This window comes from Pseudomonas vlassakiae, assembly GCF_014269035.2.
Lineage (GTDB): Bacteria > Pseudomonadota > Gammaproteobacteria > Pseudomonadales > Pseudomonadaceae > Aquipseudomonas > Aquipseudomonas vlassakiae.
This window is the reverse complement of sequence record NZ_JABWRP020000015.1, coordinates 113,736-169,750: the sequence shown is the minus strand read 5'-3', so window position 1 is coordinate 169,750 and position 56,015 is coordinate 113,736. Positions and strand designations below refer to the sequence as shown.

Annotated in this window: 42 protein-coding genes and 2 pseudogenes (1 of these 44 only partly in view); 15 read left to right on the top strand and 29 right to left on the bottom strand. The window is 63.8% G+C overall.

The window, feature by feature from the left end:
* The first annotated feature begins 173 nt into the window (after window positions 1-173).
* Complete coding sequence (locus HU738_RS19395) at window positions 174-1,418, top strand: Bcr/CflA family multidrug efflux MFS transporter (protein ID WP_186603155.1); 1,245 nt, start codon at window positions 174-176, stop codon at window positions 1,416-1,418.
* A 298-nt stretch (window positions 1,419-1,716) separates the two neighbouring features.
* Here HU738_RS19395 and HU738_RS19390 read toward each other — a convergent pair whose 3' ends face one another.
* Window positions 1,717-2,121 (bottom strand): MerR family transcriptional regulator, encoded by a 405-nt coding sequence (locus HU738_RS19390; RefSeq protein ID WP_186603165.1) that lies wholly within the window; start codon window positions 2,119-2,121, stop codon window positions 1,717-1,719.
* 73 nt (window positions 2,122-2,194) lie between these two features.
* Between HU738_RS19390 and HU738_RS19385 the strand changes: the two genes are divergently transcribed.
* The 9 genes and pseudogenes from HU738_RS19385 (at window position 2,195) to HU738_RS19345 (ending at window position 19,676) form a co-directional block, all read left to right on the top strand.
* Window positions 2,195-3,259, top strand: a complete 1,065-nt coding sequence (locus HU738_RS19385; protein WP_186603154.1) for an SDR family oxidoreductase — start codon at window positions 2,195-2,197, stop codon at window positions 3,257-3,259.
* Between the two features lie 26 nt (window positions 3,260-3,285).
* Entirely contained in the window at window positions 3,286-4,185 is a 900-nt protein-coding gene (locus HU738_RS19380) for a DMT family transporter (protein ID WP_186603153.1), read from the top strand.
* A gap of 200 nt (window positions 4,186-4,385) precedes the next feature.
* Window positions 4,386-5,726, top strand: coding sequence for a cytochrome C (locus HU738_RS19375; RefSeq protein ID WP_186603152.1), 1,341 nt, complete (start codon window positions 4,386-4,388; stop codon window positions 5,724-5,726).
* A 4-nt stretch (window positions 5,727-5,730) separates the two neighbouring features.
* The gene (locus HU738_RS19370) at window positions 5,731-6,222 is read left to right on the top strand and encodes a sorbitol dehydrogenase (protein WP_186603151.1); all 492 of its coding nucleotides are present in this window, start codon (window positions 5,731-5,733) and stop codon (window positions 6,220-6,222) included.
* Window positions 6,219-8,477, top strand: a complete 2,259-nt coding sequence (locus tag HU738_RS19365; RefSeq protein WP_186603150.1) for a GMC oxidoreductase — start codon at window positions 6,219-6,221, stop codon at window positions 8,475-8,477. The genes HU738_RS19370 and HU738_RS19365 overlap by 4 nt, the downstream gene beginning before the upstream one ends.
* A 144-nt stretch (window positions 8,478-8,621) precedes the next feature.
* A pseudogene (locus HU738_RS19360) lies at window positions 8,622-9,754 on the top strand (pyridoxal-phosphate-dependent aminotransferase family protein).
* Window positions 9,755-9,903: 149 nt separating this feature from the next.
* The gene (locus tag HU738_RS19355; protein WP_186603149.1) at window positions 9,904-10,053 is read left to right on the top strand and encodes a hypothetical protein; all 150 of its coding nucleotides are present in this window, start codon (window positions 9,904-9,906) and stop codon (window positions 10,051-10,053) included.
* A 438-nt stretch (window positions 10,054-10,491) separates the two neighbouring features.
* The gene (locus HU738_RS19350; protein ID WP_186603148.1) at window positions 10,492-15,045 is read left to right on the top strand and encodes a hypothetical protein; all 4,554 of its coding nucleotides are present in this window, start codon (window positions 10,492-10,494) and stop codon (window positions 15,043-15,045) included.
* The gene (locus HU738_RS19345) at window positions 15,042-19,676 is read left to right on the top strand and encodes an RHS repeat-associated core domain-containing protein (RefSeq protein ID WP_186603147.1); all 4,635 of its coding nucleotides are present in this window, start codon (window positions 15,042-15,044) and stop codon (window positions 19,674-19,676) included. Before HU738_RS19350 ends, HU738_RS19345 begins: the two co-directional genes overlap by 4 nt.
* 128 nt (window positions 19,677-19,804) lie before the next feature.
* Here HU738_RS19345 and HU738_RS19340 read toward each other — a convergent pair.
* The 4 genes and pseudogenes from HU738_RS19340 to HU738_RS19325 all read right to left on the bottom strand — a co-directional run.
* Window positions 19,805-20,100, bottom strand: a pseudogene (locus HU738_RS19340) (MaoC/PaaZ C-terminal domain-containing protein); the annotation flags it as partial.
* Between the two features lie 156 nt (window positions 20,101-20,256).
* Complete coding sequence (locus HU738_RS19335; protein ID WP_186603146.1) at window positions 20,257-21,072, bottom strand: helix-turn-helix transcriptional regulator; 816 nt, start codon at window positions 21,070-21,072, stop codon at window positions 20,257-20,259.
* A 53-nt stretch (window positions 21,073-21,125) separates the two neighbouring features.
* Window positions 21,126-22,544: an aminotransferase gene (locus tag HU738_RS19330; protein ID WP_186603145.1), complete on the bottom strand. Its 1,419-nt coding sequence runs from the start codon at window positions 22,542-22,544 to the stop codon at window positions 21,126-21,128.
* 36 nt (window positions 22,545-22,580) lie between these two features.
* The gene (locus tag HU738_RS19325; RefSeq protein ID WP_186603144.1) at window positions 22,581-23,684 is read right to left on the bottom strand and encodes a polyamine ABC transporter substrate-binding protein; all 1,104 of its coding nucleotides are present in this window, start codon (window positions 23,682-23,684) and stop codon (window positions 22,581-22,583) included.
* Between the two features lie 228 nt (window positions 23,685-23,912).
* Here HU738_RS19325 and HU738_RS19320 point away from each other — a divergent pair, with 228 nt between their 5' ends.
* Entirely contained in the window at window positions 23,913-25,304 is a 1,392-nt protein-coding gene (locus tag HU738_RS19320; RefSeq protein WP_186603143.1) for an FAD-dependent oxidoreductase, read from the top strand.
* A 38-nt stretch (window positions 25,305-25,342) separates the two neighbouring features.
* Here HU738_RS19320 and HU738_RS19315 read toward each other — a convergent pair whose 3' ends face one another.
* From HU738_RS19315 to HU738_RS19260, 12 genes are all read right to left on the bottom strand, one after another.
* Window positions 25,343-26,047 carry an NAD(P)H-dependent oxidoreductase gene (locus HU738_RS19315; RefSeq protein WP_186603142.1) on the bottom strand — a complete coding sequence of 235 codons (705 nt, stop codon included), beginning with the start codon at window positions 26,045-26,047 and terminating at the stop codon, window positions 25,343-25,345.
* 34 nt (window positions 26,048-26,081) lie between these two features.
* Window positions 26,082-27,497 carry an aldehyde dehydrogenase family protein gene (locus HU738_RS19310; protein ID WP_186603141.1) on the bottom strand — a complete coding sequence of 472 codons (1,416 nt, stop codon included), beginning with the start codon at window positions 27,495-27,497 and terminating at the stop codon, window positions 26,082-26,084.
* Entirely contained in the window at window positions 27,490-28,680 is a 1,191-nt protein-coding gene (locus HU738_RS19305) for a pyridoxal phosphate-dependent aminotransferase (protein ID WP_186603140.1), read from the bottom strand. Before HU738_RS19305 ends, HU738_RS19310 begins: the two co-directional genes overlap by 8 nt.
* A gap of 29 nt (window positions 28,681-28,709) precedes the next feature.
* The gene (locus tag HU738_RS19300) at window positions 28,710-30,317 is read right to left on the bottom strand and encodes a 5-guanidino-2-oxopentanoate decarboxylase (RefSeq protein WP_186603139.1); all 1,608 of its coding nucleotides are present in this window, start codon (window positions 30,315-30,317) and stop codon (window positions 28,710-28,712) included.
* 10 nt (window positions 30,318-30,327) lie between these two features.
* Window positions 30,328-32,427 (bottom strand): acetate--CoA ligase family protein, encoded by a 2,100-nt coding sequence (locus tag HU738_RS19295; RefSeq protein WP_186603138.1) that lies wholly within the window; start codon window positions 32,425-32,427, stop codon window positions 30,328-30,330.
* Window positions 32,428-32,440: 13 nt separating this feature from the next.
* Window positions 32,441-33,601, bottom strand: a complete 1,161-nt coding sequence (locus tag HU738_RS19290; protein ID WP_186603137.1) for an acyl-CoA dehydrogenase family protein — start codon at window positions 33,599-33,601, stop codon at window positions 32,441-32,443.
* 36 nt (window positions 33,602-33,637) lie between these two features.
* Entirely contained in the window at window positions 33,638-34,429 is a 792-nt protein-coding gene (locus HU738_RS19285) for an enoyl-CoA hydratase/isomerase family protein (protein ID WP_186603136.1), read from the bottom strand.
* 484 nt (window positions 34,430-34,913) lie between these two features.
* A complete protein-coding gene (locus tag HU738_RS19280; protein WP_186603135.1) occupies window positions 34,914-36,320 on the bottom strand; it encodes an amino acid permease in 1,407 nt (468 codons plus the stop codon).
* 126 nt (window positions 36,321-36,446) lie between these two features.
* Entirely contained in the window at window positions 36,447-38,699 is a 2,253-nt protein-coding gene (locus HU738_RS19275; protein WP_186603134.1) for an ATP-binding protein, read from the bottom strand.
* Entirely contained in the window at window positions 38,696-39,460 is a 765-nt protein-coding gene (locus tag HU738_RS19270) for a substrate-binding periplasmic protein (RefSeq protein WP_186603133.1), read from the bottom strand. The genes HU738_RS19275 and HU738_RS19270 overlap by 4 nt, the downstream gene beginning before the upstream one ends.
* Complete coding sequence (locus HU738_RS19265; RefSeq protein WP_186603132.1) at window positions 39,457-40,173, bottom strand: response regulator; 717 nt, start codon at window positions 40,171-40,173, stop codon at window positions 39,457-39,459. Before HU738_RS19265 ends, HU738_RS19270 begins: the two co-directional genes overlap by 4 nt.
* Window positions 40,174-40,249: 76 nt before the next feature.
* A complete protein-coding gene (locus tag HU738_RS19260) occupies window positions 40,250-40,897 on the bottom strand; it encodes a TetR family transcriptional regulator C-terminal domain-containing protein (protein WP_186603131.1) in 648 nt (215 codons plus the stop codon).
* A 105-nt stretch (window positions 40,898-41,002) separates the two neighbouring features.
* Here HU738_RS19260 and HU738_RS19255 point away from each other — a divergent pair, with 105 nt between their 5' ends.
* On the top strand, window positions 41,003-41,758 hold the full coding sequence (locus HU738_RS19255) for an enoyl-CoA hydratase-related protein (protein ID WP_186603130.1): 756 nt from the start codon (window positions 41,003-41,005) through the stop codon (window positions 41,756-41,758).
* A 13-nt stretch (window positions 41,759-41,771) separates the two neighbouring features.
* On the opposite strand, the gene HU738_RS19250 is transcribed toward HU738_RS19255, so the two are convergent.
* From HU738_RS19250 to HU738_RS19220, 7 genes are read right to left on the bottom strand one after another with little or no spacing between them, the layout of a single operon-like run.
* The gene (locus HU738_RS19250) at window positions 41,772-43,226 is read right to left on the bottom strand and encodes an MFS transporter (RefSeq protein WP_186603129.1); all 1,455 of its coding nucleotides are present in this window, start codon (window positions 43,224-43,226) and stop codon (window positions 41,772-41,774) included.
* Window positions 43,226-43,663 carry a type II 3-dehydroquinate dehydratase gene (gene aroQ, locus HU738_RS19245; RefSeq protein ID WP_176509356.1) on the bottom strand — a complete coding sequence of 146 codons (438 nt, stop codon included), beginning with the start codon at window positions 43,661-43,663 and terminating at the stop codon, window positions 43,226-43,228. Before aroQ ends, HU738_RS19250 begins: the two co-directional genes overlap by 1 nt.
* A gap of 3 nt (window positions 43,664-43,666) precedes the next feature.
* The gene (gene aroE, locus HU738_RS19240) at window positions 43,667-44,485 is read right to left on the bottom strand and encodes a shikimate dehydrogenase (RefSeq protein WP_186603128.1); all 819 of its coding nucleotides are present in this window, start codon (window positions 44,483-44,485) and stop codon (window positions 43,667-43,669) included.
* Window positions 44,482-45,714: a CaiB/BaiF CoA transferase family protein gene (locus tag HU738_RS19235; protein WP_186603127.1), complete on the bottom strand. Its 1,233-nt coding sequence runs from the start codon at window positions 45,712-45,714 to the stop codon at window positions 44,482-44,484. Before HU738_RS19235 ends, aroE begins: the two co-directional genes overlap by 4 nt.
* Window positions 45,711-46,166 (bottom strand): MaoC family dehydratase, encoded by a 456-nt coding sequence (locus HU738_RS19230; protein ID WP_186603126.1) that lies wholly within the window; start codon window positions 46,164-46,166, stop codon window positions 45,711-45,713. Before HU738_RS19230 ends, HU738_RS19235 begins: the two co-directional genes overlap by 4 nt.
* Complete coding sequence (locus HU738_RS19225) at window positions 46,163-46,561, bottom strand: VOC family protein (protein WP_186603125.1); 399 nt, start codon at window positions 46,559-46,561, stop codon at window positions 46,163-46,165. Before HU738_RS19225 ends, HU738_RS19230 begins: the two co-directional genes overlap by 4 nt.
* Complete coding sequence (locus HU738_RS19220; RefSeq protein WP_186603124.1) at window positions 46,558-47,505, bottom strand: ketopantoate reductase family protein; 948 nt, start codon at window positions 47,503-47,505, stop codon at window positions 46,558-46,560. Before HU738_RS19220 ends, HU738_RS19225 begins: the two co-directional genes overlap by 4 nt.
* A 93-nt stretch (window positions 47,506-47,598) precedes the next feature.
* Between HU738_RS19220 and HU738_RS19215 the strand changes: the two genes are divergently transcribed.
* Window positions 47,599-48,510: a LysR family transcriptional regulator gene (locus tag HU738_RS19215; protein WP_186603123.1), complete on the top strand. Its 912-nt coding sequence runs from the start codon at window positions 47,599-47,601 to the stop codon at window positions 48,508-48,510.
* 9 nt (window positions 48,511-48,519) lie between these two features.
* Here HU738_RS19215 and HU738_RS19210 read toward each other — a convergent pair whose 3' ends face one another.
* Both HU738_RS19210 and HU738_RS19205 read right to left on the bottom strand, forming a co-directional pair.
* Entirely contained in the window at window positions 48,520-49,704 is a 1,185-nt protein-coding gene (locus HU738_RS19210; protein WP_186603122.1) for a M20 aminoacylase family protein, read from the bottom strand.
* A gap of 1 nt (window position 49,705) precedes the next feature.
* Window positions 49,706-51,010 (bottom strand): MFS transporter, encoded by a 1,305-nt coding sequence (locus HU738_RS19205; RefSeq protein WP_186603121.1) that lies wholly within the window; start codon window positions 51,008-51,010, stop codon window positions 49,706-49,708.
* A gap of 373 nt (window positions 51,011-51,383) precedes the next feature.
* Between HU738_RS19205 and HU738_RS19200 the strand changes: the two genes are divergently transcribed.
* The gene (locus HU738_RS19200; protein ID WP_186603120.1) at window positions 51,384-52,514 is read left to right on the top strand and encodes a porin; all 1,131 of its coding nucleotides are present in this window, start codon (window positions 51,384-51,386) and stop codon (window positions 52,512-52,514) included.
* Here the strand turns inward: HU738_RS19200 and HU738_RS19195 are convergent.
* Window positions 52,491-53,429, bottom strand: a complete 939-nt coding sequence (locus HU738_RS19195; RefSeq protein WP_186603119.1) for a LysR family transcriptional regulator — start codon at window positions 53,427-53,429, stop codon at window positions 52,491-52,493. The genes HU738_RS19200 and HU738_RS19195 overlap by 24 nt on opposite strands.
* Before the next feature lie 128 nt (window positions 53,430-53,557).
* Between HU738_RS19195 and HU738_RS19190 the strand changes: the two genes are divergently transcribed.
* Window positions 53,558-54,271, top strand: a complete 714-nt coding sequence (locus tag HU738_RS19190) for a GntR family transcriptional regulator (protein WP_054883782.1) — start codon at window positions 53,558-53,560, stop codon at window positions 54,269-54,271.
* A 7-nt stretch (window positions 54,272-54,278) separates the two neighbouring features.
* Here HU738_RS19190 and HU738_RS19185 read toward each other — a convergent pair whose 3' ends face one another.
* Window positions 54,279-55,229 carry a PDR/VanB family oxidoreductase gene (locus tag HU738_RS19185; protein ID WP_186603118.1) on the bottom strand — a complete coding sequence of 317 codons (951 nt, stop codon included), beginning with the start codon at window positions 55,227-55,229 and terminating at the stop codon, window positions 54,279-54,281.
* Window positions 55,230-55,286: 57 nt separating this feature from the next.
* On the bottom strand, window positions 55,287-56,015 hold the 3' portion of the coding sequence (locus tag HU738_RS19180; RefSeq protein WP_186603117.1) for an aromatic ring-hydroxylating dioxygenase subunit alpha. Its footprint extends 333 nt past the window's final position; 729 of the gene's 1,062 nt are visible here — the last part of the coding sequence; the start codon falls outside the window, past its right edge; it ends in the stop codon at window positions 55,287-55,289.

Sequence of the window (56,015 nt, the reverse complement as noted above, 5' to 3'; positions counted from 1 at the left end):
CGATATGAGGATCACTCATGAATATTCGGTTCGGCAGCGGTGCCCAGGTGCTGGACCCCAGGAGATTAGTGAGCGTGCCTCATGAGTCCATGCGCCCTGCCCATCTTAATCAGACCCACTCCGATCCGTACCATAGGCCTACTCCTTCCTCCCTATTACGGAGGCGCCACACAATGGCCCGGCTCTCCACGTCTGACCTCGCCACCCGCGAGGCCAGGCACCCCAAGGAACTGCGCATCCTGATCCTCCTCAGCGCGCTGATGTCCTTCGCCTCGATCTCCACCGATCTGTACCTGCCTGCCCTGCCGACCTTGGCGGCGGAACTGCACGCCCAGGCCGGTCGCGTGGAGTTGACCATCTCCAGCTTTCTGATCGGCTTCAGCCTGGGACAGTTGCTCTGGGGCCCGATCGGCGACCGCCACGGCCGGCGCCTGCCAATCGCTGCCGGCCTGGTGCTGTTCATCCTCGGCTCGGTGGGCTGCGCGCTGTCGGAAACGGTCTGGCAGATGATGGGCTGGCGCGTGGTCCAGGCCCTCGGTGCCTGCGCCGGCCCGGTACTGGCGCGGGCCATGGTGCGTGATCTGTATGCCCGCGAGCATTCAGCGCGCATGCTGTCGACGCTGATCCTGATCATGGCGGTAGCACCGCTGTTGGGCCCGCTGCTCGGCGGGCAGATGCTCAAGCTGTGGTCCTGGCACGCCATCTTCTGGTCGTTGGCCGTGGTCGGCGTGCTGACCATGCTCGCCCTGCTGGCCTTGCCGGAAACCCTGCCCGCGGCCCGCCGCAGCCAAGAGCCGCTGAGCGGCATGCTGCGCGCCTATGGCGAGGTGCTGCGCTCGCGGCGTCTACTCGGCTACGCGCTGTCCGGCGGTTTCTTCTATGGCGGCGCCTACGCATTCATCGCCGGCACCCCGTTCGCCTACATCGACTACTACCATGTGCCGGCCCAGGCCTATGGCTTGCTGTTCGGCGTCAACATCCTCGGCATCATGGCCGCCAACTACGTGAACACCCGCCTGGTCATGCGTCAGGACAGCGACGCCCTGTTCCGCATCGGCGCCGGTATCGCCGCCGTCACTGGCGTATTGCTGGCCCTGGATACCCGCTTTGGCTGGGGTGGGTTGGTCGGGCTGGCGCTGCCGGTGTTCTTCTATATGTCGATGAACGGGTTGATCGTGGCCAACTCGGTGGCTGCCGCGCTGACCGAGTTCCCCCATCGAGCTGGCGCCGCGTCTGCCATGCTCGGCGCCATGCACTACGGCAGCGGCATTCTGAGCGCCGCACTGGTCGGCTGGCTGGCCGACGGCACCCCCTGGACCATGGGCTGGATCATCGGCCTGTGCGGCGTGGGGTGCCTGCTGACGGCGTTGTTTTCTACCAGCTCCGTCGCAGAGCCTGTAGTGGCGCAGACTAACTAGAACTCAGAGCAACGCACCGGCCGTATCGACATCGCGCAGGATGCCTGCATCGTTCAGTGTAATTTCTGCCTAGGCCGCCAGTGTTCGGCTGCATCAAAGATCTCTCGTCGAACATTTGCGACGCAGGCCCGCACTTCCGCCGATGGGCAGTCAGTCTGAGTTTCCTAGACGCCCAGTGACCGCCTCTATGGCCGATAGCAGGCATTCGTGAACGGCCGCTTTGGGTCGATGGCAGTCACTCGCGACCGGCTATCTTCGACAACGCACCCGGCCCTCGCTCAATGCCCTTGCGGGTAGGCTATGCGGTCGAGGTGCGTCCATGGACAGGCAGGTGCGCAACCGTCAGTCCATTGGCAATGGCACTGGCTTCAAGCTTCGCACGCTCTGCCTCGAGAAACGCATAAGCGGCTTGCAGGGTTGTGATCTTCGCTTGAATGTCGGCCATCTTGTTGGCGACCAACGCCGCGCCTTGTGCGCAATCGATGGTATTTCCCCGCTTGGCCTGAAGGATGTCCCTGATCTCGGCGAGTGAAAAACCTCCGCCCTGGGCACTTTGAATGAAGGCCAGATCAGCCACGGTCTGATCGCTGTAGCTGCGGTAATTGTTGGCCAGTCGATGGGCCACGATGAGCCCGAGCTGCTCGTAATAGCGCAATGCATGGCGACCGATGCCACTGCGGCGCTCCAACTCTCCAATATTCACCGTAAAAACTCCTTGACCGTAGAGCACGCTCTACACCTTAGCCTGCGCCGATCAGCCAAACAAGGAGTCAGACATGGGCTTGGAATGTTTCGTCACAGGTGGCAGTGGGTTTGTCGGTCAACATTTGCTGGCTCGCCTCACTGCCACAGGGCACAAGGCCTGGGTGCTCATGCGCAGCCCCGAAAACATCGAGCGTCTCAGGCAACAGGTAAGCAGCCTGGGAGGTGACGCCGCGTATATCCATGCCGTCGAGGGCGATATCAGCAGGGAGGGGCTTGGCCTCAGTGAAGCAGACCGGCAACGCGTGTCTTCGGCGGCGGTGGTCTTCCACCTGGCGGCGCAATTTACCTGGGGGCTGACGATGGAGCGCGCCCGCGAAGTCAATGTGCAAGGGGCACTGCGCGTGGCAAGGCTTGCGGCCAGCCAGCACATCCGACTGGTGATGGTGGGCGGCTACATGCTGCAGAACCTTACCTACCTTGCCAAGGTCGGGGTGGATATCGTGTGCCCTGAAAACACCCATTGGCCTGCGGTCTACGGCCGCGTGGGTGGCTACGAAGGCAGCAAGCTCGAGTCGCATTTTGCCGTTGTCCGCTACCTGCAGGAAGCAGACGCGGATTACACCATCGTTCACCCCGCTACGGTGTGCGGCCACAGCGAGACGGGGCACATCCTCGAAGGACAACCGCTGGCCGAACTCATTCGCAATCTTGCCCAGGGCCGCTTCAAGGCTGTCCCTGGTACAGACCGCCACTGGTTGCCGGTCGTCAGCGTCGATTACCTGGCGACGATGATCACCTGCGTGGCGTTCGACCCCTCGATGGCCAACCGGCAGGTCCTGGCGCTCGACGAGGGCTCAGCGAACCTGCAGGGGATGCTCGAGCAACTGGCAAAGACACTGGGCGTGAAGGCGCCTCGGCGCCATGTCCCGATCAGGTTGATCAAGTGGCTATTGACGATCCCCGGCCTGGCGGCTCGATTCGCTATCAGCGCCGAGTCGTTGAACTTTATCCAGACGCAGCGCTTTGACATGAACCGCAGCAGGCAACTGGAGCGCAAGTATCGGTTGACCCACCCCGATCTGGCACGAACGCTGGAAAACACGGCGCGCTACGTCACGAATCACTTGCCCCACTGATCCAACCAGCCACAAGGAAGGTCTTCATGCAATCGCACTTCGGCAAAGGCGTCATCTTTGCACTCTGCGCAGCTGCACTGAACGCAACCATCGGCGTACTCAGCAAGGTGTTGATGAACAGTGGCTTCAGCTCCAGCAGCATCGCCTTGATAAAGACCCTGGTCGGCGGGCTGCTGCTGTCAGGCTTGCTGGTGTTCCTCAAGCGGCCCCAGCACAAGGCCAGGTGGCGCCCTGCCGCCGTATGCGCCTTTCTCGGCATTTTCATGCTGTTCCACTTTGAAACGTTGGCCTACAGCCATTACGCCGCGGCCGGGGTCGTGGTGATCCTGATGGCCAGCGCGTCCATTGCCTCGATATTACTGGGGCGGATAGTCCTCAAGGACCCGATCAACGCCAACGTGACCGCAGGCGCAGGGTTGACGATAGCCGGCATTGCCGTCATTTTCGGCGCCGATATTCAGCAAGGCTTTACCCTGCAAGGTGCCGCGCTCGCGTCGATTGGCGGCTGCGCTTATGGCGCATTTTCGGTTGCCATGAAGCGCATGGGCGTATCCGGGGGCCTGCATTTCACCCGGCAACTCCTGATGTTCGGCAGCCTTTACCTGCTGCTGCCCGCTGCGGGCGACGGGTTCACCCTGGGCGCGTTAACGCCGGTGGCACTCATGGCCTTGCTCGCGCTGGCTACGCTGCCGACCATCCTCGGGTTTTTCTGCACCACCAAGGCCATCGAGTATCTGAAACCGTCACAAGTCCAGGCACTGGAACTCACCGAGCCGCTGTTCGCCGCGCTGCTGGCATTGGTGGTGCTCGATGAAGTGCCACGAGACACGTTGTACCTGGGCGGCGGCCTGATCCTGCTTGGCCTGTGCTTCTCCAACGAACTGCTGCGCTCAGGCAGGAAAGCGCCACACCCGTCCGGCGTGTAAGCCGTTTTCACAGCAGCGGCTATTGATCCCTTTAGGCTGCGCTTCGTTCGGCATTAACCCTACCGGTAGTCGGATATTCTTGGGGGTTCCAGCGAGACGGCTAGCCTCCACTCTAGCGTCAGGGATAACGCTGAACATTTGGCCCATGGAGGGCCCGTACGCCTCGTCGTCCCGACGCTTTATCTGCTGAGGAGACGATAATGAAAATATCCTTGAAACGCTTGGCGTACATGGGAGCGAGCTTCACCAGCGCGCTCGCCATGGCCGATGCGGCCAGCCCGCCGGTACTGTCACCGGCAATTCCGTTCGACGTCAGCGCCAATCCCCCCTTCACCCTGGACAACCTGCAACACGATTTCGACGTGCTGTCGTGGCAGACCTTCGTCGCGCTGAACTGGCCCGCCAACCCCGACGGCAGCGCCAACACCTCGGCTCAGATCGGCGCGCCGGGGCAGACGGTCTGGGAATCGTGGAAGGAGAGCTACGAGATCTTCCTGCCCCAGGGGCAGAAGCCGACGGCCTGGGGCCAGAAGGCGCCGTTGCCAGCCGCCTGCCAGGGCAAGGGCGACCTGCCCGTGCTGCAGCAGATGGGCAAGGTCGCCGGGGTGCTCGACGAATTCATCCAGCCCTTCAAGACCGGCCCACTGGTGGACCAGAACGGTGCCTACACGCGCAACGCGATCATGGTCAACCAGCCGATGTTCGACGACATCGTCAACAATGGCCTGTACAGCAAGGAAGGCCAGCAGGCGTTCATGAGCAAGGCCGACAACCGCATCGCCTTCGCCTGCGGCTCGCAAAAGGCGCAACAGGTTGGCGCGATCATGGTCAAGTCGGCCTGGAAAGTGCTCGATGGCACTGACAACCCGAGCGACTTCCACGCCGTCGACGCGCTGGTCTACACCCCCGGCAACACCGACCCGGACAAGGGCGCGGTGATCCCCGCGTCGTGCAGCGCGCAGAAGGTCGGGCTGGTCGGCCTGCACATCGTCCACAAGACCAGCGCTGCGCCGCAGTGGGTGTGGTCGAGCTTCGAGCATGTGCGCAACGTGCCGGAGAAGACCACGCCGGTCGAGGAGCGCACAGGCCCCTACCTGTTCTACGATGCCAAGGCCAGCGGCCGTCCGGTGAACGAGCCGCCTGTGCCACCGTGGGACCCGTCGAAGAAGGCCACGCCCTCGCAGATCGTGCGGGAAATTCCGCTCACCGCCGCAACCCGCCAGCTCAACCTTCAGTGGCAAGGCGCGCTCAAGGGCACCGTGTGGGCGAACTACCAGCTGATCAGCACCCAGTGGCCGACCGACCCGGCCGATGACTGCCAGGCCCCCTCGCCCACCAACCCGCTGGGCACGCCTGCGCCCAACTTCCTGGCCAACGCCACGCTGGAAACCTACAACCAGGGCACGACCCCGCAGGCGTCTTCCAGTTGCATGGAATGCCACAACAACGCCACCACCCGCGTGACCCAGTCGCCGCGCACCAGCTTCGCCGATTTCACCTTCCTGCTTGAACGTGCCCAATCCACTGGCGCCAAGGAGTGATGCCATGAGCGATCCGAACCTGCAGAATTTCATCGACCTTTCCGCCACGCTCACCGGCCTGTCGGCCGACCGGCTGGCGCCTGCCGTCGACCCGGTCAACCTGCCGCCGCTGTTCTTCGCCACCGCCCAGCAAGGCATGGGCACCGCAGCGTTCAGCAACCTGCTGGAACTGTACGTCAGCATCAAGAACCAGCCCCCTGAGCAGATCGCCAGCGCCGTGCTCGGCAACGCCGACCCGCAGATTGCCCAGGGCGCTCGCTCGATCATGAAACTGTGGCTGCTCGGTAGCTGGTACCAGCCCTATGACCAGGGCAACGCCCATGCCGGTGATACCCGCGTGGTCTCCGACCAGGCCTACAAGGAAAGCTGGGCGTGGAAGATCGCTCAGTCCCACCCCATGGGCTACAGCCAGTACCACTTCGGCTACTGGGCCGAGCAGCCTGCAACCCTCAAGCAATACACCGGTGTCGACGCCAAGGAAGGGCAGCAGCCATGAGCATTCTGAACACCCAGAACATCGAAACCGCCGATGTGATCGTCGTGGGCGCCGGCATGGCCGGCAGCGTCATGGCCTACCAGTTGGGCCTGGCCGGCCTGAAAGTGCTGGTGCTCGAGTCGGGCCCGGCGATCCCGCCGAACCGCAGTGAGTACCTGGAACGGTTCTACACCGCCGTGCTCAAGGCGCCCGAGGCGCCATACCCACCCGAGCAGACCGAGCAGGCCCCGCACACGCAGTTCGCCCCGCGCGCGACGATCCAGGACTTGATCACCGCCGGCAGCAACGACCCGGACAAAGCGCAGAAAAGCTACCTGGTACAGAAAGGTCCGCAACTGTTCGCCAGCACCTACGAGCGGGTAGGCGGCGGCACCATGTGGCACTGGATGGGCACCGCCCTGCGCCTGCTGCCCAGCGACTTTCGCATGCGCACCCTGTACAACGTCGGGGTCGACTGGCCGATCAGCTACGACGACCTGCAGGCCGCCTACTGTCGCGCCGAGCAGGAGATGGGGGTATCCGCCGATGTCGCCTCGCAGGCTTATCTGGGCGTGACCTTCCCTCAAGGTTATAAGTACAGCATGCACGGCATCCCGCCGTCACTGGTCGACCAGGGCCTGGGCAAGAACATCACCGGCACGCGCTACCAGAGCCCGGAGAAGGCGCCCGACGGCAAGCCGTATCCAGCGGTCACGCTCAATGTCCGGCAGACCCCGGCCGGGCGCAATTCGCAGAGCGACAACGGCCGCCGGGTGTGCGCCGGCAATACCAGCTGCACGCCGATCTGCCCGATCCAGGCCAAGTACGACGCCACCGTGACCATGGCCAAGGCGCTGGATACCGGTAACGTGCGCATCCTTTACCAGGCCGTGGCGAGCCAGGTGCAGGTCGATGCCAATGGGGTGACGGGCATCGATTTCATCCAGTACCAGAACAATGGCACGCGCCAGAACGGCACGGCCCAGGGCAAGCGCTACGTGATTGCCGCCCACGCGATCGAAACACCCAAGCTGCTGCTCAATTCGATAGGCCCGCACAGCCCCAAAGGCGTTGCCAACAGCAGCGGCCAGGTCGGCCAGGCGTTGGCCGACCACCCGGTGTACCTGGCCTGGGGCCTGATGCCCGAAGGCAAGCCGCTGTTCCCGTTCCGCGGGCCATTGTCCACCTCGGGGATCGAGGACATGCGCGACGGCCCGTTCCGCAGCCAGCGTGCGGCCTGGCGTATCGAGATCGGCAACGAAGGGTGGAACTGGTCTGTGAACGACCCTTACGCCTCGGTCTGCGATTTCATCGACGGCACCAACAAAGGCGGCGCCAACCCCGGCAACCTGGCATTGTCCGGCCAGGCACTGGTGCAGCAGCTCAACAGCGTGCTGACCCGCCAGTTCCGCCTGGGCTTCCTGGTCGAGCAGGTGGAGAAGGACCCCGACAATGCATTGTGCCGGGTGGAGAGGTCCGCGGAGTTCACCGATGGCCTGGGCCTGCCGCGGCCTCAGATCACCTACGCACTGTCCGACTACACCAAGGAGGGCTTCAAGCAGGCGCGCCTGGCCGCCACGCACATCATCACCGAGCTGATGGGCGCCACCGAGCTGACCAACCTGAACCCTGCGCTGGAGCCCGGCTCGCAAACCGTGTTCGAGTACGATGGCCAGCACTATGCGTATTACGGCGCAGGCCACCTGATGGGCACCTACCGCATGGGCTCCGACCGCACCCGGTCGGTGGTGGACAAAGACCAGCGTAGCTGGGACCACCCCAACCTGTTCCTGGTCGGCGACGGCGTGTTCCCCAGCACCGGCACCGCCAACCCGACGTTGACCATTACCGCGCTGACCTTCCAGGCCGCCGACGTGGTGGCCAGCGACCTGCTCAAACGCACGCTGCAGGTGCAGGCCAACCAGGCATGGCAAGGCACCGGCATGCGGGTCAATGGGCAGAGCTGGCAACTGGCGGTCTGTACCGGTGGCCAGTGGACAGCCAACCCGGCCACCGGCATGGTGGGCGCGCAGGGCAACCCAGGGTTGATCGCCAAGCCGGGCTATACCTTGCCGGGGCAGAACGAAGGGGCCTTGATCGGGCGCATCGGCGACAACGGCGAACCGTTCCTGGTAGGCCAACAGGTGCAGTTGCCGCGTGGCCAGCAGGGCGAGTTGCAGCTGTGCATCAACGACGACCTGACCGGGCGTTATGGGGCCGGCTTGAGCGATAACCTGGGCAGCCTGTCGGTGGAGGTTCGCTTCGGCACGGTGTAGGCGCTGTGATGGCGGCCCCAGGGTGCTGCGCTGATGCGCAGTACTGTGGGGTTGCCGCCAGCCCAAGCCCTTCAGCAAGCTTGTCATTTGCCAATGCTTGGGCCAAGGTCGATACCACTGACATCTCTGCCGAAGGAGTCACCCATGTCAAAGATCTATCCCGGTATCGATCCCGAGGGGCTGGTCGAGTACTCGGTGGTCTACACCGACCGCTCGCTCAATCACATGTCGCAGGCCTTTCAAGGCGTGATGAGGAACATTTCCAGCACCCTGAAGCAGGTCTACAATGCCCAGGCCGTTGCGGTGGTCCCTGGCAGCGGCACCTTCGGCATGGAAGCGGTAGCGCGACAGTTTGCTACCGGCCAGCAGTGCCTGGTGATACGCAACGGCTGGTTCAGCTATCGCTGGAGCCAGATCCTTGAGATGGGCAATATTGCGGCAGCCACCACGGTGCTCAAGGCCCGACCGGTGGAGACGGGTCGCCAGGCGGCCTACGCCCCGCCCCCTCTGGACGAAGTGCTGGCGGCCATTGCGGCGCACAAGCCGCAGGTGGTATTCGCCCCCCATGTCGAAACCTCATCCGGGATGATCCTGCCTGACGCCTACCTGCGGGCCGTCGGCGACGCCGTGCACGCGGTGGGGGGCCTGTTCGTGCTGGACTGCATCGCCTCAGGCACGCTGTGGGTCGATATGCACCAGTGCGCCGTGGACTTGCTGATCAGCGCCCCGCAGAAAGGCTGGAGCGCCTCGCCTTGCTGTGCCCTAGTGATGTTCAGTGCCCTGGCCCTTGAACGCATCGCGCAGACGCAGAGCAGCAGCTTTGCCTGCGACCTGAAAAAGTGGCTGCAGATCATGCAGGCCTACGAACAGGGCGGGCATGCCTACCATGCGACCATGCCCAGCGATTCCCTGGCACGTTTCAACGATGTGATGAACGAGATGCGCGCCTATGGTTTCGACAAGCTCCGCAGCGAACAACAGGCGCTGGGCGATCAGGTGCGCGCGATGCTGGCCGGCAAAGGCATCAAGAGCGTCGCCGCAGCCGGTTTTCAGGCCCCGGGGTGGTGGTGAGCTACACCGACGATGCGGATATCAAGAGCGGCAAGAAATTCGCCGAGCACGGCCTGCAGATAGCCGCCGGCGTGCCGTTGCAATGTGACGAGCCAGCCGACTTCCAGACCTTCCGCATTGGTCTGTTCGGGCTGGAAAAGCTGCACAATATCGAACGCACCGTCATTACCCTTGAGCAGGCACTGGACGAAGTGTTGGTGAACTGAGCCTGCAGCAACTACCGTCGAGGCGGCCTACCCGCCTCGAGGCAACCCACCGCTAGTTGAAACGGACGATCCCTACCCGTACCCGCTGCGATACCGTCATTGCCTGGCAACCCCTACCCGCCGCCCCACCATCAATGGCTGGAGAACCTATGAGGGGACTGGTAAGCGTCAAGCGAGTGGTCGATTACAACGTCAAGGTTCGCGCCCAAGGCCCCTTCGCCTCCAAGGTCGAAGTCGCTGGCGACAAGCTGAACGTCACCCGTTCCAGGCCTGCGCTGTATTTGTGCGAACGGCTTTAGCCGCGAACACCGGCGCAGCTGCCATGCGCCGCGTGGGGTTCTTCGCGGCACCCCGTCATGCCATTAGCAACGCCACAAGAGTCAAACTCGCAGGTTCGCAACTGACACTTTTACCAGTTGCCCCTCTTCATCCAGATGAATACTCAATCACCCTTGCTGCCTACATCGGCTCAGTAGCGTGATCAAGCCCCCTCGGGACCACAAACTGGATAGGTTGAAATGAGCGCCAAGCCCGAGATTCCTTTGGTATACACCTAAAACCTACGATCAAAAACTATCATTTTTGTCAGTAGACTGATCCCATCAACCGGGCGGTAATTGACCTCACCGTTCGACTGGAGGTCTACCGCGATGTCATATGAGCCCGAGGATTTTTGGCTGCACTTAAACAGTGACGATATCTTGACGATTGGCGGAAAGGAATGGATATATCGATCCATGAACTGGGTCGGCCAGTTATCAGTCAGAGACAGAAGGTACAATTACGAAACTTTCTCCCTGGCAGACATAGGCGCTATACCTGAGCTCGATAAAAGGAAGACAATCGCTCGAGAAGCCCGAGACAAGCTGGCCGCAGTACGCACGCCGGTTCCCAAAGACAAATGGCCTTCGATCAAGCTCGGCAGCGAACTTGTACTCATTGAAAGAATATGTAATGGCCCATCAGACGAACCGTTTTTGTACGGAATTCTGCACGAGCATACATCACCTGAGGGTACTAAATATTATACACTCGATAATAATGCGAGCACTATTGCACAGTTAGAGCGACTCAAAAAGCGACTTGACCCAACGGGAAAGTGGGTCGCGCCCGAACTACCTTCAACCGGATCTGGCAAGCTCATTCACAGCACGTATGTTAAAAGCATTTACCTATTGGAAGGAATAGAAAAGGATCTCGACGCTCTTCCTGATTTGCCTGATTCAACTATTCCAAGCACTCCAACTACGCCTGAAGCTTCCACTCCGAGTACTCCAACTACACCTGATACGCCCGAACTGTTGGCCGGGCTGCCCAGCATGACAGGCTTCGAACAGAGTACGTTGGGCACGGGTGATTGCGTTTGGGCCAGCCCCTGCCATGTGCTGGCAGACCGGGACCTGCAGCTGGACGAAACCGTTTACGTCTGGGCCGTCGACCCCATCGACGGGCGCGTGCTGAAAACCGTCTCGCTGACAGCGACCGAAGCCAACAAGGCCCGTGTGGCCTGGCCGGCTGCGTTGGTCAAGGCGATCCAGGCCGACGACACGCTGGTCGAGGGTTCGGTGCTGCTCCAGGCCGGGCATCTCTCGAACGACGCCGAACTCACCGAAAACACCGATGCCCCAACGTCGCAATCCTTCATTGGCTACAACAACGTCGAGAAAAGCCAAGTCGACCGTTTGTGGGCTTTTGATTCGCATTGCAAGCTGCTCAGCAACCTTCCGTTCAAGGCCAATCAGGTCTGTGCACTCACGCTTGCAGATGCAGAGCCGCCCCAAGGAGAGCGTGTTTGCATTCAAGTACGCCACAGGACCAGCCAGCACCTGTACGAATCGCATTTTTTCCAGCCCCAAGCGAACAGCACCGGCGGTAGCTGGAGCAAACAGCTGTGCGAATTTCTCAACCTGCACAGTGCGATGCTAAGGGTCGGCAAGCGCCAGGACGATGGCATCAGCATCACGCCCGAGGAGCAGGGTAACCAGCTGTGGATACCGCAACTGTCCGACCTTTCGGTTCAACTTGAATCCGTCAATTGGCTTGAGCATGCATCATTCACCGTGAACGCGGACCTGGCTTTGGCTAGCGAGGTGAAGATTGCGGTACATGATGATGTGACCGGCGCACCGCTGCCAGGATCGCCGTTCACGTTCCGCCCAAGTGCTGCAACACGGGCGCAGAACCAATGGCCGAGCGCGTTGGCCAGCCAGTTGGCTGGTAGTCCCTTGGCCCCTTACATCAAACTCGAACAGGCAAGCGGCAGCGACACGGCCCCTGCTTCGACATGGCGTTGCCTGCGCGCAGGGGTGCCACTGCGCATCTGGATGAGCGAGCCTTTGGCTTCTCCTGCCTGGTCAAGCCGCTCCGGCGAGGATATCGATGACGTGCTTGACGCCTGCCTTGGCGACGAAAGTATTCAGTTGCTCATTGAGAGCCGTGACACGCGCACGGGATACCTCTGCTTCTCGTCATCCATTACCTTGTCGGCGACGGAGAGTTCGACAGATCAGGCTGCAAAGCGGGCCAGGCTAGCGGAAACGCTTAACGGGCACTTGAAGCAAAAAGGAGCCGTTTGGCTTGGGCTCAGCACCGACTCCAACGTTGCAGGCACCTCCCAAAACATTTGGGAAGTGCGTGAGGCGACTGCGCTTCAGTTACAAACAACGCTGAAGAAAACAATACCAACACCCATAGCAACTGACAACCAAGACACTAGCCCTATGTCATTTCACATTAATGAGTTTCTATGGAAAGGACCAATTAGCACACACAACGCTAAGTACGGTAATATCGATAAACCCTACAACACCTACAATAGCCACAGCAACGACAGCAACAACAATAAAGAACCGAAAGACCACATAAGCGACATATACTATTTATATTCAGAACTTATTCAAGGCCAATCCAAAAGTTATACATTCGAACCATCCAAAAGATTATCCATCGCAAGAAAAATAGCGAAAGATCTCACGCAAATCAATATACACTCCAACATAAGCATAAAGGAATACCAACAAACAGAAGAATTCATCACAACCGAAAAGTACGCAATATCTAGAATCGGTGAACTTTCGCCATTTTCGCCCCTGTACATTGCCCAAATTGCTGATTACCTCATCCCCCACAAAATTTCGATAGCTGAGGCTTTCCATACAATCGCAAGCTATTTCCTCAATATAATCGCTTGGACTGACACCCTTGACGACCAATTCACCCCCAGCGAAATTCTTGCAAAAATCATTTGTGACAGAAAGCTCACTAAACAGACCTTATCAAATCTAGCGACCGTCCGATGCAACCTCGCAACTATTGATACTCTCAAATCCTCACGAGAACAGCTCTGCATTGTGCTTGATGCTCAGACCATCAATAGAAGTTTTTCTCTAGTTTCATGCAGCCGAAATGACGATGGGTTTACACTCGACTTAAACGCCCCTTTTGAACCAGATGAAGGACTCAATTCAGCAGGCATCTTGATCGGCGTCTTATCTCCAAGTCTTCTTTGGAGAAAAATTCAAAACTGCAAAATAATAGAAAGCGAAAGTATCGAAATACCTGCGCGCGACACACTGTGTGTCGACCTGGGGAATACCAATGGGTCCGAACTCTTTGCCTCCAGCGGCGCACTGCTCCATGGCGTCTCTCCGCAGACAGGCCTGTTCCACTTCCATTACCCAGTTGCAACGCTCTCCAGCCTCTCCGGCAGTACACCTGCGATCCCACTGGCACTCAACTACTCGCCGTTACGTGCCAACGAAAGTGCCCTCGGCGACGGCTTCGCATTCTCCGCCTTGTCTTCCTACGACAATCGCAAGCGGCGCTTGGTGCTGAGCAACGGGACCGTAGATGAGCTCAGCATCGATGACATCAAGCAATTAATCAAAGGCGAGCCGATAGTACGCCTTGGCTATACCCTCAAAGCGGCCCAAGGGGTTACCGAGGAGTTGAGCGCTGCCGGTGGTAAACGAGAGGTCTATCATCTGACAGCCTTCACGGTCGAATACCTGAACGGAAACGAAGAAGTCCTTGGGCTCCCCCAGACCCATGACAATCTGGAAAGTGGCGGTGGGTATAAGGACAAACGTATAAGCCTGATCAATAAGTTAATCCCGCTAGTAGACAAAATACTGGAAGAGCTGAAAACCCCATCAAAAGATGCACCGCCGGTATGGAACTTCCTCGGCTTTTTGTTTGGCGGCCCCCTTGGCGCTACGGCGGCCTCAAAAATTGATGACTATGAGAAAACCCAAAGCGTACATCTCTATTCCGTTGCTGCGGGCTTGATTAGCAACCTATGGGGCGCCGAGTTATTGGGTAAAGATCGGGAAAAACTCAAACAGGTTATCGCGGATAGAACAAAGATGAACAAACTGAAAACCGAGGCGGCGCTGGAACTCGCCGATATCCAGCGCAATGCCTTGATCCTGGTGCCCCTGCAACTCAAGGCCGACAGCCGAGCCTTGCAACTGGACTGGGAAGGCGTGAAGGGCCATGTCCGCCTGAATAGCATAAAGGACGGTGTCAACGTTCTGCTCGAGGCCAAACACCCCACCGAGCCGGTACTTGAGGGTAACCAACAGAGCGTATTCACACTCTGGCCAGAGACTGACGAGCGCTGCTGCATCACCCTGGACATCAAGGACTGCCTGCTCAGACGTTTGACTCGTTCCAGCGGCTCCCAGACCGACCAGCGCCTGCACTTCCAGTACGCCGCGACGCCAACGCTGGACAACGTATTGTGCTGCGTTGCCGAGGACGATGGTTCACGGGAAGTGGTCGCCTACGACTGGGACTGGGACTCGGAGTCGAACCCGCAAACTTATACATTACCTCGCGTCACTCTGCACACCTACGTCCCCGGTGGCCAACAACCCAATACCCACCACGCCTGGGCCTGGGAACGTGAAGTTATAGGTAAAGGTAAAGGTAAAGGTAAAGGTAAAAAGCAAATCACCGCAGCCACCCGCTACGCGCACGCCCCTGTCGGCAGCGACCTGAAGCAGGTTCCCTTCACCCGCTGGGAGTGGTCCTACATCGACGACGAGACCGTCAAACCCGATCCTCAGCCCAACCAGAAACCCGACGAGGAGCCCGAAGACAACAAGAAGGTCATGCAGCTCGCTCGGCAGATCGAAGAGGTGCCCGGCGAGCAGCGGCGCATCACCGCTTACGGCTACAGCACCGACATGACCCTGCCCAAGCCGTTGCGCAGGCCACGACAAACAGCGCAGCACATCACCGTCGAAGATCTCCGCGTCGCCGCCACTGCCGAGGACCCGCAGCCATGACCAGCACAGATCAGACCACCGCCAGCCCAGCGCCCACCGTTCCAGCGACTTCGCTCACGGAGTCCGCGCTTACCCGTTACCGCCCAGGCGGCCTGGAACCCATCGAGTTCATCACTGACGATGGCTTGCACACACGGCTCTGGTACTACGAAGCCGACGCCCATCCACTGGATATCAGCAAGCTGGTGGCAGGGCTGACACTGGCCAAGGTCACCACCGGCACTAACGCCACGCAGGGCACCACCGGCCGGACGCTGGCCGATGCTACCCAGCTCACCTGCACCGAGCGCCCAGAGGTGGGTAACGGCCTGCTGCCACTGTGCGCGCAATACCAGTACCTGCTGCTGCCCGACGGTACCCGCCAGGCCCCGGTACTGACCCTGTTCGGCTACGCCCTGAACCAGCATGACGAGCACGGTACCCTGCTGCCCAATACCGTGCTGACCTTTGAAGGCTTCGAAGCCTTTGCCGACAGTGAGACCCTGGCCTTGAAGGACGTGAAGCTGACCAAACCGACAGCGCTGTCCGTCTCCCTGGTGCAGGCCAACTACGAGCATCAGGCCGGCGCGGTCCGCAGCAGCGAACGCATCGCCACCCAGTGGTACAAGAACGACAACGCACGCAGTACCCAGACCGTGACCGAGGTGGTGACTACTGGCAAACAACCCGCCACCCTCGAACTGCTGCGCACCACGCCCTACTCGAAGGCAACGGCCATCCTGCAGCGCCACATCCTGTCGGCGTGCACCAACCGCCTGCTGCGCGAAACCCAGCAAGACAGCGAGGGCAAGGCCGTAGCCTTCACCTGCCATCAGTACGATAGCCTGGGCCGAGGTGTGCGCAGTGACACCTATGCGATGGATGAAAAAGCTTTTACCACTGGCGTGGTGACTTTGCTAAAACCCACCCACTCGCAATCCATCCACTACGCGGAAGACGGCAAGGGCCAGATAGTCAGGAGTTGCGACGCCCACGGGCGTCACCAGCAGTGCTATTACGATGGCCAGCAACGCATCGTGCGCCGTGCGCTGCAACGCGTGCCAGGGCCTGACCACAGTGCCGACAACTACTGCACGGTGGAGGAAACATCCTGGGACAGCGATGGGCAAATGGCCAGCCAAGTGATGTTCGACTACTTGCCGGGTGGCCTGCGCATCGACAACGTCAAAGCACTGCCCGAGCATAGCAAGGACTGGTTCTGGCAGGCCCACGGGCATGACCCGGTGGTTACCGACGCCAACCAGAATGTGTCGCTGACCACCCGCTCCACCCTGGGGATGATCTCGCATGGCCCACTGAACACCCGGCAATCCACCCAGCGAAACCTGCGGAACGGGTCGGTCACCCTGACGCACGAAACCTGGCAAGGCCTCGAGAAACCTGCCGCCGGTGCTGCCATCACAACCACCGAGACCTTCAACGAGAAAGGCCAACGCACCAAGGTGACCGAGGACATTCCCGACTATGCGAAGCAAGCCAGAACCTGGGCTATCACCTACGACGGCCTGGGGCGCCCAGAGACACTGACCCAACCGGACAAATCAATCATTGCCTGGGCTTATGAAGGCTTGAACGACGCCCCGACCCGCATGAGCGTGAAGAAGTCGGCGAAGGCGCCGGAACGGGTACTGGCCAGCCGCACCTTCAATGAGGGTGCCGTGTCGACGCTGGTCAGGGGCAGCGATACCAGCCAAACGCTGCGAACCCGACCGGACGGTTACGTGAAACCAGACGGCACCAGCCTCTATCATGCACGCAACGACGATGGCAGCCTGTCCTGGTATGCACAGAAAGGCAGCAGCACCGCTAGCAGGACATCCTTGGCAACCTTCAAGTTGAGCCGCGTCAAACAGGCCCAGGAAAACAGTAGCTCCGCTAGCAGGACACCCTTGATAACCTTCAAGTTGAGCCCCGTCTCACAGGCCATGCATGCCGAACGCTCGGTGCAGGGTGATGATCAGAGCGTGGTTACCAGCGAAATCTTGCAGCCGTTGCTGCTGGGCACCTGGCGCTTCAACCGGACGGTGCACGGGCAACAGCAGTGCGATGAGGGTTCGGCCTCCCTGCGCGGCGCCTTGACCGGCCCATGGAACAGCAACGACCTGCCCTTGCAGGCCTGGGAGAATGCCCAAGGCTACCGCAGCCGGTTGCGCCGCGGATCACTCGAATACCATTACAGCTACACCGCACTGGGCCAGTTGGCCTGCCTGACGGTGCAGGACATGCGCAGCGGCCAGCACCTGCAGGTGCTGCACGATTACGATGCCTTCGGCCGCGAAACCACGCGCAGTTATGCGCTGAACGGCCAGGAAAAGGTGCGCTACGAGCAAAGCTGGTCACCGGCCAGCCAGCTGCTAAGCAAAACGCTGTACCGTGACGGCACGTGGGCAAGAACCGAGACATTCGTCTATTACACCAGCGTGACCGGCACCAGCGATGAGTTGCAGCGATGGACGGTGGACGCAGTGGAGGGCGAACAGGTCAAGGATGACGAAGGCTATGCCATCAAGGAAGAGACTTACCAATACGACGAACTGGGCAGCATGACTCAATGCTCGACCACGCGTAGTAACAACGACACGCTGGTACGCGACTATGCTTACGACGATTCGATGCATCCCACTCGGCGTACCGCGATCACCTGCACCACGACCCTTGCCGGCAGCGAGCCCAGTACCAGCATGGTCCTCCTGAAGTACGACGCCAACGGCAACCTGGTGATCAACGAGCGGGAAGAGTCCCTGGCCTACACCGACAGCGGTCGCCTGAGGTCAGTGACTGCCAAGAATGGCACGACGCCGCTGACCTATTACGAGTACGACGAACATGACCGGCTGATTGCCCAGTGCGATGTCGTCAAGAAGCAGCGGCGTATCTTCAACTATGGTGCCAATGGCCTGAGTGGGGAGACCTGGCTGGATACTGCAGGCAAGGTGCTCAAGCGCCTGACGCTGGATGACCAGGCAGGCCTGGCGGTTGCCTTGAACGATCAATGGCTGTTCGTGCTCGGCGACCCGCAGACTGGCGGTGGTGATGAATACCAGTTCAAGGACGGCGCCTGGGCTCACCAGTCGGTCACGTTCACGCCTTGGGGCGTGACCCATCTGGCCACCCTCAACGCGCAATCGGTGGGCGTCGGTTACAACCGCCAGCGGGTGGATCGGGTGACAGGGGGCTTCCATCTGGGCGACGGCTATCGCTTCTACGACGCCCAGCACAAAGTGTTCTGCCAGCCCGATGACTGGAGCCCCTTGGGTGCAGCCGGCCCGAATGACCGTGCCTACTGCCCGAAAGCCGACCCGGTCAACTTCGAGGACCCCAGTGGCCACATCATGCTCAACCGCCAGGCCCAGGAAGCCAGCCTGGCAAGGCTAGATACCATTATTGCCGCGCTGACGCCCAGCACGGTGGCGGTGGCGGAGACGGCGCCGCCCCGGGCTGCCAGTGCGGGGGAATGGATAATGTTCGGTGGCCTGACGCTTCTGGGCGGGCTGTTGATCGTAGCCTCGGCGGGCACCCTGAGTGCGCCGGTGATCGCCGGGCTGATGATCGCCTACACAGCAGGTGCCGCAGTCACGGCGACGGGGATGGCACTGAGGCAGTCGAACCCGGAGCTGTCGCAGATATTGGAACCTGTTGGGCATGTGATGATGGCACTGGCCGGTCTGCCGGCATTCGGCTCGCAGATGGCCGGGGTGGCGAAGGCGGTAATGTATGGATCGACGCTGGCGTATGCAGGTTTGACCATGGCTCAGGTAGCGGTGCAACAGAGCAACCCTGAACTGGCAGAGAAACTGGGATGGGCGGCGACGGCTGCTGGCCTGTTTGACCTGGCACACGCTGGAGTGAGTAAGCTGGGTAACGCGCTTAACAAAGGGATGCATCAGCTGCGTGCATTGCGCGCATCGCTGAGGCAAAAACGGTTCGAATATGCCCTTAGGTCACCCCATGCTCCGCGGCCTACCTCGTATCCAGGCAATCCCATGGGAGGTAAAACTCCAGGACTCAGGGTTTTCGGAAACAAGTCCCAACAAGTGATTTCTCAAGCAGCCCCCGGTAGGGTTCCCGTATGGTATCAGGACACACTGCCTGGGCCCCGGCTGAGAACACTCTGGACTTCTGACATGTCTATAACCCAAAGCGACGTAAAAGATGCACTCATTAAAATATCGAGGCGCAACTCAAAGAGTGACATCCATGCCTATACAGGTGCTCACGGCGATACGGTTGGAGACAACTTCACTAGCTACCGAAGCCCCGCAGGTAAAGTTACAGTCAGACGCGACCCTTATCTCAACGACGCAGGTTTCCTTCTTGAAGATAAAGCGGCCTTTTCCCATAGCAAACCCAGCGACCGCTTGCGTAGATTAGTCACAGAAGACGATGTTAATAGCTACAATATTCTAAACGGAACCAACTATGATTATCGTGATGTGCGCAGGAACTTACGCAATCGGAAGATCTTCATTCATGATCTGAGAGGTAGCGATCTCAAAGGGGTCACCCGCGCCCAGCTCGACCAATGGGAGTCTCTCCCAGGCCATCATGTTCATGCATACTGCTTCTCAAGGAATGACGAGCGCTTGCTTCACACTTATAATCTCGCCCCTGTCATTAGTTACCTAGGCTGATGCATGCCTCCCCCAGGTGAACCCGCTCCCACAGGAATCTGCACAGCCCTTGGCCTTGCGCACCTCAACCTGTAGGAGCGGGCATGCCTGCGAACACCGGCACAGCCGGTGCTACCCACCGCTGGGCTTCAACGCTGGTGAAGGATTAGGAGGTCATTGATCAGCGACGGCCGCTCCTGCCCGACCACATGGTATTGATCTCCAGGGGCAGCTGGGTACCACGCTGGTTCAGTTCGACCGCCTTGAGCCGGGCCCGGGCATGAATGCGCGAGCCAGCCGGCACCGGCGCGGTAAAGCGCAAGCGGTCGGGGCCGTAGTTGATCTGCGTGGTGAAGCCGGTGATCTCGAAGCCCAGCGCCAGCTTCAGCCGCGACTGCAGCACCTGCACCAGCGCGCCGTGGGCGATGGTGCCGCCAAACGGGCTGCTCGCTGACCAAGGCCTGCAGCGCGGCCTGGTCCTGACAGTCGACCTGCAGGCGGTTGTCGGGCCGCTCGGCAGGCGCCACCGCCTCGCCCCCCTGCACTGTCTTCGATTTTCGCCAAGGCCCGTGGGTCGTAGCTGCTGCGCTGGTGAGCCCGCTCAGCTCCGCCTCAACCAGCCAATGAACTGGGCGAACAGCTCCGACTGCGAGTTGATGTCCAGCTTCAGGTACAGGTTCTTGCGGTGCATCCGCACGGTCTCGGGTGAAATCCCCAGTTCATGGGCGGTGGATTTCACCGAGTGCCCCTGCAACACCATCTGCGCCACCTGCCGCTCGCGCTCGGTGAGCACCCCGCAACCAAAGCTGTCGAACGCCGCCTGCACGCTCTCCTTGGCCTGCGGTTGCGGCTCCAGGCCATGCCGGGCAAAGCGCATCAGCAGCCCGCGCACCATCGGTTCCACCGCCTGCAACAGGTGTAGTTGTTCCACACCCAGGCGCGCACCGCTGCAGCCCTGGAACAGGCTCAGGGAAATCTTGCTGTCGTTGCCCAGGTCGACGATGAAGTAGCTGTCCTCGCTGCAGCCGGTGCCCAGGTAATAGGTCTTGTAGTAGTCGCTATCGAAAAAGTTGTCCGGGGCAATGTCTTCCAGGTGGTAGAACCCCTGCGCCAGGCCCTTTTGCACCGCCAGGCAGAACGGGTCGAGCAGGTAGCCCGCAGCGAAATAGCGTTCCAGCACCGCCTCGTGGTAGCGGGCCGGGATGCCCTGCTGGTACAGCAGCTGCGGCGGCTGGCCCTTGCGTTCGAGGCTGATCAGCATCGACTCGGCGGCCACCAGCTGGCTGATGGCCGCCGCCAGCGAGGCCAGGGCGTGCGGGCCATCACTGTCGGCGAAGGCTCGCTGCAGCGCGCTGTGCCATTGCTGCAGGGCATGAAACGGCAGGTTTATCGTGGTGTTTTCGTGTGCTCGGCTCATGCCCCGCAGTCTACCGGCCGGGGCACGCGTGCGCATCTTTGGCTGCAGGTCGATCATTGGCCGTGATACAGGCCCTGCTCGGTCAGCTCCTGCGCCGCTTCGAGAATGCAGCTGCGCAGGGTGTCGACGATCTCGTCGACCTGGGCGTGGGTGATGATCAGCGGTGGCGACATCACGTTCAGGTGCATGATCGGGCGCACCAGCAGCCCCTTGGCCTGCGCCCGCACGTGGATGCGCTCGCCTATGTTCACCGCGTCCGGGAACACCGCCTTGGTCTGTTTGTTGGCGACGAACTCGACGCAGGCCATCAGCTTCATGCAGCGCACCTGGCCGACCAGCGGCAGTGCAGCCAGGGTCTGCAGGCGCTGCTCGAGGTAGCCGCCGACGTCGTTGACATGGGCCAGCAGGTTTTCCCGCTCGATGATCTCGATGTTCTTCAGCGCCGCCACGCAGCACACCGGATGCCCGCTGTAGGTGAAGCCGTGGGTGAAACAGCGGCCCTTGCCCGGCTCGGCGATCACCTTCCAGATGCGCTCGGAGAAGATGCACGCGCCCAGTGGCAGGTAGGCCGAGGTCAGGCCCTTGGCGGTGGTGATGATGTCCGGGGTAACGCCGAACAGCGCTTCGGAGGCGAAGAAGGTACCCAGGCGGCCGAACGAGGTGACCACTTCGTCGGCGACGAACAGGATGTCGTAGGTCTGGCACACCTGCCACATACGCTGGAAATACCCTGTGGGCGGGATGATCACCCCACCCGAGCCCATGATCGGCTCGGCGAAGAAGGCCGCGACATTGTCCGCGCCCAGGGAGAGGATCTTGTCCTCGAACTCGGCCACCAGGAAGTCGAGGAACTCGGCCTCGTCCATGTCGTCACCGGCCCGGTAGAAGTTGGGGTTGGAGACGTGGTGGATCAGCTCGTGGGCGTAGTCGAACTCTGGCACCCGGTCGGCGGCCTTGTTGCCGATCGACATGGTCAGGCAGGTCGAGCCGTGGTAAGCGTTGTAGCGGGCGATCACGTGTTTTTTATGCGGCTTGCCGCGGCAGTTCTGGTAGTACTGGATCAGCCGGTAGGCGGTGTCCACGGCGGTGGAGCCGCCGGTGGTGAGGAACACGTGGTCGAGGTCGCCGGGCGCAAGGCTCGCGAGCTTCTGGCACAGTTCGATGGCTTTCGGGTTGGCCATGTCCGAGAACGGGTTGGAATAGGCCAGCTGGCGCACCTGGTCGGCGATGGCCAAGGCCATTTCCTCGCGGCCCAGGCCGATGTTGGTGCACCACATGCCGCCGACGGCGTCGAGGAAGCGGTTGCCCTGGGTGTCGTGGATGTAGGCGCCGTCACCAGCCTGGATGTTCAGCGCGCCCTGCTCGGCATGCTCGTCGAACATGTGGTAGCCATGCATGTAGTGGGCTTTGTCGGCTTTCACCAGCTGGTCGTTGTGCGGGGTGGCGGCCAAGGGGCGAGTCGGGATAGCCATATGCATTTCCTTGTCGGATCGGTACGGTGAAAGGGGTCAAATGCCGGTCTTGACCGTGCTCCAGACCCGGGTGATGGCGCGCATGGCCTGCGGGTCCTGGGACTTCTGGGTGAACAGCCGCTCGCGGGTCTGCTCGTCGGGGTAGATCGCCGGGTCGTTGCGGATATCGGCCTGCACCAGGGCCGTGGCGGCCGCGTTGCTGTTGGCGTAGTGGATGTAGTTGGTGACGTCGGCCATGGTCTTGGGTTGCAGGAGGTACTCGATGAAGCGATGGGCGTTGGCCACGTGGGGGGCATCGTTGGGCAGGTAGAGGCTGTCGAACCAGATCAGCGAGCCTTCCTTGGGGATGAAGAACGCCAGCTTGATGTCCTTCTTCGCCTCCACCGCACGGGCCTGGGCGGTGGCGTAGTCGCCGGACCAGGTCAGGGCCATGCACACGTCACCGTTGGGCAGGCTGGTGAGGTAGTTCACCGAGTCGAACTTCTTGATGTAGGGGCGGATGCCCATGAGCACGTCCTGGGCGGCCTTGAGGTCGGCCGGCTTGGCGCTCTGCGGGTCTTTGCCGAGGTACTTGAGGGCCAGCGGGATGACTTCGCTGGGGGCGTCCATCACGGTTACGCCGCAGTCGGCGAAGCGTGAGACGACCTTCGGGTCGAACAGCATGGCCAGCGAGCCGATGGGCGCGTCGGGCATGCGCTGCCTGATCTTGTCGACGTTGTAGGTGATGCCGGAGCTGCCCCAGGTGTAGGGCGCCGAGTAGACCATGCCAGGGTCGAAGGCCTGCAGGCTCTGCACCACTTGCGGGTCGAGGTTGGCCCAGCTGGGCAGCTTGCTCTTGTCCAGCGGCTGGAACACCCCGGCCTTGATCAGCGGCGGCACCAGCGAGCCATTGAGCATCACCAGGTCGTAGCCGGAGCGGCCGGTGAGCAGTTTGGTCTGGACCGTCTCGTAGCCGTCGAAGGTGTCGTAGATCACCTTGATGCCGGTTTGTTTTTCAAAGTCGGCGAGGGTGTTTTCGCCGATGTAGTCGGTCCAGTTGTACAACCTGAGCGTGTTGCTGGTGTCTGCCTCGCTGGCCAGGACGGCCGTGGCGGTACAGCTGAGCAACAGACTGGAAATCACCTTCAGTGCCTTGCGCATAGCAACTCCCGTGTGATCAGGATCGGCTCGGGTGAGCGGATGGAGCCACTATCGGGGGGATTGGGCCACGGGGCCATAACCCGAATGGGTGGGGTCGCGCATAAATAGCCTGAACTTATATATCCATACGTTAAATCGATTTTATTTATGCACAGTGCACTGCAAGGATGCGTGGCACAGGGTGCGCATGGCTCGGCGCCCTTCTCGGTCCCTTTCTGGAGAAGCACGATGCGCCCTTTCTGGCTGGAACAAGCCCTGAACAATCAGCCCGACGAACCCTGCCCGCCCCTGCGCCAGGACACCCGCGCCGATGTCTGCATTGTCGGCGGCGGCTATACCGGCCTGTGGACCGCCATCATGCTCAAGGAACAGAACCCCGAACTCGATGTGGTCATCGTCGAAGCGGACATCTGCGGCGCGGGGGCCAGTGGGCGCAACGGCGGTTGCGCGCTGTCCTGGTCGGCGAAGTTCTTTACCCTGGAGCGTTTGTTCGGGCTCGAAGAGGCCGTGCGCCTGGTCAAGGCGTCGGAGCAGAGCATTTATGCGATCGGCGACTTCTGCAAAAAGTACGGCGTGGATGCCGACTACCGTCTCGACGGCACGCTGTACACCTCGACCAGCCAGGCTCAGGTCGGCTCCACCGACGCGGTGGTCGCCGCGCTGGAGCACCATGGCATCAACACCTTCAGCAAACGCCCGCTGGCCGACGTGCAACGGATGGCGGGCTCGGCCCAGCACCTGGAAGGCTGGTACTCGCCCGCGGCGGCCAGCGTACAACCGGCCAAGCTGGTACGTGGCCTGCGCCGCGTTGCGCTGCAGCTGGGCGTGCGCATTCATGAAGGCTCGCCGATGGTCGGCCTCGATGAAGGGCAGCCAGCCAGGGTCATCACACCCCACGGCAACGTCACCTGCGCCAAGGTGGTGCTGGCGATCAATGCCTGGATGGCCCGGGCCTTTCCACAATTCGCGCGTTCGGTGGCCATTGTCTCGAGCGATATGATCATCACCGAACCTCGCCCGGACCTGCTGGAGCGTATCGGCCTGACCAGCGGCGTGACCGTGCTCGACTCACGCATCTTCGTGCACTACTACCACAACACCCCCGACGGGCGAATCATGCTGGGCAAAGGCGGCAATACTTTCGCCTTCGGCGGGCGCATGCTGCCGGTATTCGACCAGCCATCACCTTATGCGAACCTGCTGCGCAATTCGTTGGAAAAATTCTTCCCGGCATTTACCGGCGTCGATATCGCGGCGACCTGGAACGGCCCTTCGGATCGTTCGGTCACCGGCTTGCCTTTCTTCGGGCGCATGGGCGCCAAGGGCAACATCTTCTATGGCTTCGGTTATTCCGGAAGTGGTGTAGGCCCCTGTCACATGGGCGGTCAGATCCTGTCGTCGCTGGTGCTGGGGCTGGACAACGCCTGGACCCGCTCGCCATTGCTCAACGGCCCGCTCGGGCATTTCCCGCCGGAACCCATCCGCTACCTGGGGTCATTGATGGTACGCAACGCCATTCGCCGCAAGGAGCGTGCCGAGGACCTTGGCCGGCGTCCGCGCCGGCTGGATGTTCAGCTGGCCAAGTTCGCCGCGGCAGCCGGCAAGGCGGACAAGGGATAAGCCCTTGCCGCCCAATCGCGGTCTGTTCGGGCGGGTGATCAGCGCGGCAACGGATACAGCGCCTCATCGAACTGGTCGAGGCGTGGGAAGCTCAGCGGCAGGTCATCCGACAGGTGCTGCAGGCGCTGTTCGTAACGGTGCAGGAAGGTCTGGCGTGCCTCGTCGCTGATGTACGGCACATGCCAGGCCACGAACGGCTCCAGCACCTCGAAACCAACATAGGCCAGGGTGCCGCGCAGGATCGGTCGCAGCATGTCTTGCAGTGGCCCGTGGATCGCCCCTTCGCCAAACATGTGCTCTCGCCCGCCCAAAGTCACTGTCACCAGCGCACGCTTGCCGGCCAGGCCGCCCTGGTCGTAGAAACGCTTGCCTCCGTAGCACACCCCGGATACCAGCACGCGGTCGATCCAGCCCTTGAGCATGGCCGGTGCCGAGAACCAGAAGATCGGGAAGTTCAGCACCAGCAGGTCGGCCCACAGCAGCTTGTCCAGCTCTTGCTGGATATCCGGGGCGATGGAGCCGCTCTTCACGCCCAGGCGCTGCTCCAGCGCATACACCAGGTAGTCCGGATTTTCCCGCTGGCTGAAGTCGTCGGCGCTGGCCACCGGGTTCCAGCCCATGGCGTACAGGTCGCTGACCTGCACCTCATGGCCCTGGGCGCGGAAGGTTGCTGCCGCCTGGTCACGCAGTGCGGCGGTGAAGGATTGCGGCTCAGGGTGAGCGTGAACGATCAGGACTTTCATGGGTAATTCCTCAAACAGTCTTCAATGTGAACGGTCAGAGCTGGATGGCCTTGACCTCGATGAACTCGTTCAGGCCTTCCTCACCCCACTCGCGGCCATTGCCCGACTGCTTGTAGCCGCCGAACGGTGCCTGGTAGTTGAACGCCCCGCCATTGACGAAGCACTGCCCCGCGCGCAGCTGGCGGCCCAGCTGCAGCGCCTTGTCGCGGCTACTGGCCCACACTGCGCTGGACAGCCCGAACGGCGAGTCGTTGGCCAAGGCAATGGCTTCGGCCTCGTCGGCATAAGGAATCAGGCACAGCACCGGCCCGAAGATTTCTTCCTGGGCGATGCGCATGCGGTTGTCGACGTCGGCGAAAAGCGTCGGCGGTACATAGAACCCGCGCTCGAAGCCCGCTGCGGTCGCCCCGCCGCACAGTAGCCGGGCGCCCTCTTCCTGGCCGACCCGGATGTATTCCTGCACCGTGCGCCGCTGCCCGGCCGAGCACATCGGCCCGAGGAAGCTGCGCGGGTCCTGCGGGTCGCCCATCACCAGGCTGCGGGCCTCGTCCACGGCGATTTCCAGGGCCTCGGCATAGCGCGAGGCCGGCAACAGCATGCGCGTCAGTGCGGTACAGGTCTGCCCCGAGTTGATCATCACGTCCTGCACGCCATGGCGCACCGCCGCTTCCAGCGGGGCGTCGGCGGTGATCAGGAACGGCGACTTGCCACCCAGCTCCAGACACACCCGCTTGACCGACGGCGCCGCTGCCTGGGCAACACGCACGCCCGCCGCGGTGGACCCGGTGAACGAGACCATGTCCACCAAAGGGTGCCGCGCCAGTGCCTCACCGACCTTCGCCCCCGGCCCACTGACCAGGTTGAACACCCCGGCCGGCAGCCCGATGGCCTCGATCATTTCAGCCAGCAGGAAGGCATGCAGCGGGGTCTCCTGGCTCGGCTTGACCACCACCGTGCAACCTGCTGCCAGCGCTGGGGCGAGCTTGCCAAGCAGCTGGTGCAGCGGGTAGTTCCAGGGATTGATGAACGCGCACACGCCCACGGCCTCGCGGTACACCCGCGAGTTGCCGACTTCGCGCACCTCGTCCATCAGGCCGGCCAGTTCGATGTACTGCTCAAGCCCGACGATGGGCCCGTCGACCTGCACCGGCCGGCACCACTGCACCGGCATGCCCAGCTCGGTGGTGATCACTGCGGCCATCTCCTCGGCCCGTGCCCTGAGCTGCTCGGCCAGGGCGCGGATGTACCCGGCGCGCACGCTGTACGGCGTGTGCGACCAGTCGGCGAACGCCCTTCGCGCCGCGTTGACGGCGCGTTCCACATCCGCTTCGTTACCCAGCGGCACCCTGCCGACCACGGCCTCGCTGGCCGGGTCGATCACCTCGGCCATGCCCTGCCCGACCGGTTGCTGCCAGCGGCCATCGATGAACAGTTGGCGGTACTCACGCATTGCGTTGCGCCTCCATCAGTTCGCTCGCGCACAGGGCAATGCGCCGGCAAGCCTCGCCTAGCGGTTCGGCGCCAAGCACCAGGCCCAGGCGGATATGCCCGGCAGCGCTCGGGCCGAACGCTTCACCGGCCAGCACCGACACCCCGTGCTGGTCGAGCAGGCGGTCGGCAAAGGCTTGCGCGCTGAGGCCGGTGTCGCGGATATCGACCATTACGAACATGCCGCCATCGGGCTTGAGGGCCCGTAGGCCTGGGCAGCCGGCAAGCCTGGCACACACCAGGTCACGGCGCTGGCGGTAAGCCTCGCGCATGCCCTCCAGCTCCGGCAACGGCTGCTCCAGCGCGGCCACCGCCGCATCCTGGATGAAGTCGGGCGAGCCATACAGCATGCACAGCGCCAGGTTTTCCAGGTGTGCCGATAGCGCCGGCGAACCGACCACCCAGCCGACCCGCCAGCCGGTCATGGCGTGGGACTTGGACAGGCTGTTCAGTGTCGCCGTGCGCTCGGCCATGCCCGGCAGGCTGGCCGGGCTGATGTGCTCGCCCTCGAACAGCAGCTCGCTGTACACCTCATCGCTGATCAGCCACAGGTCATGGGCGATGCACAGTTCGGCCAAGGCCTGCCAGGTGCTGCGCGGCAAGCTGGCACCGGAGGGGTTGTGCGGGCTGTTCAGCGCCAGGGCACGGGTGCGCGGGGTGATCCGTGCGGCAACGTCCGAGGGCTGCACGCGAAAGCCATGCTCAGGGCGCACCGGCACCGGCACCACCTTGGCGCCGCAGGCACCGAACACCGCCTCGTAGGTGACATACATCGGCTCGGCGACGATCACTTCATCGCCCGGCTCCAGTACGCATTGCGCCACGCAGAACAGCGCGCACTGCGCCCCCGCCAGCACCGTCACCTGTTCGGCGGTGACCGCCTGGCCGCTACGCTGCTGGTGGCGACGGGCGATGGCCTCGCGCAGGCTGCGCTTGCCGCGCACGTCGGCGTAATGGGTATTGCCCGCTTCGAGGCTGGCTACCGCGGCCTGGATGATCGGCGCCGGGGTGTCAAAGTCCGGGTCGCCGACCGACAGCAGCAGCACCTCGCGGCCCTGTTCGAGCATGGCCAGGGCGCGGTAGTGGATCTCCCAGGCGGCGGCGCCGTCGCCGGCGATCCGTTGGGTCAATGAGGAAAATCGCATGGCTGGTTGTCCTGTTGTGCGGGGTGGGCTCAGCGCGCGCAGGCGTGCTTGAGCTCGATCAGGGTTACGCCGTTGCGGGCAAAGCCGGCGCGCAGGTCGCGTTGCAGTTCATCGAGGCTCTGCGGTTGCGCGACCGTGCAGCCGAAGGCGCGGGCCAGGCCGGTGAAGTCCGGGTTGCGCGGCAGTATGCCAATGGGTTCGATATCGAGGTCGAGCATGTCGTCGCGGATCTGCCCCAGCGCGTCGTTATTCCACAGCAGCACCACCAGCGGGCGGTCCAGTTCTTCGACCGCGGTTGCCAGCTCCTGCGCGGTATAGAGGAAGCCACCGTCGCCCACCAGCACCAGGCCCGGGCGGTCGGCCGTGGCGAACATCGCGCCGATACCGGCCGGCAGGCCGTAACCGAGGGTGCCGTAGCCGGTGGGGTGCAGCCAGCTGCGCGGCGCCCGGCTGTTGAAGACGTAATTGCCGGTGTAAGCCAGCTGAGTCATGTCGGTGCTGACGAAGGCGTTGTCTGGCAGCTCGGCTGCGACCCGTTGCAGGATCGCCTGGTGAATGGCCTGCAGGGGGCCGTGACTGGCCTGCACGGCATCGCGCAGGCGGGCCACGGCGGCGCTTGCCTGGGTCGCGTCGCGCACGCCGTCCGGCAACTGTTCGAGCAGCCCGGCCAGGGTTTGCCGGGCATCGCCGTGCAAGGCCAGCGCGCAGGGGTAGAAGTCATTGAACTTGCGTGGGTCGATATCCACCCGCAGCAGTTCGCCCGTCAGTGGCAGGCGCTCACGCCAGAAGTCGGTGTCGGCCATCTCGGTGCCGACCGCCAGCACCACGTCGGCCTCGACGATCAGCGCCCAGCCCGGTTCCACGCACAGCGTGGAGCCGGCGTTGAGCGGCGAGTCCAGCGCTGCCAGGCCCTTGCCGGCGACGCTGGTGAACAGCGGCGCCGCCAGGCGGGTGCTCAGCTGCCGCAGCTCGGCACTCGCCTGCAGCGCGCCACCGCCGGCGATGATCATCGGGCGCTTGGCCGCCGCCAGCCTGGTGGCCGCCTGTTGCAGGCTGTCTAGGCTGGCCGGGCCGCGTCCTGGGCGACGCACCACGTCGTTGCTCCAGTCCCGCGCCACTGGCGCCGCCAGCACGTCCAGCGGCACCGAGATATGCACCGGGCGTGGGCGTTCGCTATCGAACACGGCATAGGCACGGGCGATCAGCTCCGGCAGGTCCTCGGCCTTCAGCGCCAGCGCCGAGAAGGCGGTGATCGGCGCAGTCATGGCTCGCTGGTCCTGGGTCTCATGCAGGCAGCCCCAGCCTTTGCCCAGGCTGGCGGTGTGGTTGACGCTGGAAATCACCAGCAGCGGAATCGAGTCGGCGTAGGCCTGGCCGATGGCGGTGGCCGCGTTGGTCACGCCGGGGCCGGTGATGACAAAGCAGACGCCCGGCTTGCCGCTGACCCGGGCATAGCCGTCGGCCATGAAGCCGGCGCCCTGTTCGTGCCGGGTGAGCACGTGGCGGATGCCGCTGCCGGGCAAGCCGCGGTACAGCTCCAGGGTATGCACGCCGGGGATGCCGAAGACGGTGTCGACGCCGTAGTTGGCCAGCAGGCGCACCAGCGCCTGGCCGCCCGTGAGTGTGGGGTTCGTCATGTTCATGTCCTTACACCTGGCCGAGGCGGATCAAGGCATCGACCGCAAGGGTGCCATGGGCACCGACCATCAAGGGGTTCACATCCAGCTCCAGCAGCTGGCTGGCGTTTTCGCAGGCGTAGTCGGCCACCGCACGGATGGCAGCGACCAGTGCATCCAGGTCGGCCGCAGGCTTGCCCCGAAAGCCCTGCAGCAAGGCTGCGCTGCGCAGCCCCAGTACGGCCTTGCGGATGGCACCGTCGGTGGTCGGCAGCAGCAGGCTGCTGCTGTCCTTGAGCAGCTCGACGAGGATGCCGCCGGCACCGATCACCAGCGCCAGGCCGAAATCCGCCTCGCGCTTGATGCCGACGATCAGCTCGGCCAGTGGCGCGCTGGCCATCGGTTCGAGCAGCACCTGGTCAAAGGCGACACCTGGCGCGTAAGCGGCGATGCGCGTGCGCATCTGCTCAAGCGCCCGGCTGAGCGCTGCCGCGTCGGCCAGGTTCAGCGCCACCGCGCCCGCCTCGGTCTTGTGCGGCAACTGCGCGCTGACCGCCTTGAGCACCAGCGGGAAGCCCACGTGGTCGGCATCGGCCAGCGCGCGCTGCGGGCTGCTCAGCACCCCCTGCGGAATGGGCAGGCCAAAGCCGCGCAGGGCCTGCTTGGCCTCCCACTCGTTGAGCAGGCGGCTGGCGCCGGCCAGCGGTGGCGGGCACAGCGGTACCAGCGCCGATTCGCCCAGCGCCAGCAAGGCCGGACGCTGCTGCCCGTAACGGGCGACCCGGCCCCAGGCTGCAAGGCCATCCTCCACCCCCTGCAGCGCCGGCACGCCGGCCGCGTGCAGGCGTTCGCGGGCATTGGCTGGCAGCAGTTCAGGGAAGGCCGAGGTGACGAAACCGGTCTTGCCATGGCGCTTGAGCGCCGCGCAGTACAGCTCCAGCAGCAGGTCGCACTCTTTGCGCTCGCCGGTGAACTCGGCGGGGTAATCGAGCACCAGCATCGCCGCGTCGGCGTCGCTGCGCAGGGCGCTGTCGAGCATGCGCGCCTTGGCCGGGCCGTCGCCCCAGATCGCCGTGGTGAAGTCCAGGGGGTTGACCAGGTTGGCGTAGGCCGGCAACACCTGGGCCAGCTCTTCGACCTGGCCGGAGTTCAAGGCTGGCAGGCTCAACTGGTTGCTTTCACTGTAATCGGCGATCAGCCCGGCATCGCCGCCCGAGCAGGCCAGTGCGATCAGGCCGGGCCCCTTGGGCAGGACGCCGCAGGCGGCGGCCTTGAGGGTTTCGACGAAGCTCACCGGGCCGCTAACGCGAATCACGCCCAGGCGCTCGAACAGGCTGTCGTACAGAGCATCGGAGCCGGACAGCGAACTGGTGTGGCTCAGCGCCAGCTCGGCGCCGATCTGCGACACACCGGTCTTCAGCGCGACGATCGGGATGCCCTTCTCCAGCGCTTTGTGCGCGGCACGGGCAAAGCCCGGTACGTTCTTCAGGCCTTCCAGGTGCAGGCCGATGGCGGTGACCCGGGGTTCGTCGAGCAGCACGTCCATCAGCTCGGCAATGCCCAGTTGCGCCTGGTTGCCGACCGAGGCCATGTAGGCCACCGGCAGCGAGCGGTCGCTCATCGACAGGTTGTAGGCGAAGTTGCCGCTCTGGGTCAGCACCGCCACGCCCTTCTCTACCGCTTTGCCACCGTGGGCCACCGGCCACAGGGCGGCACCGTGCAGGTAGTCGAGCAGGCCGTAGCAGTTGGGCCCGAGCAGGGCCATGTCACCGGCGGCGTCGAGCAGCTGCTGTTGCAGCGCCTGGCCCTCGGCGCCGCTTTCGGCGAAGCCCGAGGCATAGCAGATCGCCCCGCCCGCGCCCTTGGCGGCAAGTTCGGCGACACAGGCCAAGGTCAGTTCGCGGTGGGTGGCGATGAACACCGCGTCCGGCGCGCAGGGCAGCTCGGCCACGCTGCGCACACAGGGCACGCCGTCGATGCTGGCGTGCTGCGGGTTGACCAGCCACAGCTGGCCTGGGTAGCCGCCCTCGGCACAGCGCCTGAGCGCACGAGCCATGCTGCGCCCGCCGACGAAAGCCAGGTGCCGGGGGGCCAGCAGGCGTTTGAGGTTGTCACGAATGGCTTGCGACATGGTCAGGCTCCGGTCAGCGCAACAGTGGGCGCAGCAGCTCGCGCGAGATGATGTGCCGCTGGATCTCCGAGGTGCCTTCCCAGATCCGTTCGATACGTGCATTGCGCCAGATCCGCTCGACCGGCCCTTCGTCCATCAGGCCCATGCCGCCGTAGATCTGCACCGCTTCGTCGGCGACCTTGCCGAGCACTTCGCTGGCGAACAGCTTGGCCATGCCGGCCTCGCCATCGGTCATGCTGCCCTGGTCCATCTTCCAGGCGGTGTGCAGGGTCAGCAGCTCGGCGGCGCGGATCTGCGTGGCCATGTCGGCGAGCTTGAACGACACGCCCTGGTAAGTGCCGATCGGCTGGCCGAACTGCTTGCGGTCGGCCGCCCATTGCAGCGACACGTCGAGTGCGCGCTGGGCCTGACCGACGCAGTTGGCGGCGACCATGACCCGGCCTGCGGTCAGCCAGGCATTGGCCACCTCCCAACCCTTTCCGACTTCGCCCAGCACCTTGGCGGCAGGGACCTTGCAGTCGTCGAAGAACAGTTCGTAGGTGTGGTAGCCACGGTTGCTCACGCATTTCGGGCCACGGCGGATGGTCATGCCCGGGGTACCGCGGTCGACCAGGAAGGCAGTGACGGCGTTGCGCTTGCGACCGTTGTGCTCGTAGGTGTCGGTGACGGCGAAGACGATGGCGAAGTCGGCGTGGCCGGCATGGCTGATGAAGTGCTTGCTGCCATTGATCACGAAGTCATCGCCCTCACGCACGGCGCGGGTCTTGATCGAGTTGGCGTCGGAGCCGGCGCCCGGTTCGGTCAGGGCGAAGCAGTCGGTCTTCTCGCCGCGGACACAGGGCAGCAGGTAGTCCTCGACCTGCTGGCCGGTGCAGGCCATGAGGATCTTCGACGGCCGGGCGACGAACACGTGCAGTGCCCAGGAAACCTTCGACAGCTCGCGCTCGACGAGAGCCTGCGACAGGTAGTCGAGGCCGCCGCCACCGACTTCCTCCGGCATGTTGAAGGCGTAGAAGCCGGCGGCGATGGCCTTGCCACGGATCTGCGCAGCCAGCTCCGGCGACACTTGGTCGGCACGGTCCACGGCTTCTTCATGGGGCAACAGCTCCTTGGTGACGAAGCTGCGTACGGCATCCACCAACATTTCTTGTTCTTGGGTCAGTTGGAAATTCATGGCCTGTTCCTGGGTAACCGGGGAAAGAGTGAGGGGTTATTGGCCGCTAAAGCGTGGCGGGCGTTTTTCCGTGGCGGCGCGCAGGGCCTCGGCGCCGTCCTCGCTGCGCCCGCAGAGCAGGCCGGCGGCCAGTTCGGCAGCGAGCTGTTCGGCGAGGTTGCGCGAAGCACCTTCGCGCAGCAGGCGCTTGGTCTGGGCGTAGGCGAAGGTCGGGCCTTGGGCCAGGCGTGCGGCCAGTGCGGCGGTGGCGGCGGGCAGCTGGTCGTCGGCGACCACTTCACCGACCAGGCCGGCCGCCAGGGCGCGTTCGGCGCCCCACAGTTCGTCGAGGAACAGCAGGCGCTTGGCCTGCTCGCTGCCGATCAGCCGAGGCAGGTGCCAGCTGGCACCGGCATCCGGGGAGTAGGCCATGCTGGTATAGCCCGCCTTGAACCGGGCCGACTGGGCCGCCAGGCGCAGGTCGCAGCACAGCGACAGGTCCATGCCGGCGCCGACGGCGGTGCCGTTGATGGCGGCGATGGTGGGTTTGTCCAGGTTGTGCAGGCAGTGCATCAGGCCGTGGGCGGTTTCGGTCCAGCCGTAGGTTTCCAGGGCGCCACGGGCTTCGGCTTCGGCCCACTCGGCGAGGTCGGCGCCGGCGCAGAAGCTGCGGCCAGTGCCGGTCAGCACCACCACGCGCACGGCGGGGTCTGCGTTGTAAGCCTCGAGGGTGGCATGCAGTTTCTTCAGGGTGGGGATGTCCAGCGCGTTGCGCTGCTCGGGGCGGTTCAGGGTGATCCAGGCAACGCCGGCTTCAACCTGGGTGAGTAGGGACGACGGAGCGGTCATGACGGGCCTCGGATTATTGTGATTGGTGTGGGAGGTGAGACTCATGCTAAACGAGTGTTCAACAAGGAGGCAATTGCGGTTGCAGCGGTGTTACAACTTCGAACAAGTGGTGGGGAATCAGGGAATGGGGCGGGGTTGCGTTTGGGCCAAGCGGTGTATGACGAGAGGTTTTAAGCGCCTGTGAGATCGAGCGCCGCCCGCGCGGCGCTTCGCGGGGCAAGCCCGCTCCCACAGTCTGTTTTGGGCCAATATCTCCTGTGAAAGTACCGGCGCCTGCCTTTGTGCATGACTGGAGACAGATGAAAAGCAACTGCGCCCACCTCAAATATCAAAGGGGACAAACAAGGCGAACAGTGGAGATCCCATAGGAGGGACTGGCCCGAAACAGACTGTGGGAGCGGGCTTGCCCCGCGAAGCGCCGCGCGGGCGGCGCTCGATCTCACAGGCGCTGCAAAAACACCGGCGAACCCCTACCAAACCCGCCTCATGCCACAGGCACCTCCAACCCCACACCCTGGCGCTTGCGCTGCACCAGGAAGTACGCCGCATAGCACAGCGCAATAAAGCCAAAGCCCCAATACAGCGAAGGCCGCTGCGTCTCATCCATGGCCAGGAACACGAACAGCGAACTGCACAGGGTGATGCACAGCAACGGCACCAGCGGGTACAGCGGCGCGCGATACTTGAGGTCGCTCAGCTGGCCACCCTCGCTCAGGAACTGCTTGCGGAAGCGGTACTGCGCCAGGGCAATGACGATCCAGGTCACCGTGCCAGACATGCCGCTCACCGCCATCAGCACCATGAACAGGGTGTCGGCGGCGATAAAGCTGGTCATCAGCGACACCAGCGCAAAGCACAGGGTGATGAACAAGGCGCGCAGGGGGACGCCACGGCTGCTCAGCGGCGACAGGCTGCGCGGTGCCATGCCGGTCTTGGACATCGCCCAGAGGATGCGGGTGGAGGCATACAGGCCGGAGTTGCCCACCGACAGAATCGCGGTGAGGATCACGAAGTTCATCAGGTCTGCGGCGTAAGGAATGCCGACCATGTCGAACACCTGCACGAACGGGCTTTCCATCAGCCCGGCCTGCTGCCACGGCACGATCGCCGACAGCACCACGATCGCCAGCACGTAGAAGATCAGCACGCGGAACACCACGTTGCGCACGGCCCGCGGGATGCTCTTGTCCGGCTGGTCGGTCTCGCCCGCCGCCACCCCCATGATCTCGCAGCCCTGGAAGGCATAGACCACGGTCATCATCACCGCGAACACCGCAGACAGGCCATTGGGGAACAGCGAATCACCGATCAGGTTGCTCATCATCGGCGCCGGCGCCCCGCTGTTCAGCGAAATGCCACCGAAGATCACCAGCACACCGACGATGATGAAGCCGAGGATCGCCGCCACCTTGATCCCGGAGAACCAGTATTCCGCTTCACCGAAGGCGCGGGTAGCCAGTGCATTGATGCCGAACAGCACGGCCACGAACAGCGCTGACCAATACCAGATCGGCACCTCCGGGAACCAGCGGGTCATCAACATGCCGGCGGCGGTGAACTCCAGGCCCACGGTGGTGGCCCAGCTCATCCAGTACACCCAGCCGATCATGAAACCGGTGGCCGGGCCGATGAATTTCGTCGCATGGGCCTGGAACGAACCGGACACCGGCATCTGCACCGACAGTTCACCCAGACAGACCATCACCAGGTACATCAGGAAACCGGCGACCAGGTAGGCCAGGATCGCGCCCACTGGCCCGCCCTGGTTGATGGTCACCCCCGAGCCCATGAACAGCCCGGTACCGATCACGCCACCCAACGAGAGCATGAAGATGTGCCGGCTCTTCAATGCCCGCGTGAGGTGGATACCTTCAGCTTTACGGCCTTTCATTATTATTATCTCCAATAAGCGTCGAAGACCGCGTGTGCAGCGGTTGAGTCCGATTATTGGAAGGCGATGTAAGGCCCGGTTGATCGTAAAGATCAAAGATGTAAAAAGTCGTAAGTATTTTGTCGCTCAGGCGGCCAGCAACGCGGCGAGGGTGTCTTCGGCACGCTGCAAACGTTCGCCCAGCAGCGCCCCCATGGCCCGTACCCCCGCTTTGTCGCGGGCCAGGCCACGTACTTCCAGTTCGCGCAAGGTCGCCGCCAGGCCGCACAGGCCCATGGAATCGCTGCTGCCGGCCAGCCGATGGGCCAGGTGGATCACCTCGGTGCAGTCCCCCGCCTCGACCGCTTCGAGCAAGGGCATGCGCTGTTGCACCAGGCTGTCCTGCAAGCCGGCCAGCAAGCCTTGCAGCTTCTGCTCGCCAAGCAGCGTGCGGTGCGTGCTCAGCAACCCGTGGTCAAGCCAGACGGAGGTTGCCGGCGACGCCTCCTGGCATTGCCCCGCCAGGGCCTGGCGCAGGCTGGCCAGCTTCAGCGGCTTGCCCAGCACCCCCTGCATGCCGGCATCCAGGTAGGCCCGCACCAACCCCGGCTGGACGCTGGCGGTCAGCGCCAGGATGCGCGTGTCGCGGTTGGGCGTGGCGCCGGCACGCAGCTGCCGGCACAGCTCCACGCCGCTGATGCCTGGCAGGTGCACATCCAGCAGAAGCAAGTCGAAGCGCTGCCGTGCACACAGTTGCAAACCCTGTTCGGCATCCTCCGCCAGCCAGACCTTGTGCCCGTCACGCGCCAGCAGCCCGCTGACCACCTCACGGTTCAAGGCCACGTCTTCCACCACCAGGATGTCCAGTGGCGCCGCGCCGGCGGCGGCCGCCGCCATGGCCTGGGGCGCCTGCGCCGTCTCGAGCTCCACCTCCAGCCAGAAGCAGCTGCCCTCCCCTTCGCGGCTGCGCACGCCGATCTGCCCGGCCATCTGCTCGACCAGGTGCTTGCTGATCGCCAACCCCAGGCCGGTGCCGCCATAGCGCCGGGCAACGGCCTCGCTGGCCTGGACGAAACGCTCGAAGATCTTCGGCTGCATCGCCTCGCAGATGCCGATGCCGTCGTCGGTGACACTCAGGCGCAGGCGCTGCCGCCCGGGTTGCTCCTGCATCACCTGCACTTCGACCAGGATCTCGCCGCCCTCGGTGAACTTGATGGCATTGGCCAGCAGGTTGCTCAGGACTTGGCGCAGGTACTGCTCGGCGCCGTGCTGGTACGCCGCCAGTTGCGGGTCGATGCGGCACAGCACCAGGCTGTCGTTGGCCAGCGCACGGGGTTCGAGCAAGGTCACGACCTCGGCGCACAACTGGCGCAGGGAAAAATCCACCGCCTCGGGACGGCTTTCGCCTTCTTCCAGGCGGGCAAAATACAGCACCTCGTTGAGGATGCTCAGCAGCCCCTCGCCGGCCTTGTACAGCGCCTCCAGGCGTTGCCGGTCGGGCGCCGCGAGGCCGGCGCCACGCAGCAGCTCGGCCATGCCGAGAATGCCATTGAGCGGCGTCCGCAGTTCATGGCTCATGGTAGCGAGGAAGCGCGACTTGGCCAGGTTGGCTGCCTCGGCATCGTCCTTGGCACGCATCAGGCTCGCCGTGCGCCGCTCGACCTGCTTCTGCAACTCGTCACGCTTGTCCTGCAAGGCCAGCCGGTCGGTTTCGCGGCGTTCGCTGTCACTGAGGATGGCCCGGCGCATGTCGTCCAGGGCCAGGGCCACGCTGTCGATTTCGTCGGTATGGGGGGAACGGCGCTTGTTCAGGCGCAGGGGCTCGTGCCATTGCCCGGCACCGATGCGCCGGGCGAAGTCGGCCATGACCTGCAGGTGACGGGTAACCAGGCGATAGAACAAACCCGACAGTGCCAGGGCCAGCCCGCAGAGGAACACGCTCATCCACAACAGGCTGGTCAGGCCGGTAGCGAACAGCCGGCGGTGCACCGCGCCCAGGTCCGTGCTCACTTCCAGCTCACCCAGATGGCGAGCAGGCCCTGAAGGCGGCTGATAGTCCAAGGCAAAACGCTCGATGCGCAACGGCCCCTGCGGGCTCGGCTCGCCCTGCTGCAAGCTGAAGTCGGCGCTGTTCAGGCGCACCCGCGCCACATCGGAAAAATCCACCAGCCCACGCAACTGCACGTTCAGCTGCTCCTGGTTCAGGTCCCACAGGCTGCGCTCCAGGCTGGCCAGGTAGCCAGCGCGGATCAGCGCCATGCGCGCATCGATCTCGCGCATCTCGCGGCGGTACTCGAAATACAGCTGCACGCTGCTGGCCAGCACGGTGAAGCACAGGCTGAACAGCAGGATGAACAGCAACAGCCGCCGCAGCAGGCCCCCCGGTTGCAGGCGGCTCATGGCTGCTTGACCATGTCGCGGTAGGTGACTTCGCTTTCATGCAGCCAGCGCTCCAGCTCGCCGGCGTCGGCCATCTTCTGCAGTTGCGCGTCGATGTCGCCCATCCGCTCGCTCAGCGGCGAATGGCGCGACACAGCCACGCGCAGGTAGTCGACGCTCAGCGCCGGTGGCAGCGCAACGATGTCCTGGGCCCCTGCCAGGTGCTCGACGAACAGCTGGCCGGTACGCCGCTCCTGAACCACGAAGTCGATGCGCCCGCGAATCAGCTTGCCGAAGTTCTGCCCGCTGTCCGACACCCATTCGATGTTCTGGTGCTGCGCCACGAAGCGGTCGAATGCCGGGCCATAGCTTTCGCCGAACAATAGCCCGCCGCGGTATCTGGCCAGGTCGTCGAGCTGGTCGAACTGCAGCGGATGCTGGCGGTTGGCGAACACCGCCACCTCCTCGCGCAGCACCGGCACCTGGGAAAAGCGCATCGACCTGGCACGCTGCTCCGAAGCGTAGGCCAGCACCACATCCACCCGCCCTTCGGCAGCGTCGAGCAGGCAGCGTTGCCAGTTGCCCAGCACCACCATCTCGACCCGATAGCCCAGCCGCCCGAACAGCTCGCGCACCACCGTGGGGGCCAGCCCGCGCGGCTGCTTGCCATCGCTCCAGGACACCGGTGGGTACACCGGGTAATCGCAATAGCGCACGCTGTCGGCGGCCTGCAGCGCAGCACTGGCCAACAGCGCCAGCAGGCCGAACAGGAACGGGCTCACGCGGCCACGCTGGCGGTGAACAGATAACCGGCGCCGTGGATGGTGATGATCAGTTCAGGCTCGGCGGGGTCGTCGTGCAGCTTGCGCCGCAGGCGGCCGACCAACACGTCGATGGAACGGTCGTTGGGCACCCACTCACGGTTGCGGATCTGGTCCATCAGCTGGTCGCGGCTCAGGGTGTGGCCGCTGTTGCGCAAGAACACGCTGAGCAGCTGGAACTCGCCATGGGTCAACAGGGTTTCGCCGCCCTGCGCATCGATCAGGCGGCGGCGGTCGCAGTCCAGCGACCAGTCGCCGAACTGCTTGAGGGTGGCGGTGGCCACGCTGGCTGGCCGGGCGCCCTGGGCGTGGCGCACGCGGCGGATCAGGTTCTTGGCGCGGGACACCAGTTCGCGGGGGTTGAGCGGTTTGCTCACATAATCGTCAGCGCCGCATTCCAGGCCGACGATGCGGTCGATCTCGTCGTTGCGCCCGGTGATCAGGATGATCCCCACTTCCGAGCGCACCCGCAGTTCACGGGTCAGGGTCAGGCCGTCCTTGCCCGGCAGGCGGATGTCGAGCATCACCAGTTCCACCGGCTGCTCGCTCAGCAGCGTTTCGGCCTGTTCCGCCGTAGCGGCACAGTGGACGGTATAGCCTTCCTGGGACAGGTAAGCCTGGAGCAAGTCACGAATCAGCGGATCGTCATCGACGACCAGTACCTGAGAGGTCATTGCGGTTAGTCCTGAAGTGCCCGAAGGCGATATTTTTATTAGAGTGAGCCAAGACTAGCGATTGCTGAACGGTCGATCAACAGCCCTCGGTGGCGGTACTGAAGCGTTGCCGACCACCGGCCTGCAGGCCATCGACCCAGGCCTCGCAGATCTGCACGCCCTGGGCCGGGGTAAAGGTGCCCGGGTTAAGCCCGGACTCCAGCCACAGGCCATCGAGCAAGGCGCTGAGGCTGATGGCGGCGAGGTCGGCATCGAAGTGTTGCCAGCCCTCCTCCCGCGCAAGCTCGGCAAGCAGCGTGCGCAGTTCGCGGCGGTATTCACCATAGGAGTGGTCGTGCACCTGGTTGATCGCCTCGGCGGTCTTCACCGCGCCCCAGAACGCCAGCCACGCATCGAGCAGCTGCGGGTCGAGCAGCTCGGCGCTGAACGAGCCACGGAAGAACGCCGACAACCGTTCGCGGGCGTTGGGCGCGGCCTGGGCCATGGCCTCGCGCAGCAGGTGCATGACCCGGCCAGTGACCGCCATGTAGGCTTCGGCGACCAGCTCGTCCTTGCCCGAATAATGGTGGCTGATCAGGCCTACCGAAACCCCGGCTTCGGCGCAGATCTTGCGGATCGAGGCGCCCTGGAAACCATGGCGCTTCAGGCAGGCCAGGGTGGCCTCGACCAGATTGGCCTTGCGCAGTTCGGGCAGCATGCGGCTGAAGCGGGCTTCCTGGGTCATCGGGGGCACTCGTGGGTCGAATAGTTGAACGACTGTATAGCAACTCGCCTCGGTCGCGAAAGCCTGTTTATACTCGGCCACCCTGACAATAACAAAGGCATTGCCATGACCGACCTGATCCAGCAGCAGCTCGACGAAGGCCTGCTGACCGTGCGCCTGAACCGTGCGGACAAGCTCAACGCCCTGACCAACGCCATGTACACGCGGCTGGCAGAGCTGTTCGAAGCCGCCAACGGCGACCCGCAGGTCGAGGTGATCCTGATCACCGGCAGCACCGAGTGCTTCACCGCCGGCAACGACTTGGCGGACTTTCTCGACCAGCCCCCGACCGACCTTCAAAGCCCGGTGTTCCGCATGATGTGGGCGGTGCTGGCGCTGGACAAGCCGCTGATCGCGGCGGTTGCGGGGCCGGCGATCGGCATCGGTACCACACTGCTGCTGCACTGCGACCAGGTGCTGATCAGCCGTGACGCCAAGCTGCGCACGCCGTTCGTGGCACTGGGCGTATGCCCGGAGTTTGGCGCGAGCCTGTTGCTGCCGCAAATGCTGGGGCATGCGCGGGCGGCGCAGCTGTTGCTGTGCAACCAGGCGCTGAATGGCGAACAGGCAGTGCAGTGGGGCCTGGCGAGCGAACTGTTCGAAGATGGCGCGCAATGCCTGGCTGCCGCCGTCAAGCTGGCGCGGCGCCTGCAACAGTTGCCAGCCGCTGCCCTGCGCATCAGCAAGCGTCTGCTCAAGGATGCGCAGCGCGAAGCACTGGCCGCCACGGTGGCCAAGGAAGGCCTGCTGTTCATCGAGCGGCTCAACAGCGATGCAGCCAGGGCAGCCTTGACCGCGATGGTATCGCGCAAGGGGGCCTGAGCCGGCACGCCGATTACGTGCGCAATACCTGCTCGCCAGCATTGCCGGGCAGGCGCACGGCATCGACCAGCGCGAGGCAGGCAATCAGCGCCACGCCGAGCAACGCAAAGTGGAAGTCGCTGACCGTCATCCCACCCTCGCCGCCGCGCACAATCATCGCTAGCCGCAACAACAGCGCCACCACGGCGACCCCCAGCGCCATCGCCAGCTGGAAGAACATGCTGAACAGTGTCGACGCCTCGCCCATCTGTGGCTTGGGCACCTCGGAGAAACCGACGGCATTGTAGGTGGTGAACTGCATCGAACGTGACAGCCCGCCCATGAACAGCACCAGCGCCATCCAGTACCACGGCATGCCCTGCTGCAAGCCCAGGCAGGCCAGGATGCTGCAGACACCGATCATGCCATTGACCAGCAATACGCGGCGGAAACCATAGCGGCGCAGCAAACCGGTGGTGAACGGCTTCATCGCCAGGTTGCCAGCGAAGATCGCCAGCACCAGCCAGCCGGCATCCACCGGTGACAGGCCGAAGCCGACCTGCAGCATCAGCGGAATCAGGAACGGCAAGGCGCTAATCGACAGGCGGAACAGCGTACCGCCGACGATGCTGGCCCTGAACGTAGCGATGCCCATGGCTGCCAATGGCAACAGCGGCGCCGGGTGGCGCTGGCAATGGCGAACCGCGAGCCAGCTCAGCAAGCCGCCCGCTGCCACCAGTACCGCCCCGCCAGGCAGGCTGCCAGCGGCCAGCGAACCGAGCATTTCCAGGCCGATCAACCACGCGGCGCAGGCCGAGGCGAGCAAGCCGAAGCCGAGCAGGTCGAAACGGCGCGCTTCGCTGGAGCGGCCAGCGGGAATCAGCCACCACGCTGCCGCAATGGCCAGCACGCCAAGCGGTATGTTCAGATAGAAGATCCACGGCCACGACAGGTGGGTGACGATCAGCCCGCCGATGGGTGGCCCCAGTACCGGCGCGACCAGCCCGGGCCAGGTGATCACCGCGAGCCTCTTCACCAGGTCCTGCTTGTCGGTGGTGCGCAACACCACCAGGCGGCCGACCGGCACCATCAGCGCCCCGCCGATGCCTTGCAGCACCCGTGCGACGACGAAGGTCTCCAGGTCGGTCGCCAGGCCGCAGAGCCACGACGCCAGGGTGAACAGGGCGATGGCCCCGGCGAACACCTGCCGCGCGCCAAAGCGGTCGGCCAGCCAACCGCTGAGCGGGATGAACACCGCCACCGCCAGCAGGTAGGCGCTGATGCCGATGTTCAGGCTGACCGGGTGCTCGGCGAAGTCACGGGCCATCTGCGGCAACGCCGTGGCGATGACGGTGGCGTCGAGGTTCTCCATGAAGAAGGTAATGGCGACCAGCAAGGCGATGAAAGTGGTGTGCCGAGACGCGTTCACGAGTCCCTCCGGTGATTGATGGGTCCGGACCTGCGCGCTTTGTGCAGGCGCGCCGGCCATCAGATCATGTTCAGCGCCGCACGCAATGCCAGCAGGTAGGTCTCGACGCCAAACCCGCAGATCTGCCCGCGCACCACCTCGGCAAATACCGAGTGATGGCGGAACGGCTCTCTGGCGTGGATGTTCGACATATGCACTTCGACCACCGGCGCCTCGACAATCGCCAGTGCGTCACGAATGCCGTAGCTGTAATGGGTCCAGGCCCCGGCATTGATCAGCACGGCATCCACCCGTTGCTCATAGGCCCGATGGATGCGTTCGCACATTGCGCCTTCGTAGTTGGTCTGGAAGCACTCTACCTGTGCACCGAGTTCCTCGCCCAGCGCCTGCAGGGCCTGGTCGATGTCGGCCAGGGTGGCCGTGCCGTACTGGCGCGGGTCGCGCTTGCCGAACATGTTGTGGTTGATGCCGTGCAGCATCAGGACATTGGCGGGCATGGCTCACTCCAGGGGAATGGTCAGGCGGTCGATCACGGCACGGGTTTCAGGCCGTACCCCGCGCCACCAGGCAAATGCTTCTGCCGCCTGTTCCACCAGCATGCCGACGCCATCGGCCAGGCGCGCCACACCTTGCGCCTGCGCCATGCGCAGGAATGGTGTCAGGCCTTTGCCATAGGCCAGCTCATAGGCCAGGCGCGCGCCGCCCAGCACGCCAGCAGGCAGCGGCGGCAACTCACCGGTCAGGCTCGCGGAGGTGGCGTTGACAACAATATCGAAGGCTTGCCCGTCCAGTTCTTCATAACGGCTGATGCGCAGCCGGGGGTGATCCAGTTCGTTGCGCAAGGCCACTGCCTTGGCCATGTCGCGGTTGGCGATCACCAGCTCACGCGGCCCGGCCTGCAGGAACGGCAGCAAGGCGCCGCGCACTGCGCCGCCGGCACCGAGCAACAGCACCCGGCGCTGGCGCAGCGGTTCACCGAGGTTCTGCTCGATATCCCGCAGCAGGCCAATGCCATCGAAGTTCTCGGCGTAGATGCTGCCATCCTCGAACTTCAGCGCATTGGCCGCCCGTGCCAGCTGCGCACGCTCGCTGCGCCGGTCGGCCAGCTCGAAGGCGCGCAGCTTGAACGGCGCGGTGATGTTCATGCCCAGCCCGCCCTCGCTGCGCAACTGCAGCACCTGGGTCTCGAAGCCCTCCAGCTCGCCCTCGATGGCGCCGTACTCCAGGGCCTGGCCAGTGGCCTCGGCGAACAGGCCATGGATCAATGGGGACTTGGTGTGGTTGATCGGCCGGCCGATCACTGCATAGCGGTCGCTCATCGTGCATCTCCGTGGGTGAACAGCACACCGTCTGCCTGCATGGCGGTGATTTCTTCGGGGCTGAAGCCAAGTGCCGCGGCGACTTCGGCGTTGTGCTGGCCGAGGTCCGGAGCCACCTGGTGGATCGTGGTGTCGCAGTCGGAAAAGCGAAACGGCAGGTTGGGCAGGCGCAAGGTGCCGTAGCGCGGGTGCTGCTGTTCGATGACCATGTTGCGCGCCTGGATCTGCGGGTCGGCCAGCACCTCGTCGATGCGCTGCACCTTGGCGCTGGGGATGTCGATGCCATCCAGCAGCTGCAGGATATCGGCCACCTGGCGCGCGCCGACCCAGTCGCGGACCACGGCCAGGATCGCCTGGCGGTGGGCGTTGCGACCGTTGAGGCTGTGGTAGCGCGTGTCGCTGCCAAACCCGCTCGGGCCACCGTTGGCTTCGAGCATGGCGGCAAAGCGTTGCCAGGCATCGTCGACCTGGGCGGCGATCACCAGGTCGCCATCGGCAGCGCGGAACACGCCGTACAGGGTCGAGGTGGGCATGTCATGGCCCGTCTGTTCCGGCAACACGGTGCCATCGGACAAGGTGTAGCACTGCACCGCGTACTCATGCATCGACACCAGCGTGTCGTACAGGGCCATGTCGATGTGCTGGCCGCGGCCGCTGTTGGCCCGGCCCAGCAGCGCCGCATTGATTGCCGCCACGGCATGGATGCCGGTGTACATGTCGCCCAGCGAAATGCGCAGCAGCGGCGGCGCTTCGCCGGGCACGCCGACCATCTGCATGATCCCGCTCTTGGCCTCGGCGATCAGCCCGAAGCCGGCGCGGTGGGCGTCCGGCCCGGTATGGCCGTAGGCGGAAATCGAGCAGTACACCAGGCGCGGGTTGCGCGCCGCGAGTTCGGCGTAGCCCAGGCCCAGCTTGTCCAGGGCGCCGGGGCGGTAGTTTTCGATGAACACGTCGGCCGAATCGGTCAGGCGCTGCATGAAGGCCTTGCCGCGCGGGTCCTTCATGTTCACGCTGACGCCCTGCTTGCCCATGTTCAGCTGCAGGAAGTAACCGCTCTGCTGGTCGTCCAGGGTGAATGCATGCTGCCGGCCGGCATCGCCGCTGCCCGGCCGCTCGACCTTGATCACCTCTGCGCCCAGGGCTGCCAGGCAGCGCCCGACATAGGGGCCGGCGAGGAAGTGGCTGTAGTCGATGACGCGGATACCCGCCAATGGCAATGCCTGGCTCATGCTTCGGCCCTCCGCGGCACCATCAGCCGGTGCTCGCCGCGCTGCACGACTTCGCCGTGCTGGTTGATCAGCTCCGAGGGCAGCACCACGATGCCCCACCCTGGCCGGCTTTTGCTCGGGCGCATCGCCCCCACGCGCATGCGCACGTGCAACACATCGTTGACCTTGATCGGCAGCACGAAGTCCCAGGTCCAGCCCAGCGACATGCCCGGCAGGAAACGGTAGTCGCACTGGGTCTTCAGGCCGTCGGCAATCGACAGCCCGAACAGGCCGTGGGCGACCAGGCAGCCGAAGTGGCTGGCGTTGGCGTACGCCTCGTCGACGTGCACCGGGGTGTGGTCACCGGTCAGGTCGGCGTAGGCCAGGATCCGTTCGCGGGTCACGGTGTAGGTCGGGCTGATGCATTCATCGCCTTCGCGGGCGTCGTCCCAGTATCTTTCCACCACGCTCATGCCTGAACCTCCGAGCGGGGGTCGATGGCCAAGGCCTGGGCGACGCAGGCCGCCGGCAACGCCTGGATGAATTCCACGGCCAGGCCGTCGGGCAGGCGCAACCAGTTACGCCCTTGGGGCATCTCGCTGACGCCGAAACGCTGGGCCGCCGCCAAGGCGGCTTCGAGGTCTTCGCACATGATGCCCAGGTGCGCCATGCGCCCTTCCGGGCCGGCGAAGTCCGGCTGGTGGATGAACTGCAGGCCACCCAGGGTCCAGTACTGCGCAGGCCGCTCGAGGTCGCCCTGCACTTCGCGCATGGTCATGCCGCACACTTCGCTGAAGAAACGGATATGCCACTGGATGTCGCGCACCCAGAACGCGACATGTTCGAGGTAGGCTTTTGGCTGGCTCATGGGTTTTCCCTCTTCTGGTGATCGGCCATGGCGCGTTCGATGCCCTTGATGCAGGCCACCAGGGTTGCGTTGACCGGTGTGGCCACGCCATGGCGCTGGCCCCAGCGCACGACGGAGCCGTTGATGAAGTCGATTTCGGTGATCGAGCCTTTTTCCAGGCTTTGCAGCATCGAGGTGCGGAAACTCGCCGGCAGGCCTTCGGCGGCCAGCGTCCAGGCAGCCTCGGGGCTGGTCAGGCTCAGGCGGATGCCGGCGCGCTCGGCCACGGCGATGGCTTCGGCCACGGCGGCCTTGGCGGTGCTTTCGAGCAGCGGCTCGCTGTACAGCTGGCCGTAGCTGAGCATGGTGATGCCGCTCAGCGCGCCGGTGGCGACGTTCACTAGAAGCTTGTCCCACATGGTGCCGAGGATGTTGTCGCTGACCGTGGTGGCCAGCCCGGCGCCGTTGAAGGCGGCGGCAATGGCTTGCACACGGGGCGTGAGCTGGCCGTCCAGCTCGCCGATGAAGGTCTGCTTGCCCGCCACACCGGCACGGATCGAACCCGGCGCCAGCAGCACGCCGCCGACGTAGGTCTTGCCCGCCAGCACCCGCTCGCGCCCTACCGCCTCGGCCAGGATGTCCTCGTGGCCCAGGCCGTTCTGCAGCGACAGCACCAGCGTCTGCGGCCCGATCAGCGCGCTGGCACCGGCAATGGCCTCGGCGGTGTGGAACGACTTGACCAGCACCACCACCAGGTCTGCCACGCCGACGTCCTCGGCATCAATTGCGGCGTTGACCCGCACCTGGCGCTCGCCGCGTTCGTCCTGCACCTGCAGCCCGTGCAGGTTCATGGCCTCGACATGCGCACGGCCACGGTTCAACAGCCAGGTTTCATGCCCCACCTCGCTCAAGGCCGCGCCAATGGCGCAACCCAGGGCACCGGCACCGAGAATGCAGATTTTCACGTCGCAGACCTCCTGTGGTTTGCGACTACCTTATGCAGCGAGGCTTATTTGAGCTATACAATGGCCTCAATAGCACTATTGAGATTCACAATAATGACCCCGCTCGAACCCTTGCCGGAACCCAAGCTGCTGCAGTTGTTCGAGGTGCTTTACCAGTGCCGAAGCGTGACCCGCGCCGCCGAGCAGCTGGGCCAGAGCCAACCGACCCTGAGCATCTGGCTGGGGCGCCTGCGTGAGCAGTTGAACGACCCGTTGTTCGTGCGCACGCCGGGCGGCATGGCCCCTACCCCGCGGGCCGACCAGCTGATAGGGCCGTGCCGGGAAGTGCTGGAATCACTGCGCCGCCTCAGCGACTGGGCGCCACAGTTCATGCCAGCCACGGCACAACGGCGCTTTCGCCTGTGTGTCAGCGATGCCAGCCATATCACCTTGCTGCCCAGCATCCTCAACCATTTGCGCAGCCATGCGCCGGGCATTCGCCTGGAAGCGGCGCGGATCGATGGCAATACCGAGAGCGCGCTGGAATCCGGTGAAGCGGACCTGGCCATCGGTTTGGTGCCCGGGCTTGGCGCGGGCATGTATCAACAGGTGCTGTTCGAACAGGACTGGGTTTGCCTGAGCAGCGCACAGCATCCGCGGTTGGGCGATGGCATGAGCGTGGCGCGCTACCGGGCCGAGGGGCACGTGCAGATCAGTGCCGGGACCGGGCAGAAGCTGCTCGAAACCGGCCTGGCGCGGGCCGGGATCGAGCGCAGGACCATGCTCGAACTGCCCGGCTTTCTCGGCTTGGGCATGATCGTCGGGACCACCGACCTGGTCGCCACGCTGCCGCGGCACATCGGCCAGACACTTGCCGACATGCACGGGCTGAGGCTGCATGACTGCCCGTTTGCCGTAGAGCGCTTCACCGTCAAGCAGCATTGGCATGCGCGCTATCACCAGGACGCTGGCAATCGCTGGATCAGAGGGGTGATCCGCGAGCTGTTTCAACAGCCGCCAGCCTGATGCTGCACCTCAACGCAGGTAGTCCCGGACCCATTTCACCCAGCAATCGGCGCCTATCTTCACCAGCGCATCGTTGAAGTCATAGTGCGGGTTGTGCACCGAGCAGCCATGGAACTCGCCGGTACCGTTGCCCAGCATGAAATAGCAGCCTGGCCGCGCCTGCAGCATGTAGGCGAAGTCCTCGGTGCCCATGACTTTTTTCGGCATCGTATCCAGCAGCGCACCGTCAGCGAACAACGGCCTCAGGCTGTCACGCAGCAACGCGCTTTCCTGGTCGCTGTTGCACAGCGCCGGCGCCAGTTGAGTGAACTGCACATCGATCTGCACGCCGTAGCTTTCGGCATGGCCTTTGACCAGGGCGTCGATGCGACTGTTGATTTTCTGCTGCGTTTCGGCCGTGTCTGTGCGCACGCTCAGCAGCATGCACGCTTCATCGGGGATGATGTTGTAGACGGTGCCGGCCTGGATCATGCCAATGCTGATGACCGCGTATTCCTCGACACTCAGGTTGCGCGACTTGATGGTCTGGATGGCGCTGATCAGGCTGTTCAGCGCCATCACCGGGTCGACCGACAGTTCCGGCATCGCACCGTGGCCACCCTTGCCGGTGATGCGAATGCTGACGCGCTGCGAAGACGCCATGGTTGGCCCGGCCTGAACCACGCAGGTGCCCACCGGCAAGCCAGGCATGTTGTGCAGGGCGTACACCGAATCACACGGAAAACGCTCGAACAGGCCATCGTCGAGCATGGCCTTGGCCCCGGCCAGGCCTTCTTCATCCGGCTGGAAGATCACATTCAACGTGCCATTGAAATCTCGCGTGGCAGCCAGCTGCGAAGCGGCGGCCAGGAGGATTGCGGTATGCCCGTCATGGCCACAGGCATGCATGCGACCGGGGATCTTGCTGGCATGGGCGAAGGGGTTTTTCTCGGTCATGGGCAAGGCATCCATGTCGGCGCGCAACCCGATGCTGCGTGGACCGTTGCCCACCTTCAACACGCCGACCACACCATGCCCGCCCACGTTGCGATGGACCTCGTAGCCCCACGCCTGGAGCCTGTCGGCCACCAGCGCGGCGGTGTCGGGGGTGTCGCCGCCCAGTTCCGGCGCGGCGTGGATCTGTCGGCGCAGCGTGACGAACTCATCCAGTGCCGCAGCCTCGCACCGAGGCGGTTTGCTCAGGAACGTACCCATGTCACTCGCATCCTTTGTTTTCAGGGAAATAACGGAGGCAGGCCAGGCTGACCACGCCACCCGCCAGGAGGAAATAGGCCGGCGCCATCGGGGTTTGCAGCGCGGCGATCAGCCAGGTGGCCACCAGCGGCGCGAAGCCGCCGAAGAGGGTCACGCCGAGGCTGTAACTGACCGAGGTGCCGAAGGAGCGCCGGGCTTTCGGGAAGCCCTCCATGATCAGCGCGAAGAACGCACCCGCACCGATGCAGGTCGGCAAGATCAACACCGCGACGCACATCATGGCCAGGCCCAGGTCGCGCACCTGCCCGAGCAGGTGGAACACTGGCAGGATCAGCATCACCGGCGTGGCCACCGTCCAGGCCAGCAGGCGCTTGCGCAACTGGTACCGGTCGGCAAACTTGCCCGCCAGCGGGCAGATCACCGCCATGCAGCCGCTGCTGATGCAGGCGATGGCCATGGCGCTGCCAGGCGGATACTGCAAGGTGGTGGTGAGGTAGGTGGGCATGTAGAACACCAACAGGTACATGCCGATGGTCGAACTGGCCATCAGGCCGATGCCCAGGGTGATGCGTTTGAGCAGTTGCGCATCGAGCCCTTGTCCGCCATGCGACACTGGCGTCGCCTCGTGGGTTTCTGGCAGGCGCGTGCGAATGTACCAACCGACCGGGCCGATCAGCAGCCCGACGATGAAGGGTAGCCGCCACCCCCAGCTTTCCAGTGCCACGGGGTCAAGCGACTGGTGCAGCGCAAAGCCGAAGGCGGCGCCCACCAAGGCGGCATACCCCTGGCTGGCGGCTTGCCAGCTGACATTCCGACAACGGTTGCTGGCCGCACTCGACTCCATCAGAAACACCGATGCAGTCCCGACCTCCCCGCCTGCCGACAGGCCTTGAATGAGTCGACCGAGCACCAGCAACAGCGTGGCGAAAATGCCAATCTGCGAATAGGTGGGCGCAAAGGCGATCAACGCGGTGCCCAGGGTCATCAGGCCGATGGTGAGGCTCAAGGCGGCCTTGCGCCCATGCCGGTCGGCATAGCGGCCGATGACCATTGCCCCGATGGGACGCATGAGGAAACCCACACCAAAGGTGGCCAGCGACATCAATAACGACGCCGTCGCCGATTCGGCGGGGAAGAAATGCTTGCCGATCAGCACGGCGAAGAAGCTGTAGATCGTGAAGTCGTACATTTCCAGCGCATTGCCCAGCGAACAGGCGACCAAGGTCTTGCGCGAAGCACGCCCCCCTTGTGCGGCGCTATGCGCGCCGGGCTGCACGGCGGTCGATGCGGGTAGCGGTGTTGTCATTGTGTTCTCCGATGGCAAATCGCGGCGTGCCACGACTATCGGCCAATCGGGCACGCAACACACTTGCAGTTTCGGCATACACCTAACCGAGGGTTAATCACTCCGCGCAGGCCACGGCCAACATGCCCTGAAGTGGCGCACCGTTCGCCCTGCCTGTACCCGCTGCCCCGTTAACGCACACTGAGCGGCCCACCGCACGGCACCTTGTCGGGTGCTGGCAGGCGCTCTGCAGCAGGCGTCGCCGCCAGACGTGGGCAGCGCCAGCAGCTGATTAACCAAGCGGCATAGGGTTGCCGAATAAGCAATCGCACTGAAACGATCTGTTCATCGACGCTACGGGCCACCCCATCAGTGAGTTGGCCTGGAGTCGTGAATGAACACTCGCACTACCTCGATGCTGTTGATGATTCAATGTGCCGCCCTTGCCGTGCAGGCGCACGCCGAGGGCTTCCCGAGCCTGGGCCGGATTGCGCCAGGCTTCGGTTATTACGGGGTGGATAACGGCTTCGATGACAAGCTCAAGGTCTACGGCACCGTGGACGCCTTCACCAGCTATCACGACTCGCAGCACCATTCGGGTTTTCGTCTGGCCGGTGGCGGCGCATGGACCAACAAGCTCGGGCTGTATGCCAGGAAGGCAGTGGGCACCGATACTGTCGTGGAGCTGGATGTCGAAGAGGGCTTCAACGTCAACGGCAAAGCCTTGGAAGGGACCTGGGACACGATCGGCAGCCTGCGCCTGGCCACGCTGGCCTTGCGCTCGCGAACCCTGGGCAAGCTTGAGTTCGGCAAGACCTACAGCATGGGCACCCCGACCTACGCCGACCCGTTCCTCGCCACGTATGGCTCGCCCTACACCTTCCTGGCCCTGCCTGCCGCTGGCAAAGGTGCCTACAACCTGGACCTGCGGCCGAAACATACCCTGGCCTACACCAGCCCGACCCTGAACGGTTTCAGCCTCGGCACCGCAGTGACCTTCGGCTTCGATGATGCCGCCAGCCAGGGGCGTACCGTGCGCGGTGGCGGCGCCAGGCTGCAATACCGCACCAGTACGCTGATGCTGCTGGCCTCCTACAACCTGTATTACAGCGACCCTTGGGACGACGGCGGCACCTCACGCCAGACCGCCAACCATTACAAGAGCCTGTCGACGTTCTACGATTTCGGCCCGCTGGCCACCAGCCTGACCTGGCAACACCAGGCCGTCGACCAGCACGGCACCCCCAGTACCACGCTGTACACCTTCGGCGTAATGGCACCGGTTGGCCAGCTGGACGTGCTGCGCCTGGCCGTGATGCAGCGCCAGGTCACGGCGCGCGACAAGAATGCCCAAGGGGTGATGCTCGGCTACGATCATTTCATCAACCCGCGCTGGGCTGTGTATGGGCGGGTTGGCAAGATCTTCAACCAGCCTGCGTCCTCGGTCACCTACGCTGGCACTCCGCTGGACCAGCTGGGCGACGACCCCGGCAACCTCTCCCTAGGCATGTACTACCACTTCTGACGGCGCCGGGCGGGTGTGCCTGAGCACCTGCCCGCGCAAGCTGTGAAACAGTTCCTGGGCGGGTGCGGTCAGGCTGTGGCGGTCGATGCAGACCAGGTTGACCGGGTAATCCGGAATCAGCTCCTGCACTGCCACGGCCAGGTACTCGCCATCAACGCCAAAGGCAAACCCCTGGTCCACGGCCAGCTCACTGATGGTCATCAACGATTCGGTGTTCTTCAACAGCTTCAGCGCCATCATCACCGACGTGCATTCAATGGTGTTCTGCGGCACCCGCAGGCCGTTGCTATCGAACAGCTGGTGAAACTGCGATGCCGGGTCCGAGAGTTCATCCAGGCTGATCCACGGGGCGTATTGCAAGGTGCGCAGTGACTTGGCGAACTTCTGCTGATTCGACGCATGGCAGATCACCCGCCCCTTGATGCTGCCAAGCGCTTCCCAGTCCAGGTTGAGCCGGCTCAACGGCTGCTGCGAAGTAATGGCGAAATCCAGGCTGCCATCGCGCAGCCGTTGCAGAATCTGACTGGGGCGCAGGTCGGTGATGGTGATCTTCACCCGCGGGTATTTGCGCCGGAAGGCCAGGATGCTGTCGTCGACCCCGTCCAGCATCGCCGTCAGCGAAGTCACCCCGATGGACACTGCGCCCACCGCAGCGTCCTGGATACTGGCCGCTTCGATCTGCAGGCGGCGAATGCTTTCCACCACCAGGTTGGCATGGCGGATGACACGCTTGCCTTCCTCGGTCAGGGCCATGCCTTTGGATGAGCGCTGCAACAGGGTGAAACCGACCTCGCGCTCCAGCTCCTTGATCGACCGGCTCAGTGCAGGCTGGGTGATATGCATGAGCTTGGACGCTTCGAGAATGCTGCCTGCGTTGTGGATGGCGACCAGCGCCTTGAGTTGGTGAAGTTTCAAAGGTCTCTACCTTGTTGTCAGCGGGCCAGTTCCATGCCGCGCACAGATTACCGCAAGCACCACCTGCGCAGTGCAACGTCCGTGCCGCTTGCGTTACCATGGCGGCCCCTTCGTTGAGGTCGCGTGCAATGAGCAAACACGGCCAGACCATCCTGGTCGCCCTGCGCAAGATGATCGCCTCCGGCGAACTGGCCGGCGGTGAACGGTTGATGGAAGTCCCTACCGCAGAACGTTTCGGCGTTTCCCGCATGCCGGTGCGCATGGCGTTCCGCACCCTGGAACAGGAAGGCCTGCTGGTGCGCCATGGCGGCAAGGGTTTCCAGGTGCGTACATTGAGCGTCGATGACCTCACCGGCGCGGTGGAGGTCCGCGGCGTTCTTGAAGGGCTGGCCGCCCGCCTGTGCGCCGAACGTGGCCTGGACGCGCAGGCCATGGCCACCCTGGTGCAATGCCTCGATGAGGGCGACGCCCTGTTCGCCAAGGGCTACATCACCGAACAGGACCTGGCGGCCTATCACGACCTCAACGTGCGCTTGCACCAGGTGATCGTGGCCGGCAGCGGCAACCCGGCCATTGCCGAGGCGCTGGCGCGCAATGACCATCGCCCGTTCGCCTCGGTGTCGGCGCTGGCCTTCGACCGCGACGACATGGCCCGCGAGTACCGGCGCTTCAATTACGCCCACATGCAGCACCACTCATTGGTCGATGCACTGCGCAACGGCCAGGGCGCACGCGCCGAAAACATCATGCGCGAACACGCCAATGCCACACTGCGCTATGCCGAAGTGTTCGGCGCGGCCAGCACGGCAAGTGGCGTCCAGGTGATTTCCAGGGGCGACTAGGCGCACTCTACAGGTCCAGCACCAGCATGGGCGTCCTGGCCCGTGAACAGCACGGGGTGAACTGGTCATTGGCGGCCTGCTCGGCTTCGGTCAGGTACAGGTCGCGATGCTCCGGCACGCCTTCCAGCACCCGGGTCAGGCAGGTACCGCAGACCCCCTGCTCGCACGACACCGCCATCGGCACGCCGTGGCTTTGCAAAACCTGAACCACGGTCTTGTCCGCGGGGATCTCGAACACCTGGCCGGTGCTGGCGAGCCTGACCGAAAACACCCCGTCACCCGCGGTGTCGACTGGCGCGGCGGCGAAGTACTCGCGGTGCAGCTGGGTGTCCTGCCAACCCTGACGGCGGGCATCGTCCAGTACCTGCTGCATGAAGCCAGCCGGGCCGCAGACGTACAGGTGATCCTCCGCGCCGGGCACGGCCAGTACCTGGGCCAGGTCGAGCCGGGTCTGCGGGAGCGCGTCGAAATGCAGATGGACCCGGCCGGCGAACGGTGTCGCCGCCAGGCGCTGGAGAAATGCCGCACGCTCGCTGGAGCGGGCGCAGTAGTGCAACTCGAAGTGATCGCCTTGCAGCCACAACTGCTCTGCCATGCACAGGATCGGGGTGATCCCGATGCCGCCGGCAAACAGCAAACTGCGGCGGGCACCGGGCGCCAGGGCAAAGAGATTGCGCGGCTCGCTGATCAGCAGCCGCTGCCCGGCTTCGACCTGCTCGTGCAGGCAGCGGGAGCCGCCGCGCGATGCTGCATCATTAAGCACGCCGATCAGGTAGCGGTGACGCTCCTGCGGGTGATTGCACAAGGAGTACTGGCGCACCAGGCCGCCGGGCAAGTGCACATCGATGTGCGCCCCGGCACTGAATGCGGGTAGCGGCTGGCCTTGGGCGCAGCGCAATTCGTAGCTGCAGATACCTTCGGCTTCACGGGTTCGGGCTGTGACGACGACTTCAATCATGGCTCACCTTGCATGGACGGCCACCGGGATGGCCGGTCTGGGCATCGACGGGGACGTTTACTGCGCGGTTGCGATCAGCGCTGCAGCGGCGCCGGCCTGTTCTTGGGCGACCCGCCGCTCGAGTATGCGTCGCGCCTGCACGCCGCCCGCATCGATATTGAGCTTGAGCAGGTTGCGCTGCGGGTTCGCCAGCAGGTTGGCCTGTTGCTGTTCAAGCATGTCGAGGTCTTCGCTGAAGATCTTGCCCTGCCCTTCGCGAATGCTGGCGGTCAGGGCCTGATCCTCAGGGTTGAAGTTGCGCGCCATGCCCCAGAAGTACCAGATCGAGGTCTCGGTCTCCGGTGTGATGAAGTCGACCACGATGCTCGACGCTTTGTCCTGGGCGGCCGCGTGGTAGCCCCCTTTGCCGGCGAGCGCCACGCCCACTTCGATCAGGACATGGCTGGGTGGGGTGAAACGGCAGATCTGCCAGCGGTCGACCGGCTGGTCGTCGGGCAGCTGATTGCCCCGCAGCGCCATGCGCCAGAACGGTGGCGCCATGATGTTCTGCATGTGGCGGGCAGTGACCACCTCGTCGCCGTTGACCGTAGTGACCGGCGGTGCTTCGTCGATTTCCTTCTGGCCGATGCTGGAGGCGTGAACGTAGGTTTCGTGGGTCAGGTCCATCAGGTTGTCGATCATCAGGCGATAGTCGCAATTGATGTGGAACAACCCGCCGCCGTAAGCCCACTCGTCACTCTCTGCCCACGGCAGGTGGCACAGGCTGGCGGGGTCGGCCAGTGCCTG

Excerpts from the sequence above, each read along its gene's own strand:
- HU738_RS19370 (WP_186603151.1), top strand. The coding sequence starts at position 5,731 with ATGAGCGATCCGAACCTGCAGAATTTCATCGACCTTTCCGCCACGCTC.
- HU738_RS19305 (WP_186603140.1), bottom strand. The coding sequence starts at position 28,680 with ATGCGATTTTCCTCATTGACCCAACGGATCGCCGGCGACGGCGCCGCC.
- HU738_RS19395 (WP_186603155.1), top strand. The coding sequence starts at position 174 with ATGGCCCGGCTCTCCACGTCTGACCTCGCCACCCGCGAGGCCAGGCAC.
- HU738_RS19345 (WP_186603147.1), top strand. The coding sequence starts at position 15,042 with ATGACCAGCACAGATCAGACCACCGCCAGCCCAGCGCCCACCGTTCCA.
- HU738_RS19315 (WP_186603142.1), bottom strand. The coding sequence starts at position 26,047 with ATGAAAGTCCTGATCGTTCACGCTCACCCTGAGCCGCAATCCTTCACC.
- HU738_RS19255 (WP_186603130.1), top strand. The coding sequence starts at position 41,003 with ATGACCGACCTGATCCAGCAGCAGCTCGACGAAGGCCTGCTGACCGTG.
- HU738_RS19355 (WP_186603149.1), top strand. The coding sequence starts at position 9,904 with ATGAGGGGACTGGTAAGCGTCAAGCGAGTGGTCGATTACAACGTCAAG.
- HU738_RS19300 (WP_186603139.1), bottom strand. The coding sequence starts at position 30,317 with ATGACGAACCCCACACTCACGGGCGGCCAGGCGCTGGTGCGCCTGCTG.
- HU738_RS19365 (WP_186603150.1), top strand. The coding sequence starts at position 6,219 with ATGAGCATTCTGAACACCCAGAACATCGAAACCGCCGATGTGATCGTC.
- HU738_RS19290 (WP_186603137.1), bottom strand. The coding sequence starts at position 33,601 with ATGAATTTCCAACTGACCCAAGAACAAGAAATGTTGGTGGATGCCGTA.
- HU738_RS19330 (WP_186603145.1), bottom strand. The coding sequence starts at position 22,544 with ATGGCTATCCCGACTCGCCCCTTGGCCGCCACCCCGCACAACGACCAG.
- HU738_RS19325 (WP_186603144.1), bottom strand. The coding sequence starts at position 23,684 with ATGCGCAAGGCACTGAAGGTGATTTCCAGTCTGTTGCTCAGCTGTACC.
- HU738_RS19380 (WP_186603153.1), top strand. The coding sequence starts at position 3,286 with ATGCAATCGCACTTCGGCAAAGGCGTCATCTTTGCACTCTGCGCAGCT.
- HU738_RS19250 (WP_186603129.1), bottom strand. The coding sequence starts at position 43,226 with ATGGCCGGCGCGCCTGCACAAAGCGCGCAGGTCCGGACCCATCAATCA.
- HU738_RS19230 (WP_186603126.1), bottom strand. The coding sequence starts at position 46,166 with ATGAGCGTGGTGGAAAGATACTGGGACGACGCCCGCGAAGGCGATGAA.
- HU738_RS19335 (WP_186603146.1), bottom strand. The coding sequence starts at position 21,072 with ATGAGCCGAGCACACGAAAACACCACGATAAACCTGCCGTTTCATGCC.
- HU738_RS19190 (WP_054883782.1), top strand. The coding sequence starts at position 53,558 with ATGAGCAAACACGGCCAGACCATCCTGGTCGCCCTGCGCAAGATGATC.
- HU738_RS19275 (WP_186603134.1), bottom strand. The coding sequence starts at position 38,699 with ATGAGCCGCCTGCAACCGGGGGGCCTGCTGCGGCGGCTGTTGCTGTTC.
- aroQ (WP_176509356.1), bottom strand. The coding sequence starts at position 43,663 with ATGCCCGCCAATGTCCTGATGCTGCACGGCATCAACCACAACATGTTC.
- HU738_RS19310 (WP_186603141.1), bottom strand. The coding sequence starts at position 27,497 with ATGCGTGAGTACCGCCAACTGTTCATCGATGGCCGCTGGCAGCAACCG.
- HU738_RS19210 (WP_186603122.1), bottom strand. The coding sequence starts at position 49,704 with ATGGGTACGTTCCTGAGCAAACCGCCTCGGTGCGAGGCTGCGGCACTG.
- HU738_RS19205 (WP_186603121.1), bottom strand. The coding sequence starts at position 51,010 with ATGACAACACCGCTACCCGCATCGACCGCCGTGCAGCCCGGCGCGCAT.
- aroE (WP_186603128.1), bottom strand. The coding sequence starts at position 44,485 with ATGAGCGACCGCTATGCAGTGATCGGCCGGCCGATCAACCACACCAAG.
- HU738_RS19295 (WP_186603138.1), bottom strand. The coding sequence starts at position 32,427 with ATGTCGCAAGCCATTCGTGACAACCTCAAACGCCTGCTGGCCCCCCGG.
- HU738_RS19225 (WP_186603125.1), bottom strand. The coding sequence starts at position 46,561 with ATGAGCCAGCCAAAAGCCTACCTCGAACATGTCGCGTTCTGGGTGCGC.
- HU738_RS19350 (WP_186603148.1), top strand. The coding sequence starts at position 10,492 with ATGAACTGGGTCGGCCAGTTATCAGTCAGAGACAGAAGGTACAATTAC.
- HU738_RS19185 (WP_186603118.1), bottom strand. The coding sequence starts at position 55,229 with ATGATTGAAGTCGTCGTCACAGCCCGAACCCGTGAAGCCGAAGGTATC.
- HU738_RS19280 (WP_186603135.1), bottom strand. The coding sequence starts at position 36,320 with ATGAAAGGCCGTAAAGCTGAAGGTATCCACCTCACGCGGGCATTGAAG.
- HU738_RS19200 (WP_186603120.1), top strand. The coding sequence starts at position 51,384 with ATGAACACTCGCACTACCTCGATGCTGTTGATGATTCAATGTGCCGCC.
- HU738_RS19260 (WP_186603131.1), bottom strand. The coding sequence starts at position 40,897 with ATGACCCAGGAAGCCCGCTTCAGCCGCATGCTGCCCGAACTGCGCAAG.
- HU738_RS19285 (WP_186603136.1), bottom strand. The coding sequence starts at position 34,429 with ATGACCGCTCCGTCGTCCCTACTCACCCAGGTTGAAGCCGGCGTTGCC.
- HU738_RS19320 (WP_186603143.1), top strand. The coding sequence starts at position 23,913 with ATGCGCCCTTTCTGGCTGGAACAAGCCCTGAACAATCAGCCCGACGAA.
- HU738_RS19215 (WP_186603123.1), top strand. The coding sequence starts at position 47,599 with ATGACCCCGCTCGAACCCTTGCCGGAACCCAAGCTGCTGCAGTTGTTC.
- HU738_RS19235 (WP_186603127.1), bottom strand. The coding sequence starts at position 45,714 with ATGAGCCAGGCATTGCCATTGGCGGGTATCCGCGTCATCGACTACAGC.
- HU738_RS19385 (WP_186603154.1), top strand. The coding sequence starts at position 2,195 with ATGGGCTTGGAATGTTTCGTCACAGGTGGCAGTGGGTTTGTCGGTCAA.
- HU738_RS19375 (WP_186603152.1), top strand. The coding sequence starts at position 4,386 with ATGAAAATATCCTTGAAACGCTTGGCGTACATGGGAGCGAGCTTCACC.
- HU738_RS19265 (WP_186603132.1), bottom strand. The coding sequence starts at position 40,173 with ATGACCTCTCAGGTACTGGTCGTCGATGACGATCCGCTGATTCGTGAC.